The sequence below is a fragment of the Clostridiales bacterium genome (genome assembly GCA_014799665.1).
In the GTDB taxonomy this organism is placed as follows: Bacteria; Bacillota; Clostridia; order Christensenellales; family Pumilibacteraceae; genus Anaerocaecibacter.
Genome location: JAAVHP010000006.1, coordinates 57,672 through 99,599, shown reverse-complemented (window position 1 = coordinate 99,599; position 41,928 = coordinate 57,672). Strand labels below are relative to the sequence as shown.

At 50.3% G+C, this 41,928-nt stretch carries 35 protein-coding genes and 1 rRNA gene (1 of these 36 cut by a window edge); 27 read left to right on the top strand and 9 right to left on the bottom strand.

What is annotated here, in order from left to right; all coding sequences use genetic code 11:
• The 8 genes from HDT28_02700 to HDT28_02665 all read left to right on the top strand — a co-directional run.
• A 16S ribosomal RNA gene (locus tag HDT28_02700) occupies positions 1–825 on the top strand; the annotation flags it as partial.
• A 280-nt stretch (positions 826–1,105) separates the two neighbouring features.
• A complete protein-coding gene (locus HDT28_02695) occupies positions 1,106–1,852 on the top strand; it encodes a DUF2089 domain-containing protein (GenBank protein ID MBD5131491.1) in 747 nt (248 codons plus the stop codon).
• 368 nt (positions 1,853–2,220) lie between these two features.
• Positions 2,221–2,799 carry a TetR/AcrR family transcriptional regulator gene (locus HDT28_02690; GenBank protein ID MBD5131490.1) on the top strand — a complete coding sequence of 193 codons (579 nt, stop codon included), beginning with the start codon at positions 2,221–2,223 and terminating at the stop codon, positions 2,797–2,799.
• Positions 2,800–2,802: 3 nt separating this feature from the next.
• Positions 2,803–3,486: an ABC transporter ATP-binding protein gene (locus HDT28_02685; protein MBD5131489.1), complete on the top strand. Its 684-nt coding sequence runs from the start codon at positions 2,803–2,805 to the stop codon at positions 3,484–3,486.
• A gap of 6 nt (positions 3,487–3,492) precedes the next feature.
• Entirely contained in the window at positions 3,493–4,629 is a 1,137-nt protein-coding gene (locus HDT28_02680; protein ID MBD5131488.1) for an ABC transporter permease, read from the top strand.
• Positions 4,630–4,961: 332 nt separating this feature from the next.
• Positions 4,962–5,273 carry a PadR family transcriptional regulator gene (locus tag HDT28_02675; protein ID MBD5131487.1) on the top strand — a complete coding sequence of 104 codons (312 nt, stop codon included), beginning with the start codon at positions 4,962–4,964 and terminating at the stop codon, positions 5,271–5,273.
• A gap of 2 nt (positions 5,274–5,275) precedes the next feature.
• Positions 5,276–6,049, top strand: a complete 774-nt coding sequence (locus tag HDT28_02670) for a DUF1700 domain-containing protein (protein ID MBD5131486.1) — start codon at positions 5,276–5,278, stop codon at positions 6,047–6,049.
• The gene (locus HDT28_02665) at positions 6,046–6,996 is read left to right on the top strand and encodes a DUF4097 domain-containing protein (protein ID MBD5131485.1); all 951 of its coding nucleotides are present in this window, start codon (positions 6,046–6,048) and stop codon (positions 6,994–6,996) included. The genes HDT28_02670 and HDT28_02665 overlap by 4 nt, the downstream gene beginning before the upstream one ends.
• A 103-nt stretch (positions 6,997–7,099) precedes the next feature.
• On the opposite strand, the gene HDT28_02660 is transcribed toward HDT28_02665, so the two are convergent.
• Both HDT28_02660 and HDT28_02655 read right to left on the bottom strand, forming a co-directional pair.
• A complete protein-coding gene (locus HDT28_02660) occupies positions 7,100–8,560 on the bottom strand; it encodes a flotillin family protein (GenBank protein ID MBD5131484.1) in 1,461 nt (486 codons plus the stop codon).
• Between the two features lie 70 nt (positions 8,561–8,630).
• Positions 8,631–9,410 carry a hypothetical protein gene (locus HDT28_02655; protein ID MBD5131483.1) on the bottom strand — a complete coding sequence of 260 codons (780 nt, stop codon included), beginning with the start codon at positions 9,408–9,410 and terminating at the stop codon, positions 8,631–8,633.
• A gap of 177 nt (positions 9,411–9,587) precedes the next feature.
• Between HDT28_02655 and HDT28_02650 the strand changes: the two genes are divergently transcribed.
• Positions 9,588–10,895 carry a DUF3810 domain-containing protein gene (locus tag HDT28_02650; protein MBD5131482.1) on the top strand — a complete coding sequence of 436 codons (1,308 nt, stop codon included), beginning with the start codon at positions 9,588–9,590 and terminating at the stop codon, positions 10,893–10,895.
• Here the strand turns inward: HDT28_02650 and HDT28_02645 are convergent.
• The 3 genes from HDT28_02645 to HDT28_02635 form a co-directional block, all read right to left on the bottom strand.
• On the bottom strand, positions 10,890–11,129 hold the full coding sequence (locus HDT28_02645) for a 4-oxalocrotonate tautomerase (protein ID MBD5131481.1): 240 nt from the start codon (positions 11,127–11,129) through the stop codon (positions 10,890–10,892). The genes HDT28_02650 and HDT28_02645 overlap by 6 nt on opposite strands.
• Positions 11,122–11,781 carry a folate family ECF transporter S component gene (locus tag HDT28_02640; protein ID MBD5131480.1) on the bottom strand — a complete coding sequence of 220 codons (660 nt, stop codon included), beginning with the start codon at positions 11,779–11,781 and terminating at the stop codon, positions 11,122–11,124. The genes HDT28_02645 and HDT28_02640 overlap by 8 nt, the downstream gene beginning before the upstream one ends.
• Positions 11,782–12,010: 229 nt before the next feature.
• Positions 12,011–13,522 (bottom strand): oligosaccharide flippase family protein, encoded by a 1,512-nt coding sequence (locus tag HDT28_02635; GenBank protein ID MBD5131479.1) that lies wholly within the window; start codon positions 13,520–13,522, stop codon positions 12,011–12,013.
• A 121-nt stretch (positions 13,523–13,643) separates the two neighbouring features.
• Between HDT28_02635 and HDT28_02630 the strand changes: the two genes are divergently transcribed.
• A complete protein-coding gene (locus HDT28_02630) occupies positions 13,644–16,133 on the top strand; it encodes a hypothetical protein (protein ID MBD5131478.1) in 2,490 nt (829 codons plus the stop codon).
• A gap of 2 nt (positions 16,134–16,135) precedes the next feature.
• Positions 16,136–18,211 carry a hypothetical protein gene (locus tag HDT28_02625; GenBank protein MBD5131477.1) on the top strand — a complete coding sequence of 692 codons (2,076 nt, stop codon included), beginning with the start codon at positions 16,136–16,138 and terminating at the stop codon, positions 18,209–18,211.
• 36 nt (positions 18,212–18,247) lie between these two features.
• On the opposite strand, the gene HDT28_02620 is transcribed toward HDT28_02625, so the two are convergent.
• Entirely contained in the window at positions 18,248–19,006 is a 759-nt protein-coding gene (locus HDT28_02620) for a hypothetical protein (GenBank protein MBD5131476.1), read from the bottom strand.
• Positions 19,007–19,135: 129 nt separating this feature from the next.
• On the opposite strand from HDT28_02620, the gene HDT28_02615 reads away from it, so the two are divergent.
• From HDT28_02615 to HDT28_02595, 5 genes are all read left to right on the top strand, one after another.
• Positions 19,136–20,482 (top strand): CCA tRNA nucleotidyltransferase, encoded by a 1,347-nt coding sequence (locus HDT28_02615; protein MBD5131475.1) that lies wholly within the window; start codon positions 19,136–19,138, stop codon positions 20,480–20,482.
• 80 nt (positions 20,483–20,562) lie between these two features.
• Positions 20,563–21,816, top strand: a complete 1,254-nt coding sequence (locus HDT28_02610) for a hypothetical protein (protein ID MBD5131474.1) — start codon at positions 20,563–20,565, stop codon at positions 21,814–21,816.
• A gap of 98 nt (positions 21,817–21,914) precedes the next feature.
• Positions 21,915–22,469 (top strand): hypothetical protein, encoded by a 555-nt coding sequence (locus HDT28_02605; GenBank protein MBD5131473.1) that lies wholly within the window; start codon positions 21,915–21,917, stop codon positions 22,467–22,469.
• Complete coding sequence (locus HDT28_02600; protein ID MBD5131472.1) at positions 22,456–23,889, top strand: nicotinate phosphoribosyltransferase; 1,434 nt, start codon at positions 22,456–22,458, stop codon at positions 23,887–23,889. Before HDT28_02605 ends, HDT28_02600 begins: the two co-directional genes overlap by 14 nt.
• A gap of 37 nt (positions 23,890–23,926) precedes the next feature.
• Entirely contained in the window at positions 23,927–24,523 is a 597-nt protein-coding gene (locus tag HDT28_02595; GenBank protein MBD5131471.1) for a hypothetical protein, read from the top strand.
• 159 nt (positions 24,524–24,682) lie between these two features.
• Here the strand turns inward: HDT28_02595 and rpsT are convergent, their stop codons facing one another.
• Positions 24,683–25,222 (bottom strand): 30S ribosomal protein S20, encoded by a 540-nt coding sequence (rpsT, locus tag HDT28_02590; protein ID MBD5131470.1) that lies wholly within the window; start codon positions 25,220–25,222, stop codon positions 24,683–24,685.
• Positions 25,223–25,341: 119 nt separating this feature from the next.
• Here rpsT and HDT28_02585 point away from each other — a divergent pair, with 119 nt between their 5' ends.
• The gene (locus HDT28_02585; protein ID MBD5131469.1) at positions 25,342–26,106 is read left to right on the top strand and encodes a GPR endopeptidase; all 765 of its coding nucleotides are present in this window, start codon (positions 25,342–25,344) and stop codon (positions 26,104–26,106) included.
• A gap of 58 nt (positions 26,107–26,164) precedes the next feature.
• A complete protein-coding gene (murI, locus tag HDT28_02580; protein ID MBD5131468.1) occupies positions 26,165–26,890 on the top strand; it encodes a glutamate racemase in 726 nt (241 codons plus the stop codon).
• Positions 26,891–26,929: 39 nt separating this feature from the next.
• On the opposite strand, the gene glmS is transcribed toward murI, so the two are convergent.
• Positions 26,930–28,756 (bottom strand): glutamine--fructose-6-phosphate transaminase (isomerizing), encoded by a 1,827-nt coding sequence (gene glmS, locus HDT28_02575; protein MBD5131467.1) that lies wholly within the window; start codon positions 28,754–28,756, stop codon positions 26,930–26,932.
• An 11-nt stretch (positions 28,757–28,767) separates the two neighbouring features.
• Entirely contained in the window at positions 28,768–29,466 is a 699-nt protein-coding gene (locus HDT28_02570; GenBank protein ID MBD5131466.1) for a small multi-drug export protein, read from the bottom strand.
• 185 nt (positions 29,467–29,651) lie between these two features.
• Here HDT28_02570 and HDT28_02565 point away from each other — a divergent pair, with 185 nt between their 5' ends.
• From HDT28_02565 to HDT28_02525, 9 genes are all read left to right on the top strand, one after another.
• Positions 29,652–30,935, top strand: a complete 1,284-nt coding sequence (locus HDT28_02565) for a phosphoglucosamine mutase (GenBank protein ID MBD5131465.1) — start codon at positions 29,652–29,654, stop codon at positions 30,933–30,935.
• A 117-nt stretch (positions 30,936–31,052) separates the two neighbouring features.
• On the top strand, positions 31,053–33,083 hold the full coding sequence (locus tag HDT28_02560; GenBank protein ID MBD5131464.1) for a polysaccharide biosynthesis protein: 2,031 nt from the start codon (positions 31,053–31,055) through the stop codon (positions 33,081–33,083).
• A 370-nt stretch (positions 33,084–33,453) separates the two neighbouring features.
• A complete protein-coding gene (locus tag HDT28_02555) occupies positions 33,454–34,251 on the top strand; it encodes an undecaprenyl-diphosphate phosphatase (protein MBD5131463.1) in 798 nt (265 codons plus the stop codon).
• A 144-nt stretch (positions 34,252–34,395) separates the two neighbouring features.
• Entirely contained in the window at positions 34,396–35,484 is a 1,089-nt protein-coding gene (locus HDT28_02550; protein ID MBD5131462.1) for a D-alanine--D-alanine ligase, read from the top strand.
• Positions 35,485–35,659: 175 nt separating this feature from the next.
• Positions 35,660–37,132 carry a M1 family metallopeptidase gene (locus HDT28_02545; GenBank protein ID MBD5131461.1) on the top strand — a complete coding sequence of 491 codons (1,473 nt, stop codon included), beginning with the start codon at positions 35,660–35,662 and terminating at the stop codon, positions 37,130–37,132.
• 121 nt (positions 37,133–37,253) lie between these two features.
• The gene (locus tag HDT28_02540) at positions 37,254–37,949 is read left to right on the top strand and encodes an N-acetylmuramoyl-L-alanine amidase (protein MBD5131460.1); all 696 of its coding nucleotides are present in this window, start codon (positions 37,254–37,256) and stop codon (positions 37,947–37,949) included.
• A 110-nt stretch (positions 37,950–38,059) separates the two neighbouring features.
• A complete protein-coding gene (locus HDT28_02535) occupies positions 38,060–38,653 on the top strand; it encodes a LemA family protein (GenBank protein MBD5131459.1) in 594 nt (197 codons plus the stop codon).
• Between the two features lie 78 nt (positions 38,654–38,731).
• The gene (locus HDT28_02530; GenBank protein MBD5131458.1) at positions 38,732–40,759 is read left to right on the top strand and encodes a DUF2207 domain-containing protein; all 2,028 of its coding nucleotides are present in this window, start codon (positions 38,732–38,734) and stop codon (positions 40,757–40,759) included.
• A 175-nt stretch (positions 40,760–40,934) separates the two neighbouring features.
• On the top strand, positions 40,935–41,928 hold the 5' portion of the coding sequence (locus HDT28_02525; GenBank protein MBD5131457.1) for a 3-dehydroquinate synthase. It continues 5 nt past the right edge of the window; 994 of the gene's 999 nt are visible here — the first part of the coding sequence; it begins with the start codon at positions 40,935–40,937; its stop codon lies off the right edge, out of view.

Here is a 41,928-nt window from a genome sequence, read left to right as displayed (position 1 = left end):
GAGGCGAAGGCGGCTCACTGGACTGTAACTGACGTTGAGGCTCGAAAGCGTGGGGAGCAAACAGGATTAGATATCCTGGTAGTCCACGCCCTAAACGATGGATACTAGACGAGGGTGGCTTGCCCATCCGTGTCGTAGCTAACGCATTAAGTATCCCGCCTGTGGAGTACGGCCGCAAGGTTAAAACATAAAGAAATTGACGGGTCCCCGCACAAGCAGCGGAGCATGTGGTTTAATTCGATGCAACGCGAAGAACCTTACCAAGACTTGACATTGCGTGACAGCCTGTGAAAGCAGGCCTCCCTTCGGGGCACAAAAACAGATGGTGCATGGTCGTCGTCAGCTCGTGCCGTGAGGTGTTCGGTTAAGTCCGTCAACGAGCGCAACCCTTATTTCTAGTTACCAATATTAAGTTAGGGACTCTGGAAAGACTGCCGTGGATAACACGGAGGAAGGTGGGGATGATGTCAGATCATCATGCCTCTTACGTCTTGGGCTACACACGTGCTACAATGGGCGCCACAAAGAGTTGCAAAGCCGCAAGGCCCAGCCAATCTCAAAAAAGCGCTCTCAGTTCGGATTGTGGGCTGCAACCCGCCCACATGAAGTTGGAGTTGCTAGTAATCCCGAATCAGCACGTCGGGGTGAATGCGTTCCCGGGGATTGTACACACCGCCCGTCAAGCCATGGGAGTTGGGGGTACTCGAAGTCGGTCACGCCAACCTGCAAAGGAAGCGTCCGCCTAAGGTAAAACCAATGACTGGGGTTAAGTCGTAACAAGGTAGCCCTACGAGAACGTGGGGCTGGATCACCTCCTTTAAGGAATCTGCAATTAGAGCAGATACCATAAAAAAATTCAGTTTTCTCATAATCGATATAATCCGCTAAATCTATCACTGAATGTGTTGTAATCAAAAAGACCTCGTTTTATAAACGTGGTCTTTTTTGTTTTGTAATTTTAAACGCGGTTTGTAGTATTCAAAAATTTGATAATAAATGTGAATAGTGTAAATAATTTGCGCATAATTAGAAATATTTGCAAAAATACTTGACATAATTTAAATTTTTTGTTATTATTGAAGAAAAATAAGGGAGCTTGATAATTATGTCTAACAAAATATTGCAAAAATGTCCTTCATGCGGTAATGATTTGGTTATATCCGAGCTGTCGTGTAAAAATTGCGACGTGAAAGTCAGCGGCAGTTTTGAAATTGGTATGTTCGGCGAATTAGATTCGCAAGATTTTGAATTCGTTAAACAGTTTATTTTTGTTGAGGGGAATATCTCTAAAATGCAGGCTTTGTATAATGAAAGCTATGACGGTATAAAAAGTAAACTAAAAACTATTTACTTAAAATTAGGAGGGGAAATAATGGTCGATAAAAATGAATTTTACGAGATGGCTAACGGAAGCAAAGTAATTCAAACTTTACAAGACAGGATCATTGCTCATGGCGGGCAAGCGTTAATGCCAGTGCTTAAAGGAGACCCAGTTCCGTTTTGGTTATCGCCGACAAAAGGCGGCTTGGAGTCGAAAGGTTTGCGTGGTGTCGTATTAGAATGGCGTATATTCGATGCTATAGTTAAAAAGGCTGTTTCTCTCGGGGGTAAGATGTATCGAGGTGATAGTGCCGCTCATAGCGGTGCAGTGATTGGTAGCGATGAATTGCCGTTGGATACGATTGACGGATTTATTTCCACGGAATTCTACGGCGCGCACGTTGGCGATACAACGCTGCGCCGCTCTACATACTTTTCGGGTATACTTGATTGGGCGGGTATTGCGGTTAATCACAGAAGTCAAGGGCGTGGTGGTTTTATTACAATAAACCCCGAATACATGAATAAATAGGACTTTTCGATTAAGTGCTTTGTAGTTTTCGCAAGGTTGATAAGTTATAATTAGGTTAAAAAATACAAAACGAAAAAATCTCCGCAATACATGGTATCGTGGGGATTTTTCGTTTCGCTAATGTTTTCGTCTTTTGTATGTTTTTTAGCGAATAGTCTTGTAAAGCTATCGGCTCGAAGTAAATTATCGAAATAAATCAATGAACTTCTTTTTAAACCGTGGTTGCCTTACACTAATATGTTGTGCAGGTTATAAAATATTATTCGTAATTCTATTGACAAATTTTATTTTTTGATTTAAAATAAAACAAATGTTGCAAAACAAATGTTTTAGTATACAGGTTGTTTGCCTGATTAAGAGAGGTTGTTATGCCGCCTAAGGCTAAGTTTACAAGGGAAGAAGTAATATCCGCCGCGCTCGGTATCGTCGAGCAAGAGGGAGAAAAAGCGCTTACGGCGCGGTCGCTTGGCGGTGCGCTTAACAGTTCGGCGCGCCCGATCTTTACGCTGTTTTCGAGCATGGACGAGGTTTTGACCCAGGTTATCACAGCGGCAAAGTCGGTATACAAGTCGTACGTGGACGAGGGGCTTACCGAAAGCCCTGCATTTAAGGGTGTAGGCAAAAGCTATATTCGGTTTGCGAGCGAGCGTCCGCAGCTGTTTGCGTTACTATTTATGCGCGATATGCACGGCACGCCTGACGTGAACTATATTCTAAATTTAGTCGACGACAGCGCAAAAGAGATCTTGCGCTCGATAGTCGACGGCTACGGGTTCGATGAAGCGACGGCGAAAAAGCTATACGTGAATATGTGGCTGTACACGCACGGAATAGCTACGCTTATCGTGACCGGCGTGTGCTCGTTCAGTGCGGACGAGATTTCAAACATGATGACCGACGTATGCACGAGCCTTATAGTAAAATACAAAACGCAGGGCGGTAAATAGACAATGATAAAAGCCAACGGGATATATAAATCGTTCAATGGCGGCGAGCCGATATTAAAGGACGTTTCGGTCGATATTGCGGACGGCGAGTTCGCCGTCATTCTCGGCGCGTCAGGTTCGGGTAAGTCCACGCTTTTGTCCGTGCTTTCGGGGCTGGAAAAGATGGACAGCGGCACCGTGTTCTGCGACGGGCAGGAGCTTTCGGCTATGACCGATAAACAGCTCACTTTTTTCCGCCGTAAGTCGGTCGGGTTCATATTTCAGCAATATTACTTGCTCGAACACATGAACGTGGAAAACAACGTGCGGCTGGGTGCGGACCTTGCGAGTAATAAAGACTACCGCGAAACGATAGCCGCCGTAGGGCTTGCTGACAGGCTTAAAGCTAAGCCTAGCGAGCTTTCGGGCGGGGAACAGCAACGCGTGTGCATTGCTCGCGCGCTCGCCAAAAATCCGCGCGTGCTTTTCTCCGACGAGCCGACGGGCGCGCTCGACGAGCAAACGGGGCGGAGCGTACTCGATTATATGATAAAGCTCAAGCGCGAGCGTGGCTTTACCATGGTAATGGTTACGCATAACCGCAATATAGCCGAAACCGCCGACACCGTAATAAAAATGAACAGCGGAAGGATCGTCGAGGTAACGAAAAATTCGGTCGTAAAATCGGCGTATGACATCGAGTGGTGACGGGCGATGGTAATAAGTATTAAGGACGGAATAAAGCTCGTCGGTATATCGATAGTGTGCTTTTGCGCGGTGTTTGTTTGCACTTTCTTTCTTAACTATTACTGCGACGCATCGGCGCTCGGCGATACGGTGGGCGAACAATACAAGGTTTTGTACGACGCGCAAATAGCTACGTCTAAGCTTGTATGCGTGATTACTGGCGGCGTGCTTTGCCTTATCGCCGTCGGTATGCTTGCGTTTTATATTATGCTTTTCGTGGACGGCAACCGCAAGCGGTTCGGGCTACTAAAAGCGCTCGGCTACTCGAACGGGAGGATAGCCGTATCCTTTTGGGTGTTCGGGCTGAGCGTAGGGATCGGCGCGCTTCTCGGCTTTTGCGCGGGGTGGGCGATAATGCCGTTGATTTATAAAGAGCTTACGCTGGACGGTATGCCCGAGGTCGTGCCGCAGTTTCGGTTTTGGTTATTCGTTGTGCTTGTGATCATGCCGAGCGCGGTATTCTCGCTTTTGTCGTGCGGGTACGCCGCGCTTACTTTAAGGCAGAATGTGGGCGACATGCTCAAAAACAACGGGCGAGCGAAAGCGGTCAAAAGGGTGTCAGATAGGGAACGCTCGTTCCCCGTAGAAATGGCGCTGTCCGTACTGCGCAGTAAAAAATCGACGGTATTCTTTATAGCGTTTTCGTGCTTTTGCTTTTCGGCAATGGTGCAAATGGGCGCGTCCATGCGCACTCTAAGCTCCGTGACGATGGGGGTAATGATTTTATCAATCGGAATCGTTTTGGCGATCACGGCCATGATTATGGCGGTTACAACGGTTATAAATGCCAACGCGCGTAATATCTCGCTCATGAAAGCATTCGGTTATTCGACCTTTGAACGAATCGCAATACTGCTCGTCGGTTATGTTCCGTTCGCGCTGTTGGGCTTCGGGGTAGGGACGGTTTATCAGTACGGGCTGCTCAGATTGATGATGGATCTCGTATACGTGAACGTGCCTAATATGCCAGAGTATAGCTTTGACGTAGCGGCGTTCTTTATTACGCTCGGCGCGTTCATAGCGGCGTACGTAGCGGTAATGGGCTTCTACTCGTTTAAAATCTCGCGCGTGTCCGTCAAAAAGACTATGCGAGTTGATGATTAAGTTCGTGCGGCGACCTAGTTGTCGATTTGTGCGATACGTGCCACAATATAACACGCGCAGTAGCGCTGCTACGAGCGTAACATATTGTGTTCGTCTCGCACAAATCGCCGACACAATCTCGCTCGCGTCACTTAATCAGCATCTCTTATGAGCGAAGATTGATTTTCTTAAATAATTCTTACAAACATTAGAGTTTTATTAGAAATCCCCGAAAGGGGATTTTTTCTATTGACAATACTATGTAATGCGTGGTATTATGTATTCAACAGTATTGAGCTGCAATTAATGAATATTTTTGCGCACGATATCGATTATTTTTAAGGAGGGCGGCGGTGGACGTTCAATTAAAAAAAGGCTTGCTCGAACTCTGCGTATTGGCGTCGCTCAATAAAGAGGAGAGCTACGGGTACAAGATAATCAGCGACATATCGCCGTATATCGAGATAAGCGAGAGTACGCTGTATCCAATACTCAAACGGCTTGAATCTACGGGGTGCTTGACTACGCGGAGCAAGGAATACAACGGCAGGCTCAGAAAATATTACATGATAACCCAAGCGGGCAAGGACAGAATAAAAGGCTCGCTGGACGATCTGGACGAGCTAAAACGAATATACGAATTCATTTACAGGGAAGGGCGCTGATCATGACCAAGTACGAATGGGAACATGAACTTAAAAAGAATATTCACCGTTTGCCGAGCGACGAGATAGCGCGGGTGCTCGACTACTATAACGAGATGTTCGAGGACTATATCGAGCGCGGAAAGAGCGAACGCGAGATCATTCGCGAGTTCGGCAATCCCGCGGACGTCGCCGATAAAATACTGTCCGAGTACGACGGCGAGCTTTTGCCGGAGGACGGGCATATCTCAACGCCGTTCGACGAGCCGACGGCTACTAAAAAGCAGAGCGAACCCAAGAAGCCGAGCGAGCCGATCAAACAGGTTTACGACGGGATATTCGAGGGGTACGACGACAACAAGCCGGACGAATTTATCGAGGTTAAAAACGTTAAGACCAAGCCGAAGAGGGAGAGTGCGATTGAGCCCAGCGAATACGATAAGCTCTCCGAAAGCGATAAACGCAATCTTAAAGTCGCGATCTTTCTTATTATAAACGTTGTTACGGGCTTCGGACTCGTCATTGCGGCAGTGGCTTTGTGGATAGTGCTTGCGGCGTTCGTAATATCAGGGATAGGCATTGGCATAGGCGGAGTTTACTCGGTAGTCGTGGCGTGCGGACCGTTGTTCTCGGGCGCGGCAGGTTCGGGACTTGCTCAGCTCGGTATAGGCATAGCGCTTATCGGTCTCGGCATAGTGATCACGATGTTGTGCGTAAAGGGAATTAGGCTGTACGCCGTACTTACTCAAAAGCTTTTCAAAAGCATCTTCAAGGTAAACAAAAAGGAGAGCGCATGAAACGTACAGGTAAAATACTCGCCGTAGGCGTTGCGGCTTTGCTCGCCGGCGTGATAGTTTGGATAGTGGGGATGTCGATTATAGATTGGGATTTTACTCGGCTAGATTCGACAACGTATACCGCGCAATCGTATGAGTGCGAGGACGAGATCAAAAGCATAAGCGTAAACCTTTCGTCCTTTCCTCTGACGGTGACGAAGGGCGACAGCGTGGCGCTCGACTACTACGAAGCGGACAATTCCGAGGTTTTCGTAGAGGAGAATAACGGCGTGCTGTCCGTAGTGGAAAAGTACAAATATAACCCGTTTAAGAGCGGTATATTCGACTTCGGCAGGCACTCGCATAAGTTTGCCCTGACAGTCGTTTCGGGCGTTACATTCGAAATAAACGGCTTAAACGGCGATATTTCTTTCGATGGCGTAAGCTTTGACGAGTTTTCGATAAACAGTACCAACGCAAATATCGGTTTTACGAACGTCGAGTTCGGCAAGCTCAATATTGACGTTACTAACGGTGATATCGAGTTTAAAGATTGCAGGGTGGGCGAGCTGACTATAGTAGGCAAGAACACGCACTGTGAGTTCGATAGGCTAACCGCAGACAGTACGTCTGTGAACACCGTAAACGCAAATATAGATATTGAAGATTGTAAAATACAAGATTTGTTTGTGGACGCGACCAACCTCGATATTACGTCTGAGAACAGCGAATTTAAGTCGTTCGTGATCGACGGCACGAATACCGATTGCGATCTTAAAAAGGTCACGCTCGATAAGCTGTCGATCGATACGGTCAATCTTGGCGCGTATATCGAGATAGTAGGTAACGAGAGCGAGTATACCGTAAGAACGGACGGGCGCAATATGCCGCACGACCGCACGGGCACTACCGATAAGCTTATCGAACTAAGCGGTACGAACAACAGTGTTAAGCTGAAATTCGTTTGATCATCAAACAATAAAAGCAAATAAAAACGCCCGCTCTATTGAACGGGCGTTTTTGTATATTAACGTAAAGGTTTCTTGGTTACTTCTTTGTCTAAAGAAGTAACTACTCGGTTTTGGGTTTTTTGGTGTAAGACTTTTTGGTGGGCTCTTTTACTTCGGTGGGTTCGGTCGCTTGATCGTCTGCGACTTTGCCGAGGTAAGTGGGGAGCTCCATGCCGTTCATCTTGAACAGCTCGTTAAGCGGCGGAACTGCGCCGAGCATACCCGAAAGGAAGTTTGCCGTCGTCGGCTGACCGTCTTTCATGCTGTCCCAAACGGTGACCTTGTCGATTTTGAGGTTCTTGATTGCGTCGACCTGCATGGCGACGAGGTTTTGAATCTTGTCGGCGATAAGCATTTTGACTGCGTCGTCGCTCTTACCACCCGATTTTTCGATGATCTTTCCGAAACCTTCGGCTTGCTTGGTGAGTATTTCGAGTTGACCCTTAGCTTCTGCAACTTTCTTGGCGTAGGCGGCGTCCGCTTCACCTTGTGCTCTGCGGCGAATGCGTTCGGCTTCGGCTTCCGCTTCGATTTCCGCTTTGCGTTTTTGGATTTCGGCGTTTACGAGAACGTCAGCTTCGAGCGTTGCGCGTTCGCGCTTGGCACGTTCCAACTCGGCTTGCTGTTCGGCTTTATACGCTTCCTCGTTGGCTTTCGCTTGAGCAATGAACTCGGCCGATTGCGCTACGCGGTTGGCTTCCGCTTCCGCTTCGCGAAGTCGGGCGTTGGATTGACTGACCAAAACTTTGGATTTGTTCTCGCCGTCGATAGCCTCGGAATTGGCGGCGGCGACTTGGATACGTTCGTCCTTGTTGGCGTTTGCTTCGCCGATCGAACCGTCGCGGTTCTTTTCGGCAACCGATTTTTTAGCGTCGTTGATAACCTTGGCGGCGGCTTCCTTACCGAGCGCGTCTATATAGCCGGACTCGTCGTTGATATCGGTTACGTTAACGTTGATAAGGCGAAGACCGATCTTTTTAAGCTCGCCCTCGACGTTGATGGAAACCGCTTCGAGGAACTTGTCGCGGTCGGTGTTGATTTCCTCGATATTCATGGTCGCGATGATCAAACGGAGCTGACCGAATATGATATCTTCGGCAAGGCGTTGAATTTCGTTGAGAGGAAGGGAGCGCAAACGCTCGGCGGCGTTTTGCATAACGCCGTTTTCCGTCGAGATACCGACGGTGAAGCGCGACGGAACGTCTACACGAATGTTCTGGCGCGACAGCGCGTTTTTAAGGTCGACCTGAATGGATATGGGGGTGAGGTCGAGGAAGCTGTACGACTGGATGAACGGCCATATAAATGCCGCGCCACCGTGGATACACTTGGCAGAGCGTGCCGTGCCGTCGGAGGCTTTGCCGACTTTACCGTATATGACCATGACTTTGTCGGACGGGCATTTTTTATACCGCGCCGCGACGGTTGCGATGAGCAGTATTATGAGCAGTACCGCGACTACCACAACGGCGACAATGCCGCCTACTGCGCCACCGGAGAGGGAAGAGAAACAGGTTTGCATAATTTTAACACTCCTTTTGTGTATTTTTGACTGTGATTAGAGTTTGTATGTTATCAACCGGAAATTTACGTTAGTTTTTTTCAATCGTTATCGACGGTTTTTTGTACTTTTCGACAAGAAGTATATTGGCGCCGATATGCTTGACGACTTTGATTTCGGACGCTGTGGGCAGCGGCTCGGTGCTGTCGGTAACGGCTTGGTACTCGGCATAGCGCTCCTGAATAAGGATGTTTATCTTGCCGTAGCCACTGCGTGACGGGGGAACGGTCAGGTATACCGTGCCTATCGTGCCGACCGCGTTTTGCGGATTGAGGTTGCCGCTACTTTGCATCTTTTCCATGCCGATTATCGCGCCTGCCATACCGCACGCCGCCGCGAACCCGCAAACGAGCGCAACCGGCAGAGCTACGTACCAGCCCATAAAATAGCAAAGCGTGTAAGCGAGCCAGCCGCCGACTGCCGCGAAGGCTATTATCGACCTAAGGCTTAAAAGGCGCAAGCCAAACGCTGCGATACCGCCGCCCGAAACTTCGCTGTCGGTTCCGTCACCGCCGCCGTCGCTCATTCCGTCGCTTCCGTCAGTAACGCTTCCGCTCGGAACGTCGAAGTCGAGCATACTGCCTCCGCCCGACGATACGTCTGCGTCGGTAAGACCACCACCCGAAATATCGCCGTCGGTAAGTCCGCCACCGCCGATATCGCCGTCGGTAAGACCGCCTCCGCCCGTTACGTCCGCGTCGTTGCTGCCGCCCACAAGCATGAGTATTATTTGCACTATAAGCACCGCGGTCGCGGCACACGCAATAATGAACGCTGCTTGCTGAAACGCCGACATACTATTCCACCACATTGCACGTCTCCTTTTTTGATAATCGAAATTATCAAAACTAATTATATCAAACTCGGTACTGTTTGTCAATACACAATTATTATACTGACCGTAAATAAGAAATAGATTACAGAAAGATTAAAATCAGATTAAACCGATATTGACATTTTTATCGGGGTAGTGTAAAATAACCGTATAGTGAGAACGCTTTTTTTAAGACCCAATAAGCCCGAGCTTCGCCCCGAAAAGTTTTCGCGGCGTGTTTACTGTGCAGACGGCTACCGCGCAGAGATCGTGCGCCGACCGATAGGCAAGTTTTTTGTCGGATGGGGAATAGCGTTATGTGTTCTTCTTATTCCACTCATTGTAATGCTCGATGTGCGCAAAGACCCACGCGTTGCCGAATTTTGGACTACTCATATCCAAGCGGGTTGGGAAAGCTTTACAGGGCATTTGACGAGCTTTTTGCCGTGCTCGGTGCTCGAATTGTTGATCGTATCGGGAATAATGCTCGGCGTGTTCTTATTGGTAAGAGTGTTTATTAATTTATGCAAGGGTAGGTTTAAGAGAATAGCGGTGGGCTTAGTAGTTATCGCTACGTTTGGCGCGTACTTACTCAATTTATATATAATGTCTATGGGGTTCGGGTACTACCGCGCCGAAATGCCCGTGCCGCAAACCGAAAACAAATACACGGCGTCGCAAGCTCGAAAAGTAGTCGAATACTTTTTAGCCGATTATAATAGGCTTGCGAATAGCTTGGAACGCGATGAAAACGGTTGCGTTGTTTGCCCGTATGCGTTCGGGGAGCTTGCCGATATTATGGTGGAAGAGTATAAGCGGCTCGACGCGCCTTTCTTTAACGGGTATTTTGCGAAATATACGCCTACGGCCAAGCCTGTCGTAAACAGCTGGTTTTTATCCGATATGCTCATAACGGGTGTAACGTTCTTACCGTTTGGCGAAGCGACGCTCAATGTTGCCGCGCCGCCCACTACGATAACCTCTACGCTCGCGCACGAGCTTGCGCATACCAAGGGTGTTCAGCGCGAGGGGGATGCCAACCTTTTGGCGCGGTATATTCTTGTTTCGTCCGAGAACGATTACTTGCGGTATTGTGGGTATTACGCTTCTTTCGATAACTTGTTATCTGCGCTTTCGCTCGCGGGCGACTGGCAGAGCTTTAACGAATTGGGTGTACAAATAAGCCCGCTCGTGGCCAAAGAACGCAGGTACGCAAATGCGTATTGGAATTCGCAGCCCGATATAATAGGGCAGATCGCCGAGTTCTTTAATAACCTTTATCTTAAATCCAACGGTGCGGAAAACGGCACCGGCAGCTACGACAACGGTAATAAAGGCGAAGTCGTTACGCCTATCAATCCGGATACGGGCGAACCGGAAAAAGACCCCGACACAGGCGAGATCGTGCGCGAGATAGAATATTCGCAAGTGCAAAAAATGTACTTTAAAATATACGAAGAAATTAGAAGTTACGAATTATAAAAGCACTTTCGGGTCGTACTCGGGTTTTTTGAAAACGACTTCGTCGGGCTTATCGGCGATTTCGGTTTTGAAAACTTCCTGCCACTCCTCGGCGTCGTAGTCCTCGATAGTGCAGGTGATCCAATGTTTGTCTGCGCCGAGATCGCGCGACAATACCTCTACGAGATCGCGGGCAAGCTTTTCCTTTTGCGCCTGCGTTCTTCCCGCAAGCATTTTTACCGAGATATTAGGCATGGTCGTGTTCCTCCGTGCTTTTTGCTTTTTTATTGAGCGGCGGTAATAACCGCAGTTTGGTCAGTAACGGTATCATCATTACGGTGACGACTATGTTTATCGCGCCGACCGCGAGTTGCAGTACGCGCGACGCCCCTACGTATACCCAAAACCCCTTTTCGAGATATGATTTGAGATGCAAGTAGTATCGACACCACCACCATATCGCAAACGAGTCGAATAAGAGGGTAATAAGCAAGGTACATGCTATCCCCGCAAACAAAAACTTTGCGATGTAGTTTTTTACGGGGAAATACTTAAAGCATAGCCCTGCGATCACGCCGTATAATGTGCAGCCGAGCGTCAGTAAAGGATTGAGCGCGCCCATAGGGAATATGATCGCGCCGAGAACGTCGGACACGAAGCAGACGATCCCGCCGCCGACGGGACCGAGCACTGCGGCGGAGATAAGCCATACCACGTAAATAGGCGTTATCTTAAAGTTGGGCGTCAGCGTGAGAAATTGACCGATAAATTTCATCACGAGAGAAAGCGCGGCGAATACCGCCGTGTACGTGAGCCATTTTGTCGTTCCAAACTTGATTTGCTGCGAACGGACGTTAGACTTTTTTCTTATGTCCGGAGTCGCAATTTCCTGTTGATCGTTGATCAATGTCGGGCTTCTCCTTTTATTACGGGTGAACGTTGTCCGAAATGCGCAATCTTGCTACCGTTTTGCACGGATAAATGCGTTGTTTCTCCTCGCCGTAGCGCTGCTACGACTTCGTCGAAACGCCTTTTTACCGTGTAAAACGCCGACGCAATCTTTGCGTATTTCTCCCAACCTTCACCCTTATTTTATTAATTTCATTATAGCATACAAGATATGTAAAGTAAAGTCTTTAAGACTGAGCTTTTTTAATTTTTCCTAACTTTTTAAATTTAGGGTTGTGCCGTTTTTTCTTCTTGTTTATATTCACGTCGAAGTCGATCGCGCCGAATATGACCGCAACGAGCGCGGCGAAGCACACGCCACCTATGCCGGAAACTATTATCGGCAAAACGTTACCGGGGATAATGTTATAAACGTAGCGCGTGAACAGCCATGCGGGGTACGCGCCCGCCACGCAAATAAGAAGCGGCTTGAAGAAGGTCAGCTTCATGCCCGTGCGGCGTTTTATGTCTATCACGTCGAGAGTCGCCGAGGTGATAAGGCTTACGCCGAACGCCGCCATGAATACGTCCATATTGAAGCGCGAATAGAACGCGAAGCAAATTATATACATGACCACCGCGCCGATAAGGTAGTTTATGAGCGATTTCTTTTCGAGGTCGAGCGAGTTGAGCATGGACGACGCTATGTTCTCGAACGACAGCGGCAAGAGCAGCCACGCCGATTTTCTCAGGAATATGCCTGCGTCGGTATTGTTGTAAATGAACGTGCCGAGCGGCCCGCCGAGCGCGATATACACGGGCAGGACTATCGCCGCGACGATCACCGAGAACGAAAGCGCGCTCTCTATCTGGCGGCAGGTGCTCTTTTTATCGCCCTTGGCGTACGCTTCCGAAAGGGTGGGGATCATGACGAACGCGAGCGAGCCGACCACCGTTATGGGAAGATACAGTAGCGGCAACGCCATGCCCACGCACGAGCCGAAAACGTACATCGATTGCTCGGTGTTGAGCCCGCTCGTCATGAGTAAAAACGGTATTGCGATCGCTATTATGTAGTTATTCACGCTCGAAGTCGTGCGCGACAGCGTTATGGGCAGCGATGTCGTTATGAGCGGTTTTAGTGTAGATTTGGGGCTTTTAAGCTTCCGCTTGCCGCAGAAGTAGAATATAACGCAGGCGAGCGCGGACACGAAGCACGCCACCGACATGGATAGGGCTACTGCGTTTATTTTGTTCTTAAACAGGCTGAACAGCGCAACGCAGCACACTATGCGCGCTACCTGCTCTATCAACTCGACTACGCTTACCGAGGTGAATTTCTTTTCGCCCCAAAGCACGCCGCGGAACGCCGAGTATACGCCAGAAAACACAAGCGCGGGCAGCATGATTATAACGAGCGTCATGGATTGGCTGTCGGCGAAAAGCGCGCCTATCGGTTTTTGGAATATCAAAACGATACCGCACACGACGAGCGATATAATGAGCTCGAAAATGAGCGCCGCCGAGCAAAGACTGCCGCCCAGCGATTTATCTTTGGCGGTCAGCTTGCTTACTACAAGCGGAATGCCCGAGGTCATGAGTGTGAGCAGGACGAAAAAAAACGACGTCGCCACCGAGTAGATACCCATGCCGACAGCGCCTATCTGCCGCGACAGGTAGATTTTGAATAAAAAGCCGAGCGTGCGTTCCACGAACGTGAACGCGGTCAGCGTGAAAACCGCCTTAACCATTGATTTCATACCGTTATTTTATGTCGAGGTATGGCGTAAAATGATAGAAAAACGGCGTTAGGCTTGACGTAAGAGCAGTCGTTGTCGCCAAAGACTTGATTTATTCGGCATAAACTGATATAATATAATTGTGAAACTATTCACTTCTTCTATTGTAAAGCGGTTGGCAAGGCTCTTTGCCGTCGCTTTCATATTCGCTCTGTCCGTTTTTACTTTAACGGGGTGCGACGAGGAGATTTGCATTTCGCTCAATTGCGAGAGTGTTTTTATGACGGTGGGCGAAAGTCGAGACTTGCTCCCGTACGTTTCGTTTTCGGACTTTAACGCCGATAAAGATATAACCGTTTTTTCAAACGACGAGGATATAGCGTCGGTTAGCGGCAATCGCTTGACCGCGCGCAAAAAGGGCGAGACCACGGTCGATATTTACGCCTATGATAACTGCGTAACACTGAGCGTTTCGGTCGGGTATATGCAGAGCAGCAGCTTGTCCGTCGAAGTGACCGATCAATACCAAACGGTCGACCCGCTTACCGAAAAGCCGAAGCCCGTTACGTTTAGGGCGTATGTAGACGGACCCGACCCCGATACCGTAATAGAATGGACGGTTGACGACAAGGCGGCGGGTAGCGGTGAAACATTCGAGTTTACGCCCAAAGGTTACGGCGAATACACGGTAGAGGCTTCTGCCGACGGCATTACAGAAAGCAAGCGTGTGGCGATGTATTATCCGTCGTTTGTCGACGCGGCCGTTTCGGGTGTTCTCAGTCAGACCGACGGCAATTTTTCGCCCGTGATCTTTACTGCGCGCGAATTCGTAGCGCCGAGCAACTATCCCTCGGTATACGAGTGGATGGTGAACGGCGAGGTGTGCGGCGATAAAAGAATCTTTTCGTTCACGCCGGAGAACGCGGGCGAGTACGAGGTGACGCTCAAAGTTAACGGGCTGTCGCGTAATTTCGGCAAGGAGAAAAGTGTAAAGATAACCGCATCGGGCGGGCGCGCGCCGACGGGCGAAGTTGTGTTCGACGAGGAGGACAGCGTATACTTAAAGTGGCGAGATAACGGATATATCGTGCGCGCGTCCGTTTTCTGTCCCGACGGAAGCCGAGTTAATATAGATAGGTCTGACGCGCAGAACTCGTACCGCTTCGAGAAAGGCGCGCTTAATCTTGACGGCATTATAGAGGTGTGCGCCGCCGAGCCGTCTTCGTACCGCATAGAGATTGTTGCGGACGGTAAGACCGAGGTTAAGTTCACGCAGTATCCCGCCATAGCGCAGAAATTTTTGGACGAAACGGTGCTCGCTCATAACGGATTTATATCTGATACTGCCGACCTCGAACGGTGGGTGCGCGAGGTGTACGCGTGCGGCTCGAAGCACGCCGAATGCTATTTGTCGCGCGGCGTGATAGGCTCGGAGTTGACGGTTAAAAACCAAGCCGCGGCGTTGGGTTTGACGGTAGTAACGCGATTAGACGGCTCTAAATTGATCGTCGATTTCGGAGACTATCATAACGCGCCGAATACCACCGAAAAATCAAGCGAGATTTATCAATTATATTACGAGCTTCCGCACCTGGAATACGATAAAGCCTATCTTCGCGGCAAGAGCTTTATTATGCCAATAGACCGTCGCCGCGGTGGGGTGGAAGTTAAAACCTCCGAACAGCTTTTGGCGGTCGCGCTCGACGGCGGACGACCGTTACCTACAGAGAACAGCACTGCTGAAATAATAAATAAAGCGGTGCGGAACGTTCTACTCGGCATAGTTGCGCACGATTACACTCAGGCGCAAACGGTTCACACGATATACGACTGGTTGCAGTGGACTACCGTGCATTCTTACTCCACGGACAAAGGCTCTTCGTCGAGGTTTTTGGAAGGGGCGTTCGGAAGCGCGGAGCTTACCGTTATCGTTTCGGACAGACCCGCGCTGACGAGTGAGGGCATGGCGAAGGCGTTTGCATTTATGTGCCGTATGGAAGGGATAGAGTGCGATATTCTTTATACCTATAAAAACAAAACGCCGTACTATTGCAATGCGCTCAATCTAGACGGAGCATGGTACTACGTGGACGTGTTCGGCGGCGAGGTCGAGAGTGACGAGCTGGGAATAAAACGCTCGGGCGAATATACCTCACACCGCGGGCTGTTTATGCCTGTAAACTACGCCGAAGATCTCGGTATCGATGTTGAGCTAACGCCGCTTGACGCTTACGACGAGGGGCTACTCGTATACATAGAAAAGAAAACTGACGGCGATTTTGTATACGATAAATTCATAGAGTACGAAGATATAGAACGTGGCGAAATAAAGGCGGCGGTGATCGACGCATTTTCGTCGATCCCCAAGACCGAATTTTCCGTAATTACGGTAGGTAGCATAATTACGAATACTGTAATGACGCACGGCGTAGAGTTAATGATAGATTGGTATCTCGACATTGTCTACGATGACGAGCTTAGGGGTGAGATAGAGAAAGAATTGCAAAAAGCGGTGGACGAGTTCGCCATTAAAACATACGGTAAACGCTTTCCGACCGTGTCTGTGTATTTGGTTGGCAACGTGCTTTACGTCGGCGCAACGGTAATGCGAACGACTTTTACCGGCAGGTGATAATGATTAAACGAAATATATTTAACAAAATAGTTTGTATAATGCTTGCGGCGGTTTTGCTTGCGTGCTCGTCGGCGCTTGTCGGGTGTTCGTTGCTCGGCAGGACGATTTTCGGCGAGGAGTACGTTGAGTTTACACAGAGCATGATCACGCTCGAAGTGGGCGATACCTGCGATTTGACGAATTTGATCGACAGCAGTTCGAGCTCATACAGTCTTACCTCATCCGATAAATCGGTCGTTACTATAAAGGGGCGCACTGCCACCGCAGTTGCCGAAGGCACTGCCACTGTTACTGCGGCATTGGATTTTTATACGGCTAAGCTTATCGTAACGGTAGTGTCCGCCGAGCCTGTCGACGATTCCGTGTTATCCTTCGAATTTGATAACCAATATCCGCATTTTTATGTGAACTACGATTTGGAAGGAAGCGCTGTGGTGCAAATAACGTTTCCGAGCGGAGAAACGCAGGAGTATTCACAAGAAGACCCGCGCTATTCCTCTCTTTTCGACGACAAGCGGTTTGACGCGGGTGAGTTCGTTTCCGCGTGCGCAAGCTCGCTTGTGCAAAGCACATATAAGTTTCAAGTCAAATCGTTGGGAGACGGTGATGAGCTTGCCGAGAGTGAATATTCTGAGTCTGTCGAGTTCAAGCAGCTCCCGTATGCGGCGCGGACATATATTCAAACGATAGTCGGCGGACGAGATCTGTATATTACGAGCGAATATGAATACGCAGAGCTTGCCGAGTATTATATTATCTTCCGCGACAAGAGCGGGCGAACACCCGTCAAGATAGAATTCGATTGTTATTTGGGCTTTAATTATTTCGGTAAGCCCGCGGATATTTGGAATAAAGCTTTCCACGTTGCGGCGACGAGCGGAAACTATTCCGATATAACGGTCACGCGCGATGGCAACGTGCTCCATTCGAGCTGTAAGGTCGATACGGTAAATAACCCGTCGAGGTACGCGGTGACTGCACTTAATAAAAGCAAATTGCCTTCTCAGCTTCACGCCATACTTCCGCATATCAATTTCGAAGAGAGCAAGTACCGCGCCGACGATCACGAGTTTGCCATAGACAAAATTTCGCGCACCGAAAGCGTCGAATACAGCGACGAGCTGTATTTGGTGGCGGAGCGCGGCGTTCGCCCAATTGCCAAGGTCGGCTCGTCTGCGGCTGTTATTTACTCGCGCGCACGCGAGATTTTGAGAAAAATTTGCACCGACGATATGACCGATATTCAAAAGGCGCACGCGATATACGATTGGATAATCTGGCAGGTGACCTACGATACGCCCGCCACGCAAATCAGAAACGGCGAGAAGTATTCGGCGTACTATATGGAAGGCGTGTTCGGCGACGGCACGCTCAGTATAGACGGCGTTAAGTATCCGCCGTACGCGGTTTGCGACGGCATGAGCAAGGCGTATTCGCTCATGTGCAATATAGAGGGCATACCGTGTGTGCGCGTTGTGGGCAGTGCGGGTAGTTCTTTGGCGAACGCGGGCGGGCATGCATGGAACAAGGTGTTCGTAAACGGAGAGTGGTATATCGTCGACTGCACGTGGGGCGACAGCGAGGGTACGCTCACGCTCGACGGAGCGCGGCAGGCGACCTACGAGCTGGGACTTCACGATCATTTGTTCTTGACCGACGACGAGGTCAAGGGCAACCACTTCGAGCCGTACCAATCGAACGATACGACTCTGGTATACGCGCCTAAGACGACAACGCAGTCGTACAGCGTTTACGAGGATATGACTGTAAACGGCACGGCTGTGAATTGCTTTGTAGCGCGCACCGAAAACCAACTTGAACGCACCCGTCAGATTGCGACCGAGTTTGCAAAAGCGTATAAAAAAACAACCTCGATAACCGTGCCCGGCTGTGCCGATAACGGCGTTTGCCAAATAAGCTATCAAGGTATAGACATAAAATACGAAAGCGGTATAACGCTCAGCGACAGAAACCTCGAAGCGGCGGTTACGTCGGCTATTCGTTCGGTGCTCGGAATTGTTTCCGTAAAGGTCGCTGTGACCGACGACGTAGCCGTAGTATTAATTAAGAATTAAGAATTAAGAATTAAAAATTAAGGATAAGCTTTATAGTTAAAGCTTGCTTACGGTTTGGAAAAACGTTCTTTCGGGTTCACGCCAGCATATCTCGTCGTGAACCCCTTTATTATTCATAACGGTGGTAATATTTGTTGCGCCGCTCGACCGCAGGGCGTTGGTCAGTGTGAACGCATCGTCCACGAAAAGCTGCGGGATACGCGCCGTGATTTCCTTATCGGGAATTTCGTCGAGCGCTTCGCTTCCGCCCGTGTACACGAGATAGTGCGGTTCGGCAGGGAAAGGCTTGGTTGCGAAAAACTCGCCGTATGCTTTGTAGGAGACGAACAGCGGCGTCGAAAAAAATCCGTACGCTTTTATGCGTGCGTTCTTTCGCGCCGCTATTGCGATATTGGCAAGCGCGCCCGAGCTCGACCCGAGCATGGCGTAAAACTCAAACCCGAACCGCTTGTCGAGATAGGGTATGACTATTTTTTCGATATAATCGGCGTAAATATTTGCTTTGCCGCCGTAGGGCTGTTCGCCGTATTCGCCGATCTCGTTGGGAAAGGGCAAATAGTCGTCTTCGCGCGTGGTCGTACTGTCTATCCCGATGATTGCAATGTTCTTAATTTTAAGCTCTTTAAGAATATCGGTCGACCGCCAGGCTTTTTTGTAGGTGGCGGTTTGATCGTCGAAAGCGTTTTGCCCGTCGTGCATTATCACCGCGCGCGTGGCGGACTTAGGCGCGTAAATGCGCACGGTTCGCGCGAACGCGCCCAAGGATAATACGGCTATCTCGTAATTGCGTTTCATAGTCACCTCTACCGCATTATAGCTTAAAGGCGCGTATTTGTCAAGGTGTATTTTCGGTAAAAATAATTGACAATTATACGATTTGTATGGTATGATATTACTACAACAACTAACGGAATAATGGGTGGTATGAAAATACATCTTGACGAAAAATCTGCCAAGTTTATAAGCGAGCTTGGCGATAAAGTGTACGTGGTCGGCGGCTACGTGCGCAATAGCTTGTGCGGCTATAAAACAACGGATATCGATCTTGCGGGTCCGTTGCCTGCGCTTGCACTCAATCTTCCGCCGCGCACCACCATGAATATGGTCAACCACCGCATGGGCACGGCGCAGCTTATTTGCGACGATATAAAGTACGAGTACACGCCCTTCCGCGTGGAAGTATACAACCAAGGCGGCGAGCACACGCCCGCGCACGTCAGCTTTACCACCGACATGACAGCCGACGCCGCGCGGCGCGACTTTACCTGTAACGCCGTGTACTACGACGTTAAGCGCGACGAGATCATCGATCCCTTGGGCGGCATACGCGATATAGAGCAAAAGATCCTGCGCGGATGTCACAAGCGCGTGTTCGAATCGGACGGACTGAGACTGCTTAGGCTTGTGCGGCTCGCCGCCGAGCTTAACTTTAAAATAGAAGGCGAAACGGCAATGTCGGCAAAAGCGAACAACGCGCAGCTCGTAGATATAACCAGCGAGCGTAAGCGCATGGAACTTGATAAAATTCTCTACGCTGACACCGCCAACGACGTCAAGAGCGCGCAGTATCGCGGACTACGGCTTTTAAAACAGCTCGGGCTGTGGGAAAACCTCATTCCCGAAATCGCCGCCATGAACGGCGTGACCCAGCCAGAATTGTACCACAAGTACGACGTAATGGAGCATACGTTCAAGTGCGTGCAGTACGCTCCGCCCATTCATAACCTAAGACTCGCTGCGCTCCTCCACGACGTAGGCAAGCCGTTCTGCATCAAGAAATTCGGTAACTTCCACGGTCACGAGAAAAGCTCCGGCATAGCCGCAAGGATAATTCTCAACCGCTTGCGATATCCCAACGACGTTATAGAACAGGTCGTAAGGTTATGCTCGCTGCATATGTACGATATGCGTGGTGACGCTAGGGAAGCCAAGATCCGCATATTCGTCGCGCAAAACTACGACGTACTGGATAAGCTCGTTGCGCTCATAAAAGCAGATAAGCTCGCTACCGGCATGGTCGCGCCCGACGAGGTCGAGGGCAAGCATAGGTTTGAAATCGTGCGTGACAAAATGATAGAGGAGGGCGCGCCCATACTCAAAAAGCAGTTGCGCATTTCAGGCAAAGACCTTGCTGATATGGGCTTCGAGAGCGAGGCTATCTCGGCTGCGCTCGAAAGCCTGTGGCACGACTGTATCATCAATCCAAGAAACAATAACCCCGACTGGCTGTATAAAGTCGCACAGCGACTACCCAAAAAGCCTAATAGGTAACAGGACACAGAGCGTAGGGTACAGTTTGAGATAATTAAAAATTACGCATTAAATATACAAATATCGACATACTAATTTCGATGAAAACAGTAGCTCGGTATTACATAACGCTTATGGTCGCGGCGGTTATCGTTTGCTTGGTGTGCGCTTTTACAACGAGCGCGCACGCCGACGTAGAGTCGCAGCCGAATAACTATACCACGGTCACCGTCAAGACGAGTGACCGTGATTTTACGTACGTGGACGAGCCGATAACGGCGTCGGACTTCACTGTCGCCGAGCAGATTGAGCTGAGACGGATAAACGCGCCGCTCGATCAAAAGCTCATACTGGTCGATACGTGTTTGGAAAAGGGCGCGGACTATAAGGCGGCTCTCGAAGTATGTTTCCCGCGTCTTATAGCTGCGGTGGACAGTGCGGCGGAATACTTGTATAAGCCGCCCGTCGACGCGCAAACGGTGTATAAGGGCAACGGCAGGTTCGCCGTAACGCCCGAGGTAACGGGCAGAATGCTCGACGAGAAAAAGCTTTACGCGTCGCTGTATTGCGCACTCAGGTTTTCGGGTGGCGGCGAGGTGACGGCGCATACGCTTCCCATCGAGCCGAGCGTCAAAAAAGCTGAGCTCGAAGCGAATATATTATTCCGCGGCAAGTACACGACGGAGTACTCGACCTCTACGGAAGCGCGTGCGCATAACGTGTCGCTTGCGCTTTCCAAGTTCGACGGCGCGGTTATCCCTGCGGGCGGCACGCTGTCCTTTAATAAAACGGTGGGCGCGCGCACCGAGCAAAACGGTTTTAAGAGCGCGAAGATAATCGTTGACGGCAAGTACGTTGACGGCGTGGGCGGCGGGGTGTGTCAAGCATCTACCGCGCTGTATAACGCCGCGCTCGTTGCGGGACTTACGTGCAGCGCCAACGCGCACTCGATATGCCCCTCATATTGTCCCGCAGGACTTGACGCCATGATAAGCGGCATGAGCGATCTTGTTATCACAAACACCACCGCGCACGACGTGTATATTGCGGTGAACGTTGCGAACAAGCGCGGCACAGTTACAGTGTTCGGCGAAAAGAACGAGTACACCATCGTGCCCGAGAGCGTGATAGTAAAAACGGTCAAGCACGAGGAGAGCGAGCAGGTCGATACCGAGCATAAATATTTCGACTCAACGGCGGTCAGCGGCGATAGGGCGTTGGTATCGCCCGGCAAGGACGGCGTGGTGAGCGAAACCTTTCTTAAATATTATAAGAACGGAACGATGGTAAAGCGCGTAAAAATAAGAAGTAACGAGTATAAAGCCGTTCCGCAAATTATTGCAGTAAACCCTTAAATTATCGAAATAACCGACTTTACTCCGTATTACCAAACACTTGACAAAATTTAAGATAAAAGATATAATCAAGACTATAAGAATTTACGGAGAAGCGCATGAATATATCCGGAATGACCGACGCAGTGCTGCCGCTCACAAAAAAGCAAAAATGCATTAGCAATATCGTTATGGGCGTGCTGCTGACGGTTGCGGGAATAATACTTGTTCTTGCGGGCACGGGCGTGATAAACGCAAGGGTCGGCGAGATCGCCGCACCTACGATATTGTTTGCGTTCGGCGTAGCCGTGCTCGTCAGCGCGATCATTGCCAAGAATGCGCTGTCTATGTGGCTGGCGGGCGTGATAATAGCGTGCGGTATTCCGTCGCTCATTACGGCAACGACGCCTTTAACGATGGCGCAGGTCTATCCCATATTCATGGCCGCGCCGGCAATAGGGTGCGTTTTTTCGGTATGGTTCTCGATCGCCAAGTTTCCACAAATCAAGGCTATATTATTTTTCGGCGTTATCGCCGCACTGTTTGCGCTTGCGAGCTCGGGCGTGGTAGGCTACGGGCTTGCGGGCGGGCTCGTCGCGGCGTATTTCGGTTTATGTGTGATCGCCGTCGGCGTTCAGGCGTATTTCAATAAGGATAAGGATGACAATGCGTAATCTCACCATGATGACCGACCTCTATCAGCTTACGATGATGGACGGTTATTTTTTAGAAGGAAAAGCTAACGATACGGCTGTGTTCGACGTGTTTTTCCGCCAAAAGGACACTATCAATTACGCGGTGTTCGCGGGGCTCGATCAGGCTATCGATTATATCAAGAATCTGCATTTCTCCAAGGAAGATATAGATTACCTGCGCTCGCTCGGTATATTCGACGGCGCGTTCTTGGACTATCTCAAAGATTTCAGGTTTACGGGCGATATGTACTCGGTGTGCGAGGGCGATATCGTGTACCCGCAGGAGCCTATCGTCATTATAAAAGCTCCGCTTATCGAAGCGCAGCTTATAGAAACGGCGCTCCTAAACATTATAAGCCACCAAACGCTTATTGCGACCAAGTCGGCGCGTATCGTGTCCGCCGCTAAGGGCAAGAGCGTGGTCGAGTTCGGTCTTAGGCGCGCGCAGGGTCCCGACGCGGGCATTTACGGTGCACGGGCTGCGATAATAGGCGGGTGCAACGGCACGAGCAACGTTTTGACGGGACAGATGTTCGATATACCCGTAAAGGGCACGCACGCGCACAGCTGGGTCATGAGCTTCGACAGCGAGCTCGACGCGTTTCGCGCGTTCGCGAGAGTGTACCCCGATACTTGTCTTTTATTGGTCGATACGTACGACACCATTCAGGGAATACGCAACGCCATAACGGTATTCAACGAGTTGAAGGCGGCGGGGCATAAGCCGATAGGCATAAGGCTCGACAGCGGCGACTTGGCGTATCTAAGTAAGGTCGCGCGCAAGATGCTCGACGAGGCGGGATTCCCAGACGCAATAGTCATGGCTTCGGGCGATATCGACGAATACCTGCTGGCTTCGCTCGATAATCAGGGCGCGAAAATCGATATGTACGGCGTGGGTACAAAGCTTATTACGAGCGAGGACACTCCGTCGCTCGGCGGCGTGTACAAGCTGTCGGCGATAGCTAAGAACGGCGGCAAGCTCGTTCCGCGCATGAAGGTGTCCGACAGTATGGTCAAGGTCACCAACCCCGGGCTTAAAACCCTGTACAGAATATACGACAAGAAATCGGGCATGGCGTTTGCCGATCTTATTGCGTTGAAGGACGAAAAGCTAGATAAGCCGCTCGTTCTCACGCACGAAACGGAGCGGTGGAAAACGACCACGCTCGACGATTACGACGTGCGGTGTATGCTGCATAAAATATTCGAAAACGGAAAGAATGTATACAATAGTCCCGCGCTCAGCGATATAGTCAAGTTCGCCGAGAGCGAGCGCGCCAAGTTCTGGGACGAGTACAAGCGTATAGACAATCCGCAGATCTATAAAGTCAATCTTTCTGACGGGCTGTACGAGCTAAAACATAAGCTGTTAAAAGAGCATAGAGCTAAGCATTAGAAATACATAAGCCTACAAACTTATCAAGCGGGTAATAATGGACGATAAAAAGAAATATAACAAGACCGATTTCGATAACTACGCGCTATCGGTGCGGCGCGAGTACGAGCAGACGCTTATGCGGCAGCGCGAACGTATAGACGAGCTCAAAACCGCGCTGTCCGCCGCGGAGCGTAAGATCGCCGAGTACGAGAAGCAAAAGGAGCTTGTTTACAAGGCAATAACCGCCGCGCTCAAAAAGGCGGACGATATCGAACGCGTGTCGCTTATTAAATACAATCAGGAGATCGCGCAGTTAAAGAGCTTCCACGATAAGTGGGTGGGCTATTTTAACCGCATACTCGCGGCGTACCCGCTGGACGACGAGCTCGCCGCGGCAAGCAAGGCGGGCGGCAAGATCGCCGAGGTGCTCGATAGAGCAGGGGATATAGAAAAACAGTACGCCGAGGAACGCGACCGTTTAATGACTTCGCTCGAAGACGAGGACGGCGTTGCCGCAACCGAACAGCAACCGCGTAAAAAGGATGATTACGCCGACCGTTCGCCCGCGGGCTTTTCCATCGCGGAAGCTTTGCATCCCAAAGAGGATCTAAAAGATATTATGCGAGAACTCGGAATAATTATAGACGACTAACTTACTTCTTTGAAAAGAAATATGCAAGAAACTTTTAGTGTCGTGTGTATGCTTACGTTATTTATTAAGCGTTACGCCGAGTAAAATTGTGTCTAGTAGTAATAATAATAAAAAACGCTCTCGGTATCGAGAGCGTTTTATGTTTATTAGGGTAGAAGATTATTCGGCTTTGTCCTCGGCGGGAGCTTCGGGTTTTTCTTCCTCGGCAGGCTTTTCCGCTTTCTTGGATTTTTTGGGAGCCTTTTCCTTTACGGGTTTTTCTTCGGCTTTTTCCTTGACCGCCTTTTTCTTCTTTTGCTCGTCCTTTTCCGCCTGCTTTTCGGCTTGCTTGGCGCGGAACTCGGCGCGAGCGGCGTCGCGGGCTTCTTTTGCGGCGCGCGCTTTCTCGGCGGCGATCGTCTTGTTGTCTTTCTTGACAACGATGGTTACTTTGCCGCTCTTAATGTCGCTCAAACGCTTGCTGAGCGCCGATTTCTTGTTGGCGGCGGCGTTCTTGTGAAGTACGCCTGCGGTAACGCCCTTGTCGATTATAGACATGGTGATGGGAAGCAAGCGCTCCGCTTCTTCGAGGTTGGCGGAATCGATTGCTTTATTAAACGCCTTGATGGCGTTGTTGACTTTACTGCGGTCTGCGCGATTGCGAGCATTCTTCTTCTTCGTAATAAGTACGCGCTTTTTCGCGGATTTGATGTTGGGCACGGTAATACTCCTTTGTCGCTTTTTTCTATTTGCCATAAGATTATACCACAGAAATTATAAATTTGCAACTGTTTATCGTTATGCGATTAAAAAAAATTCGTTATACAAACACTATTTTTATGGATAACGGCAAGATTTACACCGATATGGCGGTCGAGTTCTATAAACACAAGCACTCGCGCGACGACGGTATTATCAAATATTACCGCGTGGAAGTGGATAACGACATGGCGGTGCGGCTCGGCAAGCCGTGCGGTAAGTATTCAACATTCGAAACTCCCGCCGTCATTACCGGCGATGTCGATAACTACGGCAGGGTGTCGGACGCGCTATGCGGTTGCTTTAAGGAATACTGCAAGGGCTTTAAAAAGATCCTCGCCGTGGGGCTGGGCAATCCCGATCTTACCGCCGACGCGCTCGGCGATAGGGTGTTTAAGCGGCTGACCGTCACACGGCATAAGAATCCCGATAAATACCTTTGCGCGCTCACGCCCAACGTGCTCGGCATGACGGGTATAGAGAGCTTCGATATTATCGCGGCTGTGACCGAGCGTATTAAGCCCGACGCGGTAGTGGTCGTCGACGCGCTCACCGCCGCCGCGTCGCCTAGGATCGCTACGGCGTTTCAGGTGACGGATAGCGGCATTACGCCCGGCAGCGGCGTGGATAACCACAGACAGCGGTTGGACGAAAAATCGCTCGGCGTGCCCGTGATTTCGGTGGGCGTGCCGCTCGTCGTATACTCGTCGACTATCGCGCGCGACTTCTGCGGCGAGGATATGCCGAGCGGCGTCGATATGATAGTGACGCCTAAGGACGTCGATATTCTCGTAGAGGACTGCGCAAAAATAATCGCGGGCGCGATAAACGAAGCGTTTGCTTAAACAGGGTACAGGGTAGGTATTAAGAACTTGTCGGCGAATTAGAGCATATATAGGGTTTATGCGAAACAATCCTATTGGTGTGTTCGACAGCGGCGTGGGCGGACTGAATGTTCTTAAAAAGTGCGCCGAGCTTATGCCAAACGAAAAGTTTATATATCTCGCGGACGAAGCGAATATGCCGTACGGTGTAAAACCGCCCGAGGAAATCAAGCGTTACGCTTTGCATTGCGCAAGCTTGCTGTTCGCCATGAACTGTAAAGCGCTCGTTATTGCGTGCAATACGGCGACGGTGACGACGATCGACTGTATCAGAACGTTCTATCCCGATAAGATAGTGATAGGGCTCGAACCCGCCGTAAAGCCGTGTTTTCGCGAGCTCGGGCGGGACGGATACGCCGTTGCGCTCGTCACCGAAGCGACTAGTAGATCGGCCAAGTTCAATAGGCTTATAGAAGAAACGGGCGGCAGGGTGAAACCGCTCGCGCGGAAAGAACTGGCTAAGCTTATAGAGGACAATTCGAATAATATAGAAGCATTGCGCCCGCATATCGCAGAAATCTTCGAACAATACAAAACAGCCGAAGCGGTTATCCTCGGCTGTTCGCACTATACATATATTACGAAATTGATATCCGATTTTTACGGTGGAAAAATAAAAATCTACGACGGTGCTACGGGCGAAGCCGAACGGCTTAAATACTGCCTTGCCGTCGCCGAGCTAAACGCCCCCGCAACAGATAAGGGCAGCGTTAGGTTTTACTCTACCGAAAAGATAGGCGATTAAATCACCCCGCAGGAGTCGATCCCCGCGCCCCTGTTTTAATTACTCAACCGTAACAGACTTTGCGAGGTTGCGCGGTTTGTCTATATCGCAACTGCGTGTTTCCGCTACGTAGTAGGCGAATATCTGCAAGACGACGGCGGTCAGTATGGGGCTGAGGTCGTCCTCGCATTGTGGAATGGTGAGCATACCGTCGCTGTATTCGCCGATACTCGTATTTTCCTTGGACGCGATAGCAAGCACTGTGCCGCGTCGAGCTTGCACCGCGTTAATGTTATTGAGCATTTTATCGAGCAGTCCGCTCTGTGTAACGAGCGCGAGTGTGAGCGTGCCCTCTTCGATCAGCGCGATAGGCCCGTGTTTAAGCTCGCCCGCAGCGTACGCTTCGGCGTGGATATACGAGATCTCTTTGAGTTTGAGCGCGCCTTCGAGCGAAGCGGCGTAGTCCGCGCCGCGCCCGATAAAGAACATACATTTATGGTCGGCGTTTTTGATCGCCAGACGTTTGATATCGAAAATATCTTCGAGCCGTTCTTCTACCTTTTGGGGCAGGGCTTTAACTTCTTCGAGAAGGGTGGCATAGCGCGCGTCGGGAATGAGCCGTTTTATCTTAGCCATTTTAAGCCCTATGAGATAGAGTGCGGCGACCTGAGTGGTATAGCCCTTGGTCGTTGCGACCGCTATTTCGGGGCCTGCGTGAGTATAAAGAACGTCGTGCGCTTCGCGTGCGATCGCGCTCTCTACCACGTTGACTATCGCTATCGTGTGCGAGCCGCGTTTTTTTGCGAGCCTGAGCGCGGCGAGCGTGTCGGCGGTTTCGCCGCTCTGGCTGATTATGATCGTGAGCGTGCGGTTATCGGTGATCGGGTCGGAATAGATATATTCGCTTGCAAGTATGCAGTTTACGCGTATGCGGCAGTATTTTTCAATGAACGCCTTGCCGACGATACCCGCATGATACGCCGAGCCGCAGCCGATTATATCGATTTTGTCTATGCTGTTTACATTCTTCTCGTCGAGCACTATCTTGTCGAGAACTATGTCGTTGCCGTTTATACGCGGGCGAATAGTGTCGGTGAGCGCGCGCGGTTGTTCGTAGATCTCTTTGAGCATGAAGTGCGGATAACCGTTCTTTTCGGCTTGTGAAATATCCCAGTCGATGCGGAAAGGCGTTTTCGTTATGCTCTTGCCGTTATTATCGTAGAACAGTGCGGAATGCGAGGTGAGTGCAGCAATTTCGCCGTCAGCGAGCTGTACGAAGTCGTGTGTGTGTTCAAGCGCCGCCGAAAAGTCGGAGGCGATAAAGTTCTCGTTCTTGCCCAAACCGATTACGAGTGGATTGTCCTTGCGTATGGCGTACATGGTGTCAGGGCATTCGGCGAATATAATTCCTACCGCATACGAGCCGACAAGCCGCGCGATAACCGTTTTAAGCGCGGCGATCATATCTCCGTCATAGACCGATTGAAGAAGCTGAGCGATGACCTCGCTGTCAGTGTCACTTGCAAAGGTTACATCTTGATTGGTAAGCTCGGCTTTGAGCTCGCCGAAGTTTTCTATAATGCCGTTATGAACAATAGCAAACCGCCCGTCGCTTGAAAGGTGAGGGTGGGAGTTGCGGTCGCAAGGCACGCCGTGGGTTGCCCAGCGCGTGTGTCCTATGCCGACGGACCCGACAACATCGGGATTGTCTTTAAGCTTTTGGCGCAATGCGCTGATTTTGCCCGTAGCCTTAATTACGGTAATCTCTTCGTTTTCTACTACGGCTATGCCGCTGCTGTCGTAGCCGCGGTATTCCAAGCGTTCAAGCCCGTTCAGCAAAACGGGTACGGCTTTCTTCCTGCCGACGTATCCGATTATTCCGCACATGATTTTCTCCTTTATTCCGATTGAACGTCGTCGTTCGTTTCGGTTGCGGTTTGCGCCTCAGCTTCGTCCTTCGGTTTAAACGTGAACAATTTAATGAAAAAGACGATCACAATGATTACGATTATTGCCAGGAAAGCGTAAATGATATAATCGACGTATGCGCCGAATAAATAGCCGATAAGCGTAAGCAATCCGCAAGCAACCGCATTACCTAATACTATGCCGATTAAACCCTTAACGTACCCGACTTTTGTAATTGCCGCGACAGCACAGCCTGTCCAAACGCCCGTCATGGGTGCGGGAACGCCTACAAAAAGCGCCAAGCCGCCCATTCGCTTCAAGTCTTTTTTAGTCAAAATCTTCTTTTTGCCGCCGTCGGGCGGAGCTTCGCCGCTGTCGTCTGCTGTTTTAAGCGAGCGCGATTTCTTTTCGAATTTGTCATATAGGAATTTTCCGACCTTGGCAAAAAGCTTGGTGCGCGACAGAGCGTTTATTATCGGTATCCAAATAAGCAACAGTATGGGCGCGACAAATGACGAGCCCAAAAACGCCCAGCCGAAAGCTTCGAACGGGTTCATTCCCATTCTCAACCCGAAAAGAATAGCTACCTTCGCTTCGGCAAGCGGGATCATGGAAAGCAAAAAAACGGTCAGCGCCGAGCCGAGCGCGTTATTCATGGCGTTTGCAATATTATCTAATATAGCTGTCATACCGATATAGTATAATCGAAAATAGGGTAATATGTCAACAAGATAGAGCGAAGTCGTTTTTTATGTTCTATTTTTTAAAGAAGTTATTTTATAATATTGACAAAATTCGCGCAATGTATTATAATTTTAAGGTATTCCTACATATACTAATATATGACCTAAATTTGGGTCGTATGGAGGCGAAAATGGGTAAATATTTCGGCACCGACGGCATTCGCGGCAAGTACGGCGATAATCTGGACGCCGCGCTCGCTTACAAGGTAGGACTTGCGGTAGTCGCATACTTCGGTAAGGGTGAAATCGTGGTAGGGCGCGATACCCGCGTATCCGGTCCCGAAATCCAACAGTCGCTTATCGACGGGCTTAAACGCGGCGGCGCAGATGTTTTGACGGTGGGTGTTCTTCCTACGCCCGCAATCGCGCGCATGGCAATTAAGCACAAGGCGCTTTGCGGCATTGTTATATCGGCATCGCACAATCCGCCCGAGTATAACGGCATTAAAATTTTCGACGGCAACGGCGTAAAGCTCAGCGAGGAGCAAGAGGGTAGTATCGAGTATTATATCGACAACCCGACCGAAATGCGCGCCGTTGGCTCGGTGCGGAATATCGACGACGCGCAGGAGCAGTACGTGAACTATTTGGTCGAAACGGTCGACGCAGACATGACGGGCGCAAAGGTTTGGCTCGACTGCGGTTACGGCGCGGCTTCGACGGTTGCTAAGCAAGCGTTTGAGCGCTTGGGCGCAACGGTCGAGATAGAAAACTACAAGCTTCGCGGCGAAAAGATCAATTGCGGTTGCGGGGCGCTTCATCCCGACTATGTTCTGCATTCCATGCAAAACACCGACTATAAGCTCGGTTTTTCGTATGACGGCGACGCCGACAGGCTGTCGTTCGTGTTCGACGGCAAAATTATGGACGGCGACTCCGTATTATATAACCTCGGTCGCGAAATGTCGCTCAAAGACAACGTAGTAGTCGGAACGATACTTTCCAATACCGCGCTCGAACGACGGCTCGAAAAGGACGGACGGCGGCTCGTCCGTACGCCTGTCGGCGATAAGTATATTTGCGATCTTATGTTCAAAAAGGGGTACAACCTCGGCGGTGAGCAGAGCGGACACTATATTGTGTATCCGCAAGCGACGACGGGCGACGGCATAATGTCGAGCATGATACTCACTAAAACGCTTTATAAAAAAGGCAAGCTCGGCGAGTTCATGGAGCTCAATCTTTTCCCGCAAAAGGCGATCGCCGAATACGCCGATCAGTCGATTATGTACGAAAAGGAAATGATCGGGCTTATTGAGGACTATACCGCGCGGCTTTCCGGCATAGGCAGGCTGATAGTCAGAATGTCTGGTACCGAGCCGAAAGTTCGCGTAATGTGCGAATGCGAGGACGCGCGCAAGATAGACGAAGTACTTTCCGTGTTTAAAAAGTATATAAACACGAGAAAAGCGTAAATAATCATATTAATTCTTAATCAATAATTTCTAATTCTTGATTATTCATTGACATTCGGCATTTATATATGTTATCATTGTTAAGGCGGTTGCAGTGAACGACCGTTAAGAGGTAAGATGGCAGAACAACCTAAGAAATCCGAACGCGACGGAAAAACCGAAGCGAAGAAAAATTCGAAGCTGGGCAACATTATTTCGCCGCGCTACCGCGGCATAATTTTGACGTTCTTACTTGATATTGCGTTTTGTATTGCTTCGTTTTGGATAGCGCGCGCCGCCATGTTCAGGGCGATACCGATTGACAACTATCCGCATAACTATTTGAATTTCGAAATACCTATCATGGTTATCATGATAGCGATGCCTATATGCCTGCTCGCGCTCTTTAACTGCTACAATGTTGTGTGGAAGTTCGCGGGGCGTATCGAGTTTATGAAGTTCGCATCGGCGTACGTCGTGTCGTACTTCATACTGATGATTGTTAAGCTTATCTTCAAAGCGGCGTTCAACGTCGAGTTTTGGGGTACTCAAATTCTTTTATATGTAGTAATCGCGCTCGTGCTTACCGCAATACCGCGGTTCTCGTATATGGTGTTCGGATATATCAAGCACGTAAGGCGCGGCAATATGTCGGAGACCGATAACGCCCGTCTTAAACGCACTGTTATTTACGGCGCGGGTAACGTCGGTTCGGCGCTTAACAGTCGCTTTACTTCTAACCCCGACGAGGGCTGCGATCCCGTTGCGTATATCGACGACGATCCGGACAAGCACGGCAAAACGATAGGCGGCTGTCTCGTTGCGGGTGGCTTGGACGATATCGACGGTATAGTGGAAACGTACGATCCGGAGCTGTTCGTCATAGCGATAACCGACCTTACGAAATCGCAGTTAAAGCATATCTACGAGCGGCTCAGCAAGTTTAACGTTCCCATTAAAATGCTTCCGCCGATCAGCGACGCGAACGGCATAGCCAATTCGTCGCTAACATTGCACGATATTAAAATAGAAAGCCTTTTGGGCAGGGACGAATTCAAGGTCCGTCAAGAGCTCGTCGATATGTCTGTCAAAGATAAGGTCGTTATGGTTACGGGCGGCGCGGGCTCGATCGGCTCGGAGCTTTGCCGTCAGGCGCTCATATTCGGTTGCAAGCACCTCGTTATTTTCGATCAGCACGAGAATGGAATGTTCAATATCGACCAGGAGTTCAGCAAGCTGTACGATAAATCGCGCTACACGCTCATTATGGGTACCGTGCGCGAAAAGGACAAGCTTGCTAGCGTGCTCAAAAAATTCAAGCCCGAAACGGTATTCCACGCCGCGGCGTATAAGCACGTTCCTATGATGGAGATTGCACCTACCGAGGCGATCAAAAACAACGTGTTCGGCACTAAGAACGTTATCGAGCAGTGCCAAAAAGCGGGCGTAAAGCGGTTCGTTCTCATATCCACAGACAAGGCGGTCAACCCCGCAAACGTAATGGGCGCGAGCAAGCGCCTTGCCGAAATGCTCGTGCAAACGCGTGCCGAGGGCGGCAAAATGCAAATGGCTGCGGTGCGGTTCGGCAATGTTCTCGGCTCGTCAGGCTCGGTTATTCCCACATTCTTAAAGCAAATTCGCGAGGGCGGTCCGGTCACCGTTACCGATAGGAATATCAAACGTTATTTCATGACGATACCGGAAGCCGTAAGATTGGTGCTTCAAACGGGTGCGTTGGCGTCGAGTGGCGAGGTGTTCGTTCTCGACATGGGCGATCCCGTGTTTATCTACGACCTTGCGTGCAATCTTATTCGGCTTAACGGATATGTCCCCAACAAGGATATTCAAATAGTTATTTCGGGTCTGCGCCCCGGCGAAAAGCTGTTCGAAGAACTGCGTTACGACAAGGAGCAGGTCGATAAAACCCTGCACGAAGGCATATTCGTAACCAAGCTCGAAAATATCGACAAAACCAAGTTCGATAAGGAGCTCGACGAGCTCAAACGCTTAGCCGAAGCTGAGGACGAAGTCGGCATCGAAAAGAAGGTGTTCGATATCGTTCCGCGCGCCGCACGCGAGCAGGCGATAAAGGAGCGCGCATCGTCACTTCGCGCCGCGGAGGCCGAAGCGAAAATGACGGAAGAACAGCCTCCGACCGCCGCCGCATAGCGCATATAAACGCGATACTTATCGAGAATATTTCAATTGCGTTTGCAGTATATATAAGTAGCTCGATTGTACGGGATGTCAACCCATGTAGAACACTTTAATAAGCGCGTTTATTCGGCTCTTTTCCGCCTTCTCTCGTTTGCCGTAGCGCCGAGGCTACGCCTTCACTCGATAAGTCGATAAATAGCTCGAAAAACGCTGCTTATAAAGCGAGCATTTTTGCATAGCAAATCGGGTGTTAGACAAGGCAAAGCCCGAAGCGTAAGCCTTAGATCGGCTATGCAAGGGCTTTAACGCAGTATAACGCACGATTTGCCCGCAAAAATGTGTTCTACTCGGGTTGACATCCCGTAGGGCAAAGGAGATAAAAATGAATATGGTTTGGTGGCAAGCCATGGTACTCGGGCTTGTTCAAGGTCTGACCGAATTTTTACCTGTATCGTCGAGCGGACACCTTATATTGGTCCGCGAGCTAATGGGGCTCAATAACGGCAACGGACAGTTTAACCTGATGTTCGACGTGTTTGTGCATTTGGGCACGCTCGTTGCCGTCGTAATCGTGCTGTATAAGCCCATTCTCGAATTGTTTAAAAAACCGTTCAAGCGGTTATTAATGCTTATCGTCGCGACCATACCCGCAGTCATAGTCGGGTTCGCGTTTAAGGACTATATAGAACAGTATTTCTCGACGGCAACTTATTTGTGCTTCTTCTTCCTGTTCACGGCAATAATAATGTTTGTGAGCGAAGTAGTCGCAAAGCGCAATAAATCGCCTAAACCGCTCAGCTGGGGCGGGGCGGTAGCCATGGGCTTTATGCAGGGCGCGGGAGTATTCCCCGGTATATCGCGTTCGGGCTCGACCATATTCGGCGGCACGGTAACGGGAACGGACAGCAAAGAGGTTGCTACTTTCTCATTTCTAATGAGTATACCCGTTATTTGCGGTTCGCTGTTATTGAGTGTTATCGACGTCGCGCAAGCGGGGGCGCTTGCTCAAATAGATTGGTTTAGCATATTCGTGGGCGCAATGAGCGCGTTTGCTTCGGGCTATATTGCCATACGTGTCATGCTCAAGCTTATCGCCAAAGCAAATTACAAATGGTTCTCGCTCTACCTTTTGATCATAGCGATTTTAACTTTCTCGTTCTATTTCATCCCGTCGCTGTAATATAATAAAAAAACAAGATAAAAACCCGTTTTAGAGTGGCGTAAAGAAATAAATAACGTACCGAAATTACTCGGGCGAAAAGTTTTTTTACTAATTAATTAAATATACGACACTAAAAAAAGACGGCAATCATATATAAAAAATATGATTGCTGTATTTTTCGGTGGAACGTCGTGCGAGCACGACATAAGTATCATCACGGGCTTGCAAGCAATGAACGCCTGTCCCGTAAAGTATAAGTGCGTGGGCGTGTATATCGACCCCGACGGCGAGTGGTGGGCGGTCGACCCGAAAGGCGTCGACAGTGCGGCTGCCGTGCGCCAAAAGAAGTTCAAAAAAATAAGCGTACATATCCGCCCCGCCGAACCGTATCTGTATACTAAAAACAAGCGACTGCACAAGATAGACGCAGCTCTATTATGCATGCACGGTATGCGCGGCGAGGACGGCGCATTGCAGGGCATGCTCGATATGTGTGGCGTGCCGTATACGGGCAGCGACGTCTGCGCTTCGGCAATCGGCATGAACAAGCTCATGAGCAAAGTCCTGTTCGAAAAGAACGGGCTGAGCGTGCTTCCGTACGCCCCGATAATAAAACCCGACTACGAACGTGACGCGACCGTAGCCGTAAAGCAGGCAAGCGAACTGGGCTATCCCGTGATCGTCAAGCCTTGCAACCTCGGCAGCTCGATTGGCATATCGATAGCAAAAACGCCCGACGAGCTATACGCATCGCTGCGCGTGGCGTTCGAGTGGGACGATACCGTCATAATAGAAAAAGCGTTAGAGGATTTTATCGAGATCAACTGCGCAGTGCTCGGCGATAGTATAACGGGCAAGATCGAAGTATCCGATACCGAACAGCCCGTCGGGTGGAAAAGCTTTTTGACCTTCGACGATAAATATTCGGGTGACGTCAAGCAAACCAGGCATAAGATCCCCGCCGAGGTAGATGACGAGATAACCGCGCGCATAAAGGAACAGGCGGTTACGGCGTTTAAGTCAATAGGCGCGAGCGGTATAGCAAGGATAGACTTTCTCGTAAAAGGCGATGACGTTTTTGTGAACGAAATAAACACAATACCCGGCTCGCTGTCCAACGCATTGTTCAGAAGCAGTATGAGCTTTTCCACGCTCATACAAACGCTTATAGACACGGCGTTCAATCGTGAAAGCCGCAGAAAGGCGTTAAAACGCTCGTATACGCCCGTAACGCCTATCATAGGGAAATAATAGTCAATTAAGAATTAGAAATTAGTAATTAGGAATTAAAGAAGATGGGACTAATTAAATCACCACGCAGTGGTCAATAATTCTGAATTCTTAATTCTACATTCTGAATTAATAATATGTCATATTGCCGCATTTTTCGTCATATCAATATCTCAGTACGAAAAAGGAGATTGATATGCGAAAAAAGATTACGGCTATGGCGCTGACGGCGGCGCTTGGATTATCGCTTGCGGCGTGCGGTTCGGCGGATGACAAGGAGCTTACCAAATACACGATCACTGCGGAACTGTCGGGCGACAAAACGCTCACTGCGTCCGTAGTTGTCGACTACGTGAACAACACCGACGTCCCGCTCGACGAGGTGTGGTTTCACTTGTACCCGAACGCCTACCGCGAGGGCGCTAAATACAGCCCCGTATCCGCCAATCGCATAGCGGAAGCTTATCCCGCGGGGCGCAGTTATTCTAGCCTCGATATTCAGTCGGTAACGGTAAACGGCAACGCAGTCGATATCACCGTAGCGGGCGAGGACGAGAATATTCTCTCTGTTGCGACGGGCACGCTCGACCCGACCGATAAGGCTCAAATCCAAATCGATTATACTCTTAAACTTCCCGAGGTGCGGCACCGTCTCGGTTATACCGATAAATCGGTCAACCTCGCCAATTTCTATCCCATAGCGTGCGTGTACGAGAACGGCGCGTTCGTAGCCGATCCGTACTATTCGAGCGGCGATCCGTTTTACAGCGAGTGCGCCGATTACGAAGTAACGCTCACGCTGCCCGAGGGCTACGAGTGCGCGGCGACGGGCGTAGTCAGTCAAAAGACCGAAAACACCGCAGGCGAGAGCGTAACCGTCACTTACGAAATGAAAGCGGAGAACGTTCGCGACTTCGCGGCGGTGTGCGGTGAGTACCAAAAAATGAGCGGGCTGTCCGACGAGGTAATAGTCAACTATTACTACTATAACGACGCCGACGCAGAGGGCGCGCTTGCTGCGGCTATCGACTCTGTGCGCGTGTTCGGCGAGCTGTTCGGCGATTATCCGTACGCCGAGTATACCGTCGTCCAGACCGGCTTTTTGCAGGGCGGAATGGAATATCCCGCGCTGTCAATGATCTCCGACGAGTGCACGGGCGACGTCAAAAAGGACGTAATCATCCACGAAACGGCGCACCAGTGGTGGTACGGCGCTGTGGGCAACAACGAGGTCAAGTACGCCTGGCTAGACGAAGGTCTTGCCGAGTATTCGACCATGATGTTCTATGAGAACGCCGAGGGCTATAACTATACGTTCAACGCTAAGCGCGCCGACGCGCTGTCCGCGTATATGCTGTACTGCGAAACGTATAAAAACAACGGGCTCGGCGATACGTCCATGACCCGCGCCGTAAACGAGTACGACGGCGAAACGGAATACACGTACATGACCTACGTTAAGGGCGCGCTCATGCTCGACGACGTTCGAAACACCGTCGGCTCGACCGCGTTCCTCAACGGCTTAAAGACCTACTATAAGGACAATAAGTTCGGCATAGCCGAGCCGCAAAACCTCGTAGGCGCAATGGAAAGCTCATCCAAACGCCAGCTTAACGCGCTATTCGATTCGTGGCTGAACGGCAACGTCAAGCTTTATTCCTCGCACTGATAAATTTCGACGGTATTCGACCGTTATCGACCTTTTTACACAGTGCAATGTGCATAACTATGTGCATAAGTGCATAACTTTGCCCGTATAATAATGGTTTGCAAAAAGGATTTTCTTTCAAATGGCATTCGTTACTATCAAAAAGAAAACGGTTATCGTCGTTCTTTCGCTGATAATCGCGGTCGTGTCGGCGTTCGCGGTGGGCGCAACCGTAATTGCCTCCGCGCGCGCCGATAACGGCATTACGATCGTTATCGACGCGGGACACGGCGGTGCGGACGGCGGCGTGGTCGGCAAGACCACGGGGACCAAGGAAAGCGACATAAACCTGTCCATAAGCAAGTACCTCGGCAAGTATCTCGAAAACGCGGGGTATAACGTAGTCATGACGCGCAGCGATTCGGCGGCTGTGAGCGGCGGGGTAAAATACAGCAAGCGCGACGATATGCGCGCCCGCCGCGATATCCTTTCCTCCGCCGCGCCCGACCTCGTGATAAGCGTGCATTGCAATTCCTATCCCGTATCCACGGTATCGGGCGCACAAACCTTTTTCGCGACCGACCCCAAGGGCGAGTTTTTCGCGAACAAGGTTCAAAGCTATTTCAACGACGTGCTAAACGACAAACCGCGTTCGGCTGCGGTAGGCGACTACTACATACTCAAATGCAGCGAGTACCCGTCCATACTGTGCGAGTGCGGATTCCTGTCCAACTCCGTCGAGGAGAACAAGCTGATCACCGCAAGCTATCAGGAAAAGGTAGCGTACACCATTTTTTCGGCGGTCGACGCCGTGTTCATGGACGACAGCAGGAGCTGAGCCTGTCGCGTTTAATCAAATTCTAATCTGTCTTTAATTCCATTTTTATAAAAAGACTTGCAATCGGTTATCCGTTGTGATAGAATATAAGCGAAGGAGGAATTACAACAATGCAATTCTTATCGTTATCGGGCGGCGCAATCGGCGGAATAGTCGCGGGTGCTGTCGCACTTCTACTTATAATAATAGCTATTTGGTATATCACTACCAAGAACAAGCTCGTTTCGCTTCGCAACGACACCGAGGAAGCGTTCTCCACGATGGACGTTCACATGAAAAAGCGTTACGACCTCATTCCCAACCTCGTCGAAACGTGCAAGGGCTACACCAAGCACGAGGGCGAAACGCTCTCGCGAGTGACCGCCGCGCGTAACGCGTGTATTGCCTCTACCGGCAACGACCGCGTAGCCGCCGAGCGCGAGCTTGGAATGTCGCTCCATACGCTGCTTAACTCGGTAAGGGAGAACTATCCCGAGCTCAAAGCCGACCGCCAGTTCATGAACCTTGCCAACCAGCTCGAACAGATAGAGCACGAGATTGCTCAGAGCCGTAAGTTCTATAACGCGGTCATTAAAAAGTTCAATACCAAGATCGAGCAGTTCCCGTCGAGCATCGTAGCGGGTCGCATGAAGCTCGAACGCAAGCTGTACTTCGAGCTCGACGACGTGAGCGAGCGCGTAGCGCCCCGCGTCAGTTTTCAATAACCCGATTTTTGAATAGCTAACTTTTCGAACGGTGTGCTCTGCGCATCGTTCGTTTGCGTTTGTTTTAAGGAGAGATAAATGGCAAAGCGCAAATCATCCGGCGCTGCCGGCAACGTTTTTCTGGTCGTTGTGTTCATTATATTCGTCACCGTTTTCGCGCTCGTGGCGTTTCTGCCCGACGACGATGACGGGGTTTCGTACAGACCGTTGGATAAAGGTATGTACTTCGAGAGCTTCGACGTAGATATCGAGTTTAACGACGACCGCTCGTGTACGGTCAGGGAAGTAATCGAAGTTAAGTTTCTCGAATCGAGCCACGGCATATACGTGGATATTCCCGTCAATTCGGGTGAAAAGGTGCGTAACCTTACCGTGAGCACCGAGCCGTCGCGCAGGTGCAAGATTTCGCACGAGAGCAGTAACAAGATCGTGCGCGCGCGTATAGGCGACGAGGACAAAGAATTCCGTAGGCACGACACGCTCGTTTGCAATATTCAATACGATATGATAACGCCCGAGCACTCAATGGGCGCGGATATTTTGGCGTTCAACGCGATAGGCGGCGGCTGGACCTGCCTTACCAAAAACGCGAATATCCGCATGACTTATCCAGTTGCGCCCGAGGATGCGGGCGAGACATATCCCGTCGCGTCCGAGGATGTGGGCGACAGCTACGGCATTTGGATAGGCGGCGAAAAGGTAACGTACAACACGGAAGGCGTGGACGTTGCGTGGTCTAACGGCAATAAAACTGTCGAGATAAGTATAGCCGATCGGTTCGAAAAAGCTTTGCAGTACAAGAATGAAGACTCCTATGCGCTTAAAAATTACGAGAACGTAGAGCTTGCTTGTAAAATGCCGGACGGCACGTTGCATAACCGCGTCGATCTTGAATTTCTGCTTACGCTCGGGCTCGGCGCAGCGCTCGTTGTTATCGTAGTCGTTTTGAAGTTTATTTTCAAGAATAAAGAGCTCACGCCCATAGTCGATTTCTACCCGCCGCGCGTCGACGGAAAGGGCGATAAAAAGCGGCATATGCTGCCCGTGCAAATAGGCAAGCTTATAGACGGCGGGTGCTCGAACGAGGACGTTACCTCGCTCATATTCTATTGGGCTAGCAAGGGCTATCTCGCGATAGAAGAAAAGGACGGCGAAACCTATTTCAAAAAGCTTAAAGGAGTGAGCGCAGTCACCAACTACGAAAAGAAAATGTTCGACGCGTTGTTCTCGTACGGTGACGCCGACGAAGACGGAAATAAAAAGGTCGCCATGAGCACGCTCAAAGGCAAGTTTGCGAGTGCGTTGAATAACGTTAAGAACGGCGTAAACAACGAGTATCGCGGCAAGCTGTACAAAAAGAGCGGTATCGGTCTTACGGCGGGTATGGCAATTCTTTGCGGGCTGTATTCGATAGGTATAAGCGTATTGACTTCGCTTAGAGTCGGTCGGTTGTTTTTCGCATTCGGCGGCGTGCTCGCGGGCGCGTTCCAAGTACTGTCTGCGTTGGCGGGGCTTATGCTCGGCGCGTACTATCATAAGCTGGGCGACACCAAGCGAAAGGTCTTGACGGGCTTATACGCTGCGGTGAACGTAGGGCTTGCGCTTATCGTGGCGATCGCCGTGCCGATTGACGTTATGGGTTGGTTGGAGCGAATAATTTTTGCGTGCGCGCTGTGCGTGCCCATGACGCTCGTGCCGTTCTTTATCCTGCGTACCGATTACTATGACGCGCAGCTGAATATGATACTCGGCTTCCGCAATTTCCTGCGCGACGCAGAGAAAGCTCAGCTCGAAACGCTCTTAGAGGACGATCCGCAGTATTACTACGATATCCTGCCGTACGCAAACGTTCTCGGCGTGTCGCAGATCTGGGCGGATAAATTCAAGGATATTACCGTCGAGCCTCCGACATACTATTACGGAACGAGTCGCACGGTGTTCGACGTGTTCGTTATAACGCACGTCATGAACAACGTCGGCAGCACGCTCAGCGTTCAGCCCAAGTCAAGCGGCGGTAGTTTTTCGAGCCACGGCGGTGGCGGCGGACACAGCGGCGGCGGCTTCTCGGGGGGAAGCTTTGGGGGAGGCGGCGGTGGTCGCTGGTAGTTCGAGATTATATGCATCGGCGGATACGGGCTACGCTTGCCACGCCCGCTAGGTCATGTACTTCGGTGTACACTCCCGTCGCGGGCGTGTCAACTGTTGCCCGTCTGCGCCGTGCCTATAATCTCTCACATGCGCTCTAAAAACACTTTATAAAAATTAATTAAGCGAGGCGATTATGGTCGATAACGTAATACTCGGCGCGAGCCCGGACGACGTAGCGTTCGCGATCGATAGCTGTGATTTTGTAGTCACCGACAGTAACGTTGCGTCTATTTATCCCGAACTGTCCGAAAATGCGTTCGTTATCCCTGCGGGCGAAAAGTCCAAGCAGCAATCGGTGTTGTTTTCGATTATAGGCGAAATGTATTCGAGAGGGCTCACTCGTGGCGATAGGGTAGCCGCGCTCGGCGGCGGAGTCGTAGGCGATATTACGGGCTTGGCGGCGGCGCTGTATATGCGCGGGCTCGAATGGATAAATATTCCGACGACCCTTCTCGCGCAGGTAGACTCGGGCATAGGCGGCAAAACGGCTATCGATATGTTCGGGGTCAAGAACCTCGTCGGTGCGTTCTATCCGCCCAAGAAAACGTTTATCTCGTACGATTTTTTGGATACCCTTAACGACAGAGAACGCATTTGCGGCTACGGCGAGCTGATTAAAACCTGCCTTCTTAAAGAGGACGCGTATTACGATTTGCTTTTAAATATTCCGCGGCTTGTAACGTTCGAGCGCGATACCGTGTATTCGCTTATCGAGAAAGCGGTGGCTATTAAGCGCGAGGTGGTCAAGCGCGACCCCAAGGAAAAGAATTTGCGCGCCGTGCTCAACGTGGGGCATACGGTAGGGCACGCGCTCGAAAGCGTGGACGAATACCGATTGAGCCACGGTGAATACGTGCTGAAAGGCATGATGACGGAAAGTGCTATGTTCGGCGATTTCGTGTGCCGTTCGTTCGGCGATCAGCTAATAAGACTATGCAAGTTGTTTACCGCTCCGCCGCACTCCACGGCAAATTCGGTGGTCGAGCGCGCAATGGGAGATAAAAAGAACGTCGGGGAAAATATCACGATCATGTTGCCGATAAATGCGGGCGATATAGTGCGTTTGTCTGTTTCGGTAGACGAGTTCGCCGAGCGTTACGACATCGCGATCAAGCAATTGAGGAAGT

What these genes read in the sequence shown, in the direction of transcription:
- HDT28_02695 (MBD5131491.1), top strand. Translation starts at nt 1,106, where the DNA reads ATGTCTAACAAAATATTGCAAAAATGTCCTTCATGCGGTAATGATTTG.
- HDT28_02690 (MBD5131490.1), top strand. Translation starts at nt 2,221, where the DNA reads ATGCCGCCTAAGGCTAAGTTTACAAGGGAAGAAGTAATATCCGCCGCG.
- HDT28_02685 (MBD5131489.1), top strand. Translation starts at nt 2,803, where the DNA reads ATGATAAAAGCCAACGGGATATATAAATCGTTCAATGGCGGCGAGCCG.
- HDT28_02680 (MBD5131488.1), top strand. Translation starts at nt 3,493, where the DNA reads ATGGTAATAAGTATTAAGGACGGAATAAAGCTCGTCGGTATATCGATA.
- HDT28_02670 (MBD5131486.1), top strand. Translation starts at nt 5,276, where the DNA reads ATGACCAAGTACGAATGGGAACATGAACTTAAAAAGAATATTCACCGT.
- HDT28_02665 (MBD5131485.1), top strand. Translation starts at nt 6,046, where the DNA reads ATGAAACGTACAGGTAAAATACTCGCCGTAGGCGTTGCGGCTTTGCTC.
- HDT28_02660 (MBD5131484.1), bottom strand. Translation starts at nt 8,560, where the DNA reads ATGCAAACCTGTTTCTCTTCCCTCTCCGGTGGCGCAGTAGGCGGCATT.
- HDT28_02655 (MBD5131483.1), bottom strand. Translation starts at nt 9,410, where the DNA reads ATGTGGTGGAATAGTATGTCGGCGTTTCAGCAAGCAGCGTTCATTATT.
- HDT28_02645 (MBD5131481.1), bottom strand. Translation starts at nt 11,129, where the DNA reads ATGCCTAATATCTCGGTAAAAATGCTTGCGGGAAGAACGCAGGCGCAA.
- HDT28_02635 (MBD5131479.1), bottom strand. Translation starts at nt 13,522, where the DNA reads ATGAAATCAATGGTTAAGGCGGTTTTCACGCTGACCGCGTTCACGTTC.
- HDT28_02625 (MBD5131477.1), top strand. Translation starts at nt 16,136, where the DNA reads ATGATTAAACGAAATATATTTAACAAAATAGTTTGTATAATGCTTGCG.
- HDT28_02620 (MBD5131476.1), bottom strand. Translation starts at nt 19,006, where the DNA reads ATGAAACGCAATTACGAGATAGCCGTATTATCCTTGGGCGCGTTCGCG.
- HDT28_02615 (MBD5131475.1), top strand. Translation starts at nt 19,136, where the DNA reads ATGAAAATACATCTTGACGAAAAATCTGCCAAGTTTATAAGCGAGCTT.
- HDT28_02610 (MBD5131474.1), top strand. Translation starts at nt 20,563, where the DNA reads ATGAAAACAGTAGCTCGGTATTACATAACGCTTATGGTCGCGGCGGTT.
- HDT28_02605 (MBD5131473.1), top strand. Translation starts at nt 21,915, where the DNA reads ATGAATATATCCGGAATGACCGACGCAGTGCTGCCGCTCACAAAAAAG.
- HDT28_02600 (MBD5131472.1), top strand. Translation starts at nt 22,456, where the DNA reads ATGACAATGCGTAATCTCACCATGATGACCGACCTCTATCAGCTTACG.
- HDT28_02595 (MBD5131471.1), top strand. Translation starts at nt 23,927, where the DNA reads ATGGACGATAAAAAGAAATATAACAAGACCGATTTCGATAACTACGCG.
- HDT28_02585 (MBD5131469.1), top strand. Translation starts at nt 25,342, where the DNA reads ATGGATAACGGCAAGATTTACACCGATATGGCGGTCGAGTTCTATAAA.
- murI (MBD5131468.1), top strand. Translation starts at nt 26,165, where the DNA reads ATGCGAAACAATCCTATTGGTGTGTTCGACAGCGGCGTGGGCGGACTG.
- glmS (MBD5131467.1), bottom strand. Translation starts at nt 28,756, where the DNA reads ATGTGCGGAATAATCGGATACGTCGGCAGGAAGAAAGCCGTACCCGTT.
- HDT28_02570 (MBD5131466.1), bottom strand. Translation starts at nt 29,466, where the DNA reads ATGACAGCTATATTAGATAATATTGCAAACGCCATGAATAACGCGCTC.
- HDT28_02565 (MBD5131465.1), top strand. Translation starts at nt 29,652, where the DNA reads ATGGGTAAATATTTCGGCACCGACGGCATTCGCGGCAAGTACGGCGAT.
- HDT28_02560 (MBD5131464.1), top strand. Translation starts at nt 31,053, where the DNA reads ATGGCAGAACAACCTAAGAAATCCGAACGCGACGGAAAAACCGAAGCG.
- HDT28_02555 (MBD5131463.1), top strand. Translation starts at nt 33,454, where the DNA reads ATGAATATGGTTTGGTGGCAAGCCATGGTACTCGGGCTTGTTCAAGGT.
- HDT28_02550 (MBD5131462.1), top strand. Translation starts at nt 34,396, where the DNA reads ATGATTGCTGTATTTTTCGGTGGAACGTCGTGCGAGCACGACATAAGT.
- HDT28_02545 (MBD5131461.1), top strand. Translation starts at nt 35,660, where the DNA reads ATGCGAAAAAAGATTACGGCTATGGCGCTGACGGCGGCGCTTGGATTA.
- HDT28_02540 (MBD5131460.1), top strand. Translation starts at nt 37,254, where the DNA reads ATGGCATTCGTTACTATCAAAAAGAAAACGGTTATCGTCGTTCTTTCG.
- HDT28_02535 (MBD5131459.1), top strand. Translation starts at nt 38,060, where the DNA reads ATGCAATTCTTATCGTTATCGGGCGGCGCAATCGGCGGAATAGTCGCG.
- HDT28_02530 (MBD5131458.1), top strand. Translation starts at nt 38,732, where the DNA reads ATGGCAAAGCGCAAATCATCCGGCGCTGCCGGCAACGTTTTTCTGGTC.